This window comes from Nocardioides hankookensis, from assembly GCF_042658885.1.
GTDB lineage: Bacteria > Actinomycetota > Actinomycetes > Propionibacteriales > Nocardioidaceae > Nocardioides > Nocardioides hankookensis.
In genome coordinates, this window is the sequence record NZ_JBHSRJ010000004.1 from 1,402,544 (window position 1) to 1,458,974 (window position 56,431).

Here is a 56,431-nt window from a genome sequence, read left to right on the forward strand (position 1 = left end):
AGGCTGCCCCAGAGCTTCACCATCTCCCCGATCACCTCGCGCACGCGGCCGCCGGGCAGTCGCGGGGAGGACGCGTCGTCGGGACGCCGCGCCTCGAAGACGAGCACCGACAGTGCCGACGCGAGCTCGGACGGCGACAGACCGTCCCACAGCCCCAGCCGGATCGACTCGGCCGCCACCAGGTCCATGTCGGAGTAGAGCCGCATCAGGTGCCGCCCGCGGTCGGTGATCGTGTCGCCCTCGAGGTAGTCCAGGGCCGTGAGGACGTCGCACACGCGGTCGAACTGCCGTGCCACCGTGTTGGTGCGCTGCTCCACCCTGCGCCGCAGCGTCTGGGCGTCCCGGTCGAGCTTCACCCAGCGCTCGGCCCAGCGGGCATGGTCCTCGCGGTCGGGACAGTCGTGGCAGGGGTGCGCCCGCAGCTGGTCGCGCAGTCGGCCGATCTCGTCGTCGGCGTGGGTGCGGGTCTGGTCGCGGCCGCGCTGCTTGGTCAACCGCGGCGGCGCCAGGTCGTGGGTGCGTGACCGGAGGGCCGAGGCCAGGTCGCGGCGCATCTGCGGGTTGCGGCCGTTGAAGTTCTTGGGGATCTTGACCTTGCCCATCGCCTCCACCGGCGCCGGGAAGTCGATCATCGCGAGCCGCCGGGCCTGACGGTCGGAGGTCACGACGTACGGCCGCGGTCCCTCGGGCGACCACCCCGGGTCGACGACGACGGCCCAGCCGGCGAACTTCCCGGTCGGCACCATGATCACGTCGCCCGGCTTCAGCTCCTTCAACGACGCGGCAGCCTCCTCACGAAGGTCCGCCTTCCTCGCTTTGCTCGCACCCTTCTCGAGGTCGCTGATCCGCTGGCGGAGGCCGGCGTACTCCATGAAGTCGCCACGGTCGCACGCCGCCGCCTCGCGGTAGCCGTCGAGGGCGTCCTCGGCCTTGCGCAGCTGGCGGGCCAGCCCGACGACGGCCTTGTCGGCCTGGAACTGTGCGAAGGACTGCTCCAGCAGCTCCCGCGACCGGGTCCGGCCGAACTGGTGCACCAGGTTGACGGCCATGTTGTACGACGGCCGGAACGACGAGCGCAGCGGGTAGGTGCGGGTGGAGGCGAGACCGGCGAGCTCGCGCGGGCTCATGCCCGGCTGCCAGAGCACGACGCCGTGCCCCTCGACGTCGAGGCCGCGACGACCGGCGCGGCCCGTGAGCTGGGTGTACTCCCCCGGCGTGATCGCCGCGTGCGTCTCGCCGTTCCACTTGTCGAGCTTCTCGATCACCACCGTGCGGGCGGGCATGTTGATGCCGAGTGCGAGCGTCTCGGTCGCGAAGACCACCTTGCACAGGCCGCGGACGTAGAGCTCCTCCACGCACTGCTTGAACGCTGGCAGCATGCCCGCGTGGTGGGCCGCGACGCCGCGCGTGAGCCCGTCGAGGAAGTCGTGGTAGCCGAGCACCTGGAGGTCCTCGGCCGGGAGGTGCCGGCAAGAGGCTTCCACGAACGCGAAGATCTCGTCGCGCTCCTCGGGCTTGGTCAGCCGGATCCCGGCGTTGAGGCACTGAGTGACGGCGGCGTCGCAACCGACCCGGCTGAAGACGAACACGATCGCGGGCAGCAGGCCCTCGCGGTCGAGACGGTCGATCACGTCGACCCGGCTCGGGATCCAGACCCGGCGACCGTTGCCGACCTGCCGCTGCCCGGGCTTGGAGCGGCCTCGCGGCGTACGACGGTCCTTGATGCGGCTGCTGGCCCAGTCGTCACGGGCGACCTTGAGCAGCTCGTCGTTGACCGGGGCGCCCTCCTTGACGAAGCCGGCGGCGGCGTCGACGTCCGAGGAGGCGAAGAGGTCCAGGAGGCGCTTGCCGACCATCACGTGCTGGTAGAGCGGGACCGGGCGCCTCTCCTCGACGATCACCGTGGTGTCGCCGCGGACGGTCTCGAGCCACTCGCCGAACTCCTCGGCGTTGGAGACCGTGGCCGACAGGGAGACGAGGGCGACCGACTCCGGGAGGTGGATGATCACCTCCTCCCAGACGGCGCCGCGGGCCCGGTCGGCGAGGTAGTGCACCTCGTCCATCACGACGAAGCCCAGACCCAGCAGGGTGCGCGAGCCGGCGTACAGCATGTTGCGTAGCACCTCGGTCGTCATCACCACGATCGGCGCCTCGCCGTTGACGACGTTGTCGCCGGTCAGCAGGCCGACCTGGTCGGAGCCGTAGCGGGCCACGAGGTCGGCGTACTTCTGGTTGGAGAGCGCCTTGATCGGGGTGGTGAAGAAACACTTGCGGCCGGTCTCGAGCGCGAGGTGCACCGCGAACTCGCCGACGATGGTCTTGCCGGAGCCGGTCGGTGCTGCGACCAGGACACTGCGACCCTCCTCGATCGCCTCGCAACCGCGGAGCTGGAACTCGTCGAGCGGGAAGTCGTAGAGCCCCGTGAAGTCCCGGGTCACCGGGTGCTGGCGCTGCTTGCGGTAGCTGGAGTACCGCTCGGACGGGGAGAGGTCCTGGTCGTCCGCGGTGCTCATGCACCCAGCCTAGGCGGCGGGGTCAGTGCAGCACGGTGAGGGCGCGCGGCGCGCACTCGACCGTCAGCGGCAGCGCGCCGAAGCGCTCGCCGTCGGCGTACGACACGATGCCGGGCGCGGCGACCGTCACCGACCGCACGCGGTGGTGCTCGTAGGCCGGGTGCGTGGTGTGGGTGCCCTTGAAGAGCTTCGGGTAGGTGCGCACCAGCGCCGGCTTGGTCATCGGCTTGATGATCACCACGTCGAGCATGCCGTCGTCGAGGATCGCGCCCTCGGTGATCCGCAGGCCGCCGCCGAACGACGGGCCGTTGCCGACCGAGACCATCATCGCCTCGAGCGACAGCGGCGTGCCGTCCAGGTCGAGCGTGTAGGGCAGCGGCTCGAACGTGCGCAGCTCGGCCAGGGTGGCGATGTTGTAGCGCATCTGGCCCTTCGGCCAGGTCATCGTGTTGGCGCGCTCGTTGACGACGGCGTCGAACCCGGCGCACAGCACGGTGGTGAAGTACTTCGCACCGCTGCGGGCCAGGTCCACGGTGCGGGTGCGGCCGGCGAGGATCCGTTCGACCGCGGCGCGGGGGTCCTTGCGCGGGAGGTCGAAGTAGCGGGCGACGTCGTTGCCGGTGCCGGCGGGGACGATGCCCAGCGCGGTCGTCGTGCCGGCGAGTGCCTGGACCCCGAGGTGCACCATGCCGTCTCCCCCGACGATGACCAGCGTCTCGACGCCGTCGGCGACGCACTGGCGCGCCAGGTCGAGCGCCTCGTCGGCGTCGCGGCCGGCGAGGCTGCGCGGCGTGATGCCTGCCTCGGCGAACCGGGCCAGTGCCGCGTCGCGCGCCTTCGCTCCCCTGCCCTTGCCGGACGTCGGGTTGGTCAGCAGGGCGATCTCGCCCGTGGTGCCGGTCACGGGCGAACAGTAGCCATCGGCGGGCCTCCCGGGCGACGTTTGGTCACAGACGACATGGTGGGAGCGCTCCGAGCACGTCGTTGGTGACCAAACGTCCTACCGACGATCAGCGTCCGGAATCGCCGATGCGCAGCAGGACGGCGTACCGCTCGGCGGAGGCACCGACGGCGCGGGCCAGTCGCGCGAAGGCGTCGAGGACCAAGTCGGCGGTGAAGAACGTGCCCGGGACGGCCAGGGCGAGGCGCCCATCGCGTCGCACCAGGTGGACCTCGCCGTTGCGCCAGGCCTGGTGGGCGCGGGTGCGTACGTCGTCCGCCGCGATCGGCACCGGGTGTGCCTCGTCGACCGCGAGCAGGTCGCAGGCGATCGGGTCGACGCCGTCGCTGACCAGCTCGCCGCGCACGGCGTACCCGGTGCGCAGGCCGGCCTGCGCGGACCAGGTCACGTCGGCGACGCCGAGCCACTCCGGCAGGTCGAAGGGGTCGACGGCGGTGAGGACCTCCGTCACAGCGGCGAGGCCTCGTCGGGTGAGAGGCCGGCGTTGGGGCGGCCCTCCTCCTTGCGGCGGTCGTGCGCTCGGGCCAGGAACTCGGAGATGCCGTAGAGGATGACCATGGGCACGGCCATGATCGTCATGGTGAACGGGTCCGTGGATGGGGTGGCGATGGCCGCGAAGACGAAGATGCCGACGATGATCCAGGGCCGGTAGCTGGCGAGCGTCTTGCCCTTGACCACGCCGGCCCGGTTGAGCATCACCACGAAGACCGGGATCTCGAAGGCGAGACCGAAGACGAAGAGCGTCCGGGTGAGGAACTGCAGGTAGTCGTTGAACTCGATGAGGTTGGTGAGGACCTCGGGGTTGAAGCCGATCAGGACCTCGAGACCCTTGGGGAGCGTCAACCAACCAAGAAGTACTCCGACCAGGAAGAGAGGAACGGCGATTGCCACGAAGATCCGGGTCCAGCGCTTCTCGTTGGGGTGCAGGCCCGGCATGATGAACGCCCAAATCTGGTAGAGCCAGACCGGGCAAGTGACGAGCAGCGCGGTGAAGCCACAGATCTTGAGCCAGAGCATCAGGCCGCCGCCGGCGCCTTCGGTGATCCCGAGGCTCTTCTGCTCTGGCGGCAGGTTGTTCAGTGCCTCTTCATACGGGCCGTAGACGAAGTCGAACAGCTGGTGGAAGAAGAACAGCGACAAGCCGAAGACGACGAGGAAGGTCAGCGCGACCTTCAGGACGCGAGCACGGAGCTCTCGGAAGTGGTCCGAGAGAGCCATCCGGCCGTCGTCGCCCACCGGGTGGACGGGCTTGCCGGAGAAGAGCCGAAAGATACCTCGTAGCGCCACGGGCGTGCGGGGTCTCCGGCCTCAGCCGTTGTTCTTGTCGGCCTGGCGGTCCTCGACGGGGTTCTCGACCGGCGCGGCGGGCGGCGTCGGCGGCAGCTCGGTGGCGGCCGGCGGCGCGGGCGGGGGCGACTTCTCGTCGTCATCGTCGTCGCGCAGGCCCTTGGTCTCGGCCTTGAAGATGCGCAGCGCCTGACCGGTCCCGCGGGCCAGGTCCGGCAGCTTCGCAGCACCGAAGACGAGGATGACGATCGCCAGGATGACGAGCCACTCGGCTCCCTGGGGCAGTCCGATCATGGGGTTGAGCATCGTGACCTCATCTGTTGGTTGCAGGCGCGTTCCATGCTACGCCCTCGGTGGATCTGATCGGCCGTCACGGGTAGAGGTTGAGGGCCTCTCGCGCGGCGGCGGCGTACGACGTCGCGTACGCCTCGGGAGTGAGCACCCGCGCGTGCGGTGCCAGGCGGAGCAGGAGCCGCTGGAGCCAACGCTCGTTGGCCACCACGAGGTCGACCTCGAGCCGGCCGGCACGCCGACGGCGTACGGCGTGGACGGGGTAGTACTCGACGATCCAGCGCGCCGCCGGGTCGAGCTCGAGGGTGACCAGGGTGGTCTCCGAGGACTGCGGGAAGAACCCGTCCTTGCCCAGGTCGCGCGGGGGCTCGGGGTCGGACTCGATACGGCTGTCGAGGACCCTGGCCTCCGCGATCCGGTCCAGACGGAACAGGCGAGGTGCCTCCGCGCTGTGGCACCAGGCGTCGAGGTAGGTGAAGCCGTGCGCGGAGACGATCCCCCGCGGGTCGACGACCCGTTCGGACTGCTCGTCGCGCGACGGCACGTAGTAGCTCAGCCGCACCTGCCGGTGCTGCGCGGTCGCCTGACGGAGGTCGGCCTCCAGCCGGACCAGGTCAGGTCCGCCCGGGGTGTCGCCCGGGTCGATCTGCACGGTGCCGGTGCCGTGGGCGGCCGCCGCCTCGAGCTTGGCGAGCGCACGGTCCACGATCTCCCGGGTCTCCTCGCCGGCGCTGCCGCGCAGGGCGCGGAGGGCGACGATGATCGCGGTCGCCTCGGTGGGAGTGAGCCGCAGCGGGCGGGCCAGGTAGTCGGCGTTGGTCACCCGGATGACGCCGTCGCCGCCCGGCTCCTCCAGGGCGTCGAGGTCGACGTCGATGAGGTCGTCGGGGTAGCCGCCCGGCAGGCCGCACATGAGCAGCACGTTGAGGTCGGCGAGCACCTGCTCGGCGGGTACGCCGAGGGCGACCGCGGCGTCCTCGAGGCGTACGGCGCCGCGTGCGTGCAGGAACGGCACCAGGGTGAGCAGGCGCGCGACCTGGTCCTTGGCGCCCGTCGGCTGGATGCTCACGACGCCACCTCCGCCCCGGCCACGATCGCCCGCAGCCGGCCGACGACCTCGGCGCGCAGCTCCTCGGGCGACTCGACGAAGACGGCCGCGCCGTACCCGAGCAGCTCGTCGGCGACGCCGGTGCCGCGGTTGATGCGGACCCGGTCCCACGGCGTACGCGTGTCCGGGCCGGTCACGTCCGGCTCAACCGACTCAGCGTCGGACCGGAGCGCGATCCCGGCGTCCCGGCGGACCAGGACGACCGCCTCCCCCGTCGACGGCGCAGGCGCCAGTCGTACGGCGGTCGCGCGGACGTCGGTGCCGGGGGGCACGTCGTACGAGCCGGGCGTGCCCTTCTTGCGGGCCTCGCCCTCGACGCGGGAGAGCCGGAAGACCCGCTCCTCACCGCGGTCGGTGTCCAGGCCGACGACGTACCAGCGTCCGGAGTAGCGGACGACGCCCCACGGCTGGAGGTGCCGCGTGGTGGTGCGGGGTGCCCCGGGTCGGCGGTAGTCGAACTCGACCGGGGTGCGCTCCTGCGTGGCCTCCCAGAACACGTCGAACGACGGCTCGTCGGCCGAGAGCCGCGGCTCGGCGATGTCGAGCGCCGACTCGTCGACCTCGACCCCGAGGGCGGTGAGCTTGCGCACCGCCTCCGTGGTGGCGTCGGCGAGGCGGGCGTGCTGCCAGACCCGGGTCGCGAGGCCGATCACGGCCGCCTCGTCGGGCGTCAGTGCGATGTCGGGGAGGGACAGCCGGTCGGCGCGGACCCGGTAGCCGGGCTCGTCGTCGAAGTAGGCGTCCATGTTGCCGACCTCGATGGGGACGCCGAGGCTGCGCAGCTCCTCCTTGTCCCGCTCGAACATCTTCTCGAAGGCCTCGGTGGAGGCGTCCGGGTAGAGGAACTCGCGGATCCGGTCCTTGCTGACGTAGTGGCGCTGGACCAGCAGCATGATCAGCAGGTTCAGCAGGCGCTCGCTCTTCCTGCTCGTCGTGCTGCTCATGCTGCTGATCCTTCCCGATGGATCAGGATGCAGCCAGGATGTCGACCACGAAGTAGAGCGTGTCGGTCCCCTTGATGCCGGCCTGGGCGTTGCCCTGGTCGCCGTAGCCCTCGGCGGGCGGGATCGCGAGGATCATCCGGCTGCCGACCTTGGCGCCGACCAGCGTCTTGTCCCAGCCGGGGATCACCGCTCCGGCGCCGATCGCGAACGACGCGGGCGACTTGCTGTAGCTCTCGTCGAAGGGCTTGGCACCCTTGTAGACCTGGCCGAGGTAGTTGACGGTGATCGTCTGGCCCTTCTTGACCACGTCGCCGTCACCCTCGATCAGGGCCGCGGAGAGCAGCTTGCCGTTGGGCTTCGGCGCCTTCGAGAAGTCCAGGCCGGTCACCTTGTCACCGTCGGTGGTGAGTCCCGGGGCCCAGGACGGCGCCGGCTGCTCCTTGCCCTGCGGGGCGTCGAGGACCTTGGTGCTGTCGATGAGGTCCACGATGATCAGGACGCTGTCCTTGTTGCCGATGCCCATGTCGGGGTTGCCGCTCTCGCCGAACGCGTCCGCGGCGGTGGCCGTGACCGCGACGCGCGAGCCGACGGTCTGGTCGAGGACGGCGTCCTTGAAGACCGGGTTGAGGTCGCTGCTCGCCGGGATGGTCTGGGTCTGGCCCTCGTCGTAGGTGCTGTACGCCTGCTTCTGCGTCGCACCGTTGCCGATCCAGATGTGGGTGACGACCTGGTCGCCCTCGGCGATCTTGTCGCCGTCGCCCTTGGTGACGACCTCGCTGTCGGTCTTGCTGACGTCGAGCTTTCCGTTCCAGTCGACCTTCGGCGCCTTGCCCACGTCGCCGGTGATCGTGATGCCGTGCAGCGCGTCGCCGGAGCTCGAGTCGCTGTCGGAGCCGTCGGAGCCGCTGTCGGAGCCGCAGGCGACGAGCGAGGCCCCCAGGACGATCGGGAGGAGCAGGACCGGGAGGCGTCGGAGACGTCGTGACACAGGTTCAACCTTCGGTTCGGGTGCAGGGTGGGCTGGGGAGCGTGCTCCGAGCAGCCCGGGACACAGTAGCCGTCGACCCTGAGGGGAGCCTGTGGCCGGTCCCCGTGGTCCGACGTTCGGTCACTAACGACGGCCGCTGGTGCCGTTCTCGCCTCCGTCGTCTGTGACTAAACGACGGGACAGAAGCCTCACATGCCGTCGATGAGGCGCTGGACCCTCTCGTCGTACGCGCGGAACGGGTCCTTGCACAGGACGGTCCGCTGGGCCTGGTCGTTGAGCTTCAGGTGCACCCAGTCGACCGTGAAGTCACGGCGCCGCTCCTGGGCACGACGGATGAACTCACCGCGCAGCCGTGCGCGGGTGGTCTGCGGCGGGACCGACTTCGCCTCGAAGATCTTGAGGTCGGTGGTCACCCGGGCGACCAGCCCACGCTTCTCGAGCAGGTAGTACAGGCCGCGGTTGCGGTGGATGTCGTGGTAGGCGAGGTCGAGCTGCGCGACCCGGGGGTGCGCGAGCGGGAGCCCGTGCCGCGAGCGGTACTGCTCGATCAGCTTCCACTTGATGACCCAGTCGATCTCGCGGTCGACGAGGCCGAGGTCGTCGGACTCGACCGCCTTGAGACCTCGTTCCCAGAGGTCCAGGGCGGCCTCGATGACCGGGGTGCTGATCTCGCGCCGGTCGACGAAATCGCGGGCCTTGGAGAGGTACTCCTGCTGGATGTCGAGGGCGCTCGCCTCGCGGCCGTTGGCCAGCCGTACCTTGCGGCGACCGGTCACGTCGTGCGAGATCTCCCGGATCGCCCGGATCGGGTTCTCCATCGTGAGGTCGCGCATGACCACGCCCTCCTCGATCATCCGGAGGACCAGGTCGCAGCTCGCGACCTTGAGCATCGTGGTGGCCTCGCTCATGTTCGAGTCACCGACGATGACGTGCAGACGGCGGTACTTCTCGGCGTCCGCGTGCGGCTCGTCGCGCGTGTTAATGATGGGCCGGCTCCGGGTCGTGGCGCTGCTGACCCCCTCCCAGATGTGCTCGGCGCGCTGCGACACGCTGAAGTTCGCGCCCCGCGGAGTCTGCGTGATCTTGCCGGCACCGACGATGATCTGGCGCGTCACCAGGAACGGGATGAGTACGTCGGCGAGCCGGGAGAACTCCCCGGCTCGGCTGACCAAGTAGTTCTCGTGGCAGCCGTAGGAGTTCCCAGCGGAGTCCGTGTTGTTCTTGAAGAGGTAGATCTCGCCAGCGATGCCCTCGTCGTGCAGGCGCTGCTCGGCGTCCAGGAGCAGTCCCTCGAGAACCCGCTCCCCCGCCTTGTCGTGGGTCACCAGCTCGACGATGTCGTCGCACTCCGGGGTGGCGTACTCGGGGTGACTGCCGACGTCGAGGTAGAGCCGGGCGCCGTTGCGCAGGAAGACGTTGCTGCTGCGGCCCCAGCTGACCACCTTGCGGAAGAGGTAGCGGGCCACCTCGTCCGGGCTCAGGCGGCGCTGGCCCTTGAACGTGCACGTCACGCCGTACTCGTTCTCGATCCCGAAGATCCGCCGGTCCACGTGGTCAGCCTAGGCGCCGCCTGGGCATTCGCCGGGATGTGACGCACATTCGTGACCGTCGATTGGTCACCAACGACGTCCGGGCGCCCCCTACGCCGATCCGGTCCAGTCGACGAGGCCGCTCAGGCGTCGCCAACGATTCATCACACGATCGCGGGCATCGGCGGAGTACATCGAGTTGGCGACGATGCCCTTCCAGCGCCGCAGGCGGGTCAAGTCGTGCGTCCGGTCGAGCGCGGCGTCGATCTCGTGCATGACGACGGCGGGATGGTTCACCAGGTCGTCGAGCGTGAAGCCCTTCCGGACGTAGGCGGCCATGAGTCCGCGGTCTCGTCGCAGGTCGATGCTCTGCTGTCGCTTGCTGCGGTGGTGTTCGCCGTCGTACTCGTGCAGGAACGTTGTCCCTGTCACGAGGATGTCGGCCCGGCCCAGGACCACACCGTCAGCGTCGACGAGTTCGACCTGCGGCTCGAACGGGATCTCCATCGCGCGATGGAACTGCTGGAGGACGGTCTCGCCGGCCGACTCGGATCGTCCGGTGCAGCGGATCCAGGCCTCGCGCAGCAGTCGCACTCCGGGGCGACCGGACGCCAGGACGGCCTCCATCCGCTCTGCGTCGACGTGCCCCAACGCGAGTGCCGACTCCAGCAGGATCAGCACGTCGAGGAGGCCGAGATCGCGCGACGCACGGAGCAAGATCTCCTCGGGACGGTCGATCGGCAGCTTGAACCGGGTGCCGGGCTCCGCGGGACGCACAAGCCGCGAGCAGATCAGCCCCGGTCGACGTGGCCGGCGCGACTTCAAGCCAACTGCGACGAAAACGGGCACCTGCTCGGGCAGACGCGGGAGCTGCCAGCCGAGGAGCCTCGCGGCGGTGAGGTGCGTGAACACCGCGTCGGGAGGAAGGACGAGCAGGTAGGCCCCCAGATCACGACGGAACTCCTCGTCGTCGCTGAGCCCGCCGACCTTCTCGACGCCCAGGCCATGGCTGACGCGGCGCTGGCTGACCAGCCGGATACGGCCCCGGACGGGCTTGGGCGGTTCCTTGGGATCCGTCATGCGAACAGACTTGCGTCATCTGACCGCTTGAGAAACCCGGTCATGGCTGGCCTGTGGATGACCGTTCGCGGGACCCGTCGAGGTCGATTTCGGGCCTGCCCCACGTTTGGTCACCAACGACATGGTGGGAGCGTTCCCGACGTGTCGTTGGTGACCAAACGTGGGGTCAGGTGGGCTCAGGCAGGCGGGGCCACCGGAGCGTCGGGACCGGAGTCGTCTGCTGCCGGCGCGGGATCGGTCCCGGCGGGGGTGGCCGGGCCGCGGTCGCCGAGGAGCTCCTCGAGCCGTGCCGGGCGCAGCCGGACGAACTTGCGGGGTTGGGTGCGGGTGCGGTCGAGGATGGCCACCTCGAGGTCGTCGGTCGCGATCACCCGGTCCTCGGCGTCGGTGTGGCCCAGGGCCGCGACGGCGAGCCGGAGGGCGTCGGCGAGGGAGCCGGCATCGGCGTACCGCTCCTGGAGGTAGGCGCCTACGACGTCGGCGGCCCCGCCCATCACCGCGTAGCCGTGCTCGTCGGCCACCTGACCGTCGTAGGTCAGCCGGTAGAGCTGGTCGTCGGCAGCCGTGTCGCCGATCTCGGCGACGAAGAGCTCGACCTCGTAGGGCTTCTCACCGCCGCTGGAGAAGATCGTGCCCAGCGTCTGCGCGTAGGCGTTGGCCAGGCCGCGGCCGGTCACGTCGCGCCGGTCGTAGGAGTAGCCACGCATGTCGGCGAGGCGTACGCCGGCGATGCGCAGGTTCTCGAACTCGTTGTAGCGACCGACCGCGGCGAAGGCGATCCGGTCGTAGATCTCGGAGACCTTGTGCAGCGCCTGCGAGGGGTTCTCGGTCGCGAAGAGCACGCCGTCGGCGTACTGCACCGCGACGACGGAGCGACCCCGGCCGATGCCCTTGCGCGCGAAGTCGGCGCGGTCCTTCATCAGCTGCTCGGGCGAGACGTAGAAGGGCATGCTCATCGCAGGCCACCCCCGTTCAGCGGTGCGGGCGGACCGTCCGGTCGCGCCATCCGGCCGGCGATCACCCGGTCCGCGATCGCGGCCACCTCCTCGTCCGACATCCGGCGGCCACCGTCGGCCGTCATCACCTGGACGACCGGGAAGATCCGGCGGGTGACGTCGGGGCCGCCCGTGGCGGAGTCGTCGTCGGCAGCGTCGTACAGCGCCTCGACCAGCGCCTCCACCGTCTGCTCGGCGGTCAGGTCGTCGCGGTAGAGCTTCTTGAGCGCGCCGCGGGCGAAGAGCGAGCCGGAGCCGACCGAGTGGAACGCGGTCTCCTCGTAGCGCCCGCCCGTCACGTCGTAGCTGAAGATCCGGCCCTGGTCGGCCGCGATGTCGTAGCCGGCGAAGAGGGGTACGACGGAGAGCCCCTGCATCGCCATCGCGAGGTTCGAGCGGATCAGCGCGGCGAGCCGGTTGGCCTTGCCGTCCATGGACAGCGTGCTGCCCTCGATCTTCTCGTAGTGCTCGAGCTCGGTCTGGAAGAGCCGCACCATCTCGACGGCGAGACCTGCGGTGCCGGCGATCCCGACGGCCGAGAACTCGTCGGCGGGGAAGACCTTCTGGATGTCCCGCTGGGCGATGATGTTGCCCATCGTCGCGCGCCGGTCACCGGCCATCACGACGCCGCCGGGGAACGTCGCCGCGACGATCGTCGTGCCGTGCGGCGCGAGGTCGGCGGCGTGGCCCTGCGGTACGGCGCGCCGCCCCGGGAGCAGGTCGGGGGCCTGGCTGGCGAGGAAGTCGGCGAAGGACGAGGTGCCCGGCTGCAGGTACGCCGCCGGGAGTCGCGGGTCGCTCATTCGCCGCCCTTCTGGATGAACGACTTCACGAAGTCCTCGGCGTTGGTCTCGAGCACGTCGTCGATCTCGTCGAGGAGGTCGTCCACGTCGCTGTCGAGGGCCTCCTTGCGCTCCGCGACATCGGTCTCGGGGGCGGTCTCGACCGCCTCCTCGGTCTCGGAGGACTTCCGCGGCTGCTTCTGCTCCTGTGCCATGTCTCGACCCTATCCACTCAGCGGGTGAGAGCGGTGAACAAGGCCTCCGCCGTCTCACTTCGGTCCAGCAGCTCACCGACGTGGGCCTTGCTGCCGCGCAGCGGGTCGATCGTCGGGACGCGCTGCAACGACTCCCGGCCGGGAAGGTCGAAGATCACCGAGTCCCACGACGCGGCGGCGACGTGCTCGGCGTACTTCTCCAGGCAGCGGCCGCGGAAGTACGCGCGGGTGTCCTCCGGCGGGTCGTGCATCGCGTCCTCGACCGCGGCATCGGTGAGCAGCCGCTCGATCCGGCCCCCGGCGACGAGCCGGTGGTAGAGCCCCTTCTCCGGGCGGATGTCGGAGTACTGGAGGTCGATGAGCTGGAGCTTCGCGTCGCTCCAGTCGAGCCCGTCGCGCTGGCGGTACTGCTCGAGCAGGTTCAGCTTCGCCACCCAGTCGAGCTCGCGCGACAGCGACATCGGGTCGTTCTCGAGCCGGTCGAGGACCGACTCCCAGCGAGCCAGCACGTCGACGGTCTGCTCGTCGGCGTCGGCGCCGTACCGGTCCTCGACGTACTTCCGCGCCAGGTCGAGGTACTCGAGCTGGAGCTGGATCCCGGTCAGCTCGCGGCCGTCGGTCAGCCGCACCCGGTGCTGGAGCGACGGGTCGTGCGAGATGGCGCGCAGCCCCGCGACCGGCCCGTCGACCGTCAGGTCGGTCGAGATGAACCGGTCCTCGATCATCGCGAGCACCAGGGACGTCGTCCCCACCTTCAGGTACGTCGAGATCTCCGACAGGTTGGCGTCACCGATGATCACGTGCAGGCGCCGGTACTTCTCCGGGTCGGCGTGCGGCTCGTCGCGGGTGTTGATGATCGGCCGCTTCAACGTCGTCTCGAGGCCGACCTCGACCTCGAAGAAGTCGGCACGCTGGCTCAGCTGGAAGCCGTGCTCCCGGCCGTCCTGGCCGATGCCGACCCGACCCGCGCCGGTCACGACCTGGCGGCTCACGAAGAACGGCGTCAGGTGGCGCACGATGTCGCCGAACGGCGTGGTGCGCCGCATCAGGTAGTTCTCGTGCGCGCCGTACGACGCGCCCTTGTTGTCGGTGTTGTTCTTGTACAGCACGATCGGCGTGCCACCGGGCAGCTGGCCCGCGCGACGGGCGGCGTCGAGCATCACCAGCTCGCCCGCCTTGTCCCACCGCACCGCGTCGAGGGGTGTGGTCACCTCGGGGCTGGAGTACTCCGGGTGCGCGTGGTCGACGTAGAGCCGCGCGCCGTTGGTCAGGATGACGTTGGCGAGTCCCAGGTCCTCGTCGGTGAGCTGGGTCGGGTCCGCGACCTGGCGCGACATGTCGAACCCGCGGGCGTCGCGCAGCGGCGACTCCTCCTCGAAGTCCCAGCGCGCGCGGCGCGCGCGCACCGTCGCCGACGCGTAGGCGTTGACCACCTGCGAGGACGCGACCATCGGGTTGGCCAGGGGCTGGCCCTGCACGGCGATGCCGTACTCGACCTCGTTGCCCATGACGCGTCGCACGCTCATGTGTCGAGCGTACGCGAGCCGTGCAGGCCGTAGCCTCGGGTCGTGGGCTGGTGGACCGATCGTGTCGTTCCGCACCTCGTCGACCGGTCGTTGTCGACGAAGGACGTGATGAGGCTGCGCGCTGCCGCCTGCTCCGGGCTGGAGGGCCGGGTCCTCGAGATCGGGTTCGGCAGCGGTCTCAACGTCAGCCTGTACCCGGCCGGGGTGACCAGCGTCGACGCGGTCGAGCCGTCCGAGGTGGGGTGGGAGCTGTCCGCCGCCCGCCGGGGCACGACGCAGCTCCCGATCGCCCGGGTGGGCCTGGACGGACAGCGCGTCGAGGCCGAGGACGCGACGTACGACGCGGTCCTGTCGACGTTCACGCTGTGCACGATCCCCGACGTGGAGCGCGCGCTGGCGGAGGTACGCCGGGTGCTGCGGCCCGGTGGCCGCCTCCACTTCCTCGAGCACGGGCTCTCCCCCGACGCCGGCGTCGCACGGTGGCAGCGGCGGCTCGACCCGCTGCAGGGCCGGGTCGCCGGCGGGTGCCACCTGAGCCGGGACATCCCGGGGCTGGTCTCGGCGGTGCTGGAGGTCAGGTCCGTCGAGGCGGCGTACCTGCCCGGGCCGGGGATCGCGAAGCCGTGGGGGTACGGGTTCGTCGGGGTGGCGTCGTGACCGGCACCGACGGCTCCGACCGGGCGACCGCGGCCGCGGACGAGCTGGGACTGACGTACGCCGTCACCGAGCACGGGCCGGTGCGGTCCCTGGCCGAGGCCGCGGCGGCCCGCGGTGTCGAGCCGCGTCAGATCGTGAAGACGATGGTGGTGCGCGTCAGCGACGGGGACTTCCGGTTCGTGCTGGTGCCGGGCGACCGGGAGATCGCCTGGCCGAAGCTGCGGTCGCTGCTCGGGGTCAACCGGATCTCGATGCCGAGCGCGGAGACGGCGTACGACGTGACCGGCTACGTCCGCGGCACGATCACCCCGCTGGGCAGCGCCACTCCCCTGCCGGTGGTCGCGGACGCGGCGGTGGCCGGGACCGTCAGCATCGGGGGCGGGGCACCCGGCGTCGCGATCACGGTCGACGCCGACGCGCTGCTGGGCGCGCTCGACGCGACGATCGCCGACGTCACCGAGCCTGCGTAGGCCTCAGTAGCGGGAGTCGTCGTACGAGCGGCGGGTCACCCGCCAGCTCACCGAGGCGGCGAGCAGCCCGATCAGCAGCACCATCATCCACAGCATGAGCAGACCCTGCCCGCGAGCGGGCCGGGTAAACGCCAGGTAAACGCCGGAGGCGGTCACATGCCGTTGCCGCCACCAGCGGTGGTGTCGCGGTTGATCAGCGCCTGCGTGGTCGCCCAGCCACGGTCGGTCTCGGCGGCGGGGTCGGGCCGTCCGGCCCTGCCCTTGGCCCGCCCGCTCGACCACCACGCCAGCCCGAACAGGACCAGCGCGACCGCGCCGACGATCAGCCAGAACATCATGGTGTGCCTCCCCGAGGTCGGTTCCTGCTACAGATACTGACCCGTGTTGGACACCGTGTCGATGGACCGGCCCGGCTCGGTGCCCTGCTTGCCGGTGATGAGCGTGCGGATGAAGACGATCCGCTCGCCCTTCTTGCCGGAGATGCGGGCCCAGTCGTCCGGGTTGGTGGTGTTCGGGAGGTCCTCGTTCTCCTTGAACTCGTCGACGCAGGCCTGGAGGAGGTGGGAGACCCGCAGGCCGCGCTGGTCGTGGTCGAGGAGGTCCTTGATCGCCATCTTCTTGGCGCGGTCGACGATGTTCTGGATCATCGCCCCCGAGTTGAAGTCCTTGAAGTACAGGACCTCCTTGTCGCCGTTGGCGTAGGTGACCTCGAGGAATCGGTTCTCCTCGGTCTCGGTGTACATCCGCTCGACCGTTGCCCGGATCATGCCCGCGACACAGGCGTCCTTGTCGCCGCCGAACTCGGCGAGGTCGTCGGCGTGCAGCGGCAGGGTCGCGGTGAGGTACTTGCTGAAGATGTCGCGCGCCGACTCGGCGTCGGGACGCTCGATCTTGATCTTCACGTCGAGGCGGCCGGGCCGCAGGATCGCGGGGTCGATCATGTCCTCGCGGTTGGAGGCGCCGATGACCAGCACGTTCTCCAGCAGCTCGACGCCGTCGATCTCGCTCAGCAGCTGCGGGACGATGGTGTTCTCGACGTCGGAGGAGACGCCCGAGCCGCGGGTGCGGAAGAGCGAGTCCATCTCGTCGAAGAACACGATGACCGGCGTACCCTCGCTGGCCTTCTCACGGGCGCGCTGGAAGACCAAGCGGATGTGGCGCTCGGTCTCGCCGACGTACTTGTTGAGGAGCTCGGGGCCCTTGATGTTCAGGAAGTAGGACTTGCCCTCCTGGCCGGTCTTGGCGGCGACCTTCTTGGCCAGCGAGTTGGCGACCGCCTTGGCGATCAGCGTCTTGCCGCAGCCGGGAGGGCCGTAGAGCAGCACGCCCTTCGGGGGCTTGAGCTCGTGCTCCTTGAACAGCTCGGGGTGCAGGTAGGGCAGCTCGACCGCGTCGCGGATCTGCTCGATCTGGCCGAACAGGCCGCCGATCGACTCGTAGGCGATGTCGGGGACTTCTTCGAGGACGAGCTCCTCGACCTCCGACTTCGGGACCTTCTCGTAGACGTAGCCGGAACGCGTGTCGAGCAGCAGCGAGTCGCCGGCCCGGATCGTCTGGGTGCGCAGCGGCTCGGCGAGGCGAACGACGCGCTCCTCGTCGGCGTTGGCGATGACCAGGACGCGGTCGCCGTCGGCGAGCAGCTCCTTGAACATGACGACCTCGCCGACCTTCTCGAACTCGAGGGCGGCGACGACGTTGAGGGCCTCGTTGAGCATGACCTCCTGACCACGCTGCAGGCTGTCGAGGTCGACGCTCGGGCTCACGTTGACGCGCAGCTTGCGGCCGCCGGTGAACACGTCGATCGAGTCGTCCTCGTTGCGGCTCAAGAAGGTGCCGAAGCCCGCCGGCGGCTGCGCCAGGCGGTCGACCTCCTCCTTGAGCTTCATGATCTGGTCCCGCGCCTCGCGCAGGGTCTGGGCGAGCCGCTCGTTCTGGGACGTCAACCCGGCCAGCGAGCGCTGCGCGTCCGCGAGCCGCAGCTCGAGACCGCGCGAGCCCGATGGGCTCTCGCTCAGTCGCAGGCGCAGGTCGGAGACCTCGGCCTCGAGGAACCGGACCTGCTCGACGAGCTCCGCGGGGGTGCGACCCCCCGCGCTGGAAACGCCTTCGGATGTCGACATCAGCGCCACCTCCTGTGCCTTCGACCCTACCCGCGGCAACGGCCGTCCGGCGTAGTCATTTCGGGGAGTTGGTCACGATTTGGACGCGACTGGGTGGTGGCGGGAGCCGACGACCTACTCGCCGGGCTCGACCGGTACGCCGGAAGGGCGCGGGCCGTTGTAGTCGACGCCGTACGCACCGGGAGCGGGACGACGCTTCTTCATGGGTGCCTTCTCCCCCGGAGCCATCCGTCGCGCGGTGACCAGGAACGCGGTGTGGCCGATCATCTTGTGGCCAGGACGAACGGCGAGACCCTCGACGTGCCAGTCCCGCACCAGCGACTCCCAGGCCTGCGGCTCGGTGAACCCGCCGTGCACGCGGACGGTCTCCACGAAGCGGGACAGCTGGGTGGTCGTCGCGACGTACGCGCAGACGATGCCGCCAGGCCACAGGGCGTCCGCGGCCGCGTCGAGGCATTCCCACGGCGCGAGCATGTCCAGGATGATCCGGTCCGCGCGCTCGCCGGAGGCCGGGAGCGCCTCGGCCAGGTCGCCGACGGTGAGCTGCCACGCCGGGTGCGTCTCGCCCTCCGGCGCGCCGAAGAACTGCTCGACGTTGCGGCGGGCGACGTCGGCGAACTCCTCGCGGCGCTCGTACGACGACACCCGGCCGAACGGGCCGACCGCGCGGAGCAGCGAGCAGGTCAGGGCGCCGGAACCGACCCCGGCCTCGACCACGTGCGCGCCCGGGAAGATGTCGGCGAACGCGACGATCTGGGCGGCGTCCTTCGGGTAGACGACGGCCGCGCCGCGCGGCATCGAGACCACGAACTCGGAGAGCAGCGGGCGGAAGACGAGGTACTCGCCGCCGGACGTCGACGTGATCGTGAAGCCCTCTTCGCGGCCGATCAGGTCGTCGTGCGACATCCCGCCGCGGTTGGTGTGGAAGGTCTTGCCGGGCTCGAGGCAGATGTTGTGCCGACGACCCTTGCCGTCCAGCAGCCGCACCCACTCGCCGGCACGCAGCGGTCCGCGGTGCACCCCGGACCACGCCTGGGTGGCTACGTCGGGAGCGGAGGCGTCGGGAGTCTCTGGGCTGTCAGGCACCCCGAAACACTAGTGGCCGCCCTGCTGGAAGGCCCTATCGACATCGGCGGTGGTGAGCACCCCGAGGACCGAGCCGTCCTCCTCGACCAGGAGGTACTCGGCGGCCGGGTAGCGGGTGATCGCGGTGACCAGGTCCTCCCCGGCGATCCCGGCGGGCAGCCGCAGGCCCTCGTCGAGCGAGCGGGCGACCGTCGACGTCGGGATCCAGGGCCGGCGCTCCTCCGGCGTCGCGTCGAGAGCCGCCTCGCTGACGATGCCGACCGGCTCGCCGGCGGAAGTGACGGTGATCAGGCTCCCCGCCTGAGCCTCCTGCGCGCGGCGTACCGCCTCGGCGAGCGGCAGGTCCCCGGGGACGGCGAGGGTACGCCGCGCCAGCGTGCGCGCGACCAGGTGCGGCAGGCGGCTGCGGATCCGGGCGGAGGCCATCGCGGCGGTGGCGCCGGACCACAGGAACGCGGCGACGATGACCGCGAGGCCGAAGTCGAGGATGGTCGGCTCCACCCCCGTGAGCCGGGACTGCACCAAGGGATAGCCCACGGCCGCGACCGCGGTGACTCGTCCGCCCCAGCCCGCGACGATCGTGCCGCGGTGCACGTTGCCGGAGACCTTCCAGACGGCCGACTTGAGCACGCGTCCGCCGTCGAGCGGCAGGCCGGGCACCAGGTTGAGCAGCCCGACGAGCAGGTTGGCGCCGGCGAGACCCTCGACGGCGACCAGCAGCAGGCCCTCCGGCGTGACGAACCAGAGGCCCAGCGCGACCAGGCCGACGGCGAGCGAGGTGAGCGGCCCGACGACGGCGATCAGGAACTCCTGGCGTGGCTTGCGGGCCTCGCCCTCGATCGAGGTCATGCCACCGAGGAAGTGCAGCGTGATGTCGCCGACCGGGAAGCCCAGGCGCCGCGCCATCAGGGCGTGGGACGCCTCGTGGAGCAGGACGGAGAGGTAGAGGATGACCGCGAACGCGAAGCCGGCGACGTACTTCCAGGCGCCGATCCCGGGCGAGGATGCCTCGATGCGGGGCGAGACGATGATCGCGATCAGTCCGGCGACGACGAACCAGGACGACGAGACGAGGACGTCGCTGCCCGCGATGGTGCCGATCTTGAAGGTGCCCGACGGCCGGGGACGGGCGGGCGAGTCGGGCACGCTGCGAGGCTAGCCGAGGGTACGTCGGTGGGCTCGCCTAGGGTGACGGCGTGGGTGTGGAGCAGGAGTCGCCGGCGGTGCGGGTGTCGACGCCCGTCGACGGCGTCGACGTCCTCGGCGCCCTGTCGCCGAGCCGGGCAGGTGACTTCATGAGCTGCCCGCTGCTCTACCGGTTCCGCACGATCGACAAGCTGCCGGAGCCCTTCTCGCCCGACGCCGTCCGCGGCACCGTGATCCACAAGGTCCTCGAGGATCTCTTCGACCTGCCCGCCGGAGAACGTACGCCGGAGCGGGCCGACGAGATGTTGGTGCCGGCGTGGGACGCGCTCGTCGAGCAGGAGCCCGACCTGGGCGAGATGCTCGGTGCCGACGACGGACCGGAGATCGCGGCCTGGCTCGCGAACTGCCGCACCGTCCTGGCCCGCTACTTCTCGCTCGAGGACCCGAGCCGGCTCGAACCGGCCGAGCGCGAGCTGTACGTCGAGGCGCTGCTCGACTCCAAGCTGCTGCTGCGCGGGTTCGTCGACCGCATCGACGTCGCACCGGACGGCGCGATCCGGGTGGTCGACTACAAGTCGGGCAATGCGCCGTCGGAGATGTTCGAGGCCAAGGCGCTCTTCCAGATGAAGTTCTACGCGCTGGTGATCTGGCGGACCCGGGGCGTGATCCCGGCGATGCTCCAGCTCGTCTACCTCGGCAACGCCCAGATCCTCCGCTACGTCCCCGACGAGCGGGACCTGCTCGCCACCCAGCGCAAGGTGGAGGCCGTCTGGCAGGCCATCCGCCTGGCCGAGGAGTCCCGCGACTGGCGGCCGAACAAGAGTCGGCTGTGCTCCTGGTGTGCGCACCAGGCGATCTGCCCGGCCTGGGGCGGCACTCCCCCGCCGCTCCCGGAACGTCCCGAGCCGGTCGACCTCGAGGGCCCGGACCTGCCCGACTGAGGCACGCCGCACGTCGTTTGGTCACCAACGACAGGCCGGGATCGCTCCCACGCGACGTTTGGTCACAAACGACAGGCACGGAGCGCCGAGATCAGCGGTGGTACGCCGCCCAGACCTCGCCCAGGTCGAGGCCGGCCAGCGACTCTGCGAAGACCCGGCGCTCACCCGCGAGGACGGGCACGTGGTTCTCGACGACGAGCACCAGGCAGCCGGCGCTCTCGGCGGACTTGGCGCCGGTGTTCGAGTCCTCGACGGCGAGGCAGTCGGCCGGAGCCAGGCCGAGCGCGGCGGCGGCGGTCAGGTAGGGCTCCGGGTGCGGCTTGCCGAACTCGACGACGTCGCCGGTGACGATGACCCGGAAGGTCTCCGGCGGGAGCTGGGCCAGGATCGGCGCGACGAACCGCTGGTAGGACATCGTCACCAGGGCGCACGGCGTACCTACCGCCGACAGCTGCTCGAGCATGTCCCGGGCGCCGGGGCGCCACGGGACGTCCTGCTCCACCCGTGCCACGACCCCGTCGAGGAGCTCCTCGACGATCTGCTCCGCGGACGGCTCGATGCCCATGTGCTCGCGGATGTAGCGCCCGGACTCGAGCAGGTCGTTGCCGACCAGGTTGAGGGCGTGCGCGTGGCTCCAGGTGCCGCCGTGCCGCTCGGCGATCTCGAACTCGGTGTCGATCCAGTACGGCTCGGTGTCGACCAGGGTGCCGTCCATGTCCCACAGCACCGCCCGCGGCGACGAGAGCCCCGAGGCGGGATCAGTCATCGGGGTCGTAGCCCAGGTTCGGGGAGAGCCACTTCTCGGCCTCGGCCAGGCTCCAGCCCTTGCGCTCGGCGTACGCCGCGACCTGGTCGCGCCCGATCCGCCCGACCACGAAGTACTGCGACTGCGGGTGGCTGAAGTACCACCCGGAGACCGACGCGCCGGGCCACATCGCCATCGACTCGGTGAGGGTGATGCCGGTGGCGGCCTCGACGTCGAGCAGCTCCCACAAGGTCGCCTTCTCGGTGTGGTCGGGGCACGCGGGATAGCCGGGAGCCGGTCGGATGCCCGAGTACTTCTCCGCGATCAGGTCCTCGTTCGAGAGCTGCTCGGCCTCGACGTGGCCCCAGAACTCCGTGCGCACCCGCTGGTGCAGCCGCTCGGCGAACGCCTCGGCCAACCGGTCCGCGAGCGACTCGACCAGGATCGCGTTGTAGTCGTCGAGGTCGTCCTTGAACTTCTGCACCAGCTCCGGCAGTCCGATGCCGGCCGTCACCGCGAACGCACCGACGTGGTCGGAGAGACCGCTCGACGCCGGCGCGACGTAGTCGGCCAGCGACCGGTTCGGCACGCCCTCCCGGTGCTCGCCCTGCTGGCGCAGGTGGTGGAGCACGGTCCGCACCTCGGCGCGGTCGTCGGACGTGTAGAGCACGGTGTCGTCGCCGTCGCCGGCCGCCGGGAAGAACCCGTAGACGGCACGCGCGGTCAGCCAGTCCTCCCCGATGATCCGGTCGAGCATCACCTGCGCGTCGTCGTAGAGCTTGCGCGCCGCCTCGCCGCTGGACGGGTTGTTCAGGATGTCGGGGAACTTGCCCTTCATCTCCCACGCGTTGAAGAACGGCTGCCAGTCGATGTACTCCCGCAGCTCGGCGATCGGGTAGCCGTCGAGGACGTGCACGCCCGGCTCCCGCGGGACCGGCGGCACGTACGACGTCCAGTCGACCTCCGTCGCCCGCTGCCGCGCCTCGTCGTACGAGATCAGCTTGCGGTCGCTCTTGGCCGCGTGGCGGGTGCGGAGGGAGTCGTAGTCCTCCTTGACGTCCGCCATCAGCTTGGCCCGGCGCTCGTCGTGCAGCAGCGCGGCCGCGGTCGGCACCGAGCGAGAGGCGTCCTTCACCCAGACGACGGGGCCGTCGTACTTGGGGTCGACCTTGACGGCGGTGTGGGCGCGCGAGGTGGTGGCGCCGCCGATCAGCAGCGGGATCGTCAGGCCCTGGCGCTGCATCTCGGTGGCCAGGTTGACCATCTCGTCGAGCGAGGGCGTGATCAGGCCGGAGAGCCCGATGATGTCGGCGGAGTGCTCCTGGGCGGCGTCGAGGATCTTCTGCGCCGGCACCATGACCCCGAGGTCGATGACCTCGTAGTTGTTGCACTGGAGCACGACGCCCACGATGTTCTTGCCGATGTCGTGGACGTCGCCCTTGACCGTGGCCATCACGATCGTGCCGTTGGTCTCCTTGGCGGTGGCGAGCTCGGGGTTGTCGAGCTTCTCCTGCTCGATGAAGGGGATGAGGTAGGCGACGGCCTTCTTCATCACCCGCGCCGACTTCACCACCTGCGGCAGGAACATCTTGCCGGCGCCGAAGAGATCGCCGACGACGTCCATCCCGGACATCAGCGGGCCCTCGATCACCTCGATCGGACGGCCACCTCGATCCGCGATCTCCTGGCGGAGCTCCTCGGTGTCGGCCTCGACGTGCGCGTCGAGCCCCTTGACCAGCGCGTGCGTGATCCGCTCCCCCACGGGCAGCGAGCGCCACTCCTCCGCGGCCGCCTCGACGACCTCGCCCGCCTTGTTGTGGGCCTCGGCGATCTCGAGCAGGCGCTCGGCGGCGTCGGGGCGCCGATTGAGGACGACGTCCTCGATCCGCTCGCGCAGCTCGGGCTCGACCTCGGAGTACGGGACGAGCGCACCCGCGTTGACGATGCCCATGTCGAGGCCGGCCTCGATCGCGTGGAAGAGGAAGACCGCGTGGATCGCCTCGCGCACCGGGTTGTTGCCCCGGAACGAGAAGCTGACGTTGGAGATGCCGCCGCTGACCTTGGCGCCGGGCAGGTTCTGCTTGATCCAGCGGGTCGCCTCGATGAAGTCGAGGCCGTACGACGCGTGCTCCTCGATGCCGGTGGCGACCGCGAACACGTTCGGGTCGAAGATGATGTCCTCGGGCGGGAAGCCGACCTCGTCGACCAGCAGCCGGTAGGCCCGCTCGCAGATCGCCTTGCGGCGCTCGAGGTTGTCGGCCTGGCCGTCCTCGTCGAAGGCCATCACGACCGCGGCGGCGCCGTACTTGCGCACCAGGCGGGCCTGCTCGAGGAACTTCTCCTCGCCCTCCTTCATGGAGATCGAGTTGACGATCGCCTTGCCCTGGACGTTCTTGAGGCCGGCCTCGATCACCTCGAACTTGGAGGAGTCGATCATGACCGGGACCCGACTGATGTCGGGCTCGCTGGCGATCAGCCGGGTGAAGCGGTCCATGGCCGCGACGCCGTCGATCATGCCCTCGTCCATGTTGACGTCGATGACCTGCGCGCCGTTCTCGACCTGCTGCGCGGCGATCGTGAGCCCGGTGTCGTAGTCGCCGGCCTTGATCAGGTTGCGGAACTTCGCGGAGCCGGTGATGTTCGTGCGCTCGCCGACGTTCACGAAGAGGCTGTCGTCGTTGATCGTGAACGGCTCGAGCCCGGAGAGGTGCATGCCGGGCGTGGACTCGGCCGGCGTACGGCGCTCCTTGCCGTCCACCGCGCGCGCGATCGCGGCGATGTGCGCGGGGGTGGTGCCGCAGCAGCCACCGACGATGTTCACGAAGCCGCTGTCGGCGAACTCCGCGACGATCGCGGACGTCTCCTCCGGCGCCTCGTCGTACTCGCCGAAGGCGTTGGGCAGCCCGGCGTTCGGGTAGCAGGAGACGAACGTGTCGGCGAGCCGCGAGAGCTCGGCGATGTAGGGCCGCATCTCCTTGGCACCGAGCGCGCAGTTGAGGCCGACCGCGAGCGGCTGGACGTGTCGCACGGAGTCCCAGAACGCCTCGGTGACCTGGCCCGACAGGGTCCGGCCGGACGCATCGGTGATGGTGCCGGAGATGATCACCGGCCAGCGGCGCCCGTGCTCCTCGAAGAGCGTCTCGACCGCGAAGATCGCGGCCTTCGCGTTGAGGGTGTCGAAGATCGTCTCGATCATGAGCAGGTCGGCGCCGCCGTCGACCAGGCCGCGGGCGGCCTCGAGGTACGCCGACACCAGGTCGTCGTAGGTGACGTTGCGGGCACCCGGATCGTTGACGTCGGGCGAGATCGAGGCGGTGCGCGTGGTCGGCCCCAGGGCGCCGGCGACGTACCGCGGCCGGTCGTCGGTCGCCACGGCGTCGGCCTCGCGGCGGGCGAGCCGCGCGGACTCGAGGTTGAGCTCGTAGGCGAGCTCCTCGAGGCCGTAGTCGGCGAGCGAGACGGCGTTCGCGTTGAAGGTGTTCGTCTCGATGATCTCGGCGCCGGCTTCGAGGTACTCGCGGTGGATGCCGGCGATGATGTCGGGCTGGGTGAGGGTGAGGAGGTCGTTGTTGCCGATCAGGTCGCTCGGCCAGTCCGCGAACCGCTCGCCGCGGTAGCCCGCCTCGTCGGGGCGGTCGCGCTGGATCGCCGTACCCATCGCTCCGTCGAGCACCATGATCCGGGAGCCGAGCGCGCGCGTGAGCTCTGCGGTGGCATCGGGTCGCAGGTCGGGCGACGGGGACTGCCCAGACGGCACGGGATCTCCTCTCGGACCGCGCGCTGCGGCCCACGGGTCAAGCCTAGGAACCCGGTCCACACCCTGGACCGGATTCCCAGATCGTGACACCGAGCGTCCGGCCCTCGGAAATCCTCACCCCGGACTACGCTGGAGGAGTGATCGAACTCGAGGACGTGTCGGGCCTGGTGAATCCGATCGTCATCGCGGCGTTCGAGGGCTGGAACGACGCTGCCGACGCCGCCTCCTCCACCGTCGACCACCTGATGAAGGTGTGGCACGCCCGCGTCGTCGGGGCGATCGACCCGGAGGACTACTACGACTTCCAGGTCAACCGTCCGACGGTCGGTGTCGACGACAACGGCCACCGTCGGGTCACGTGGCCGAGCACCCAGATCGCGATCGCATCGCCGCCGACGCTCGACCGCGACATCATCCTGGTGCGTGGCATCGAGCCGAACATGCGCTGGCGGCGCTTCTGCGCCGAGCTGCTCGCCGCGTGCGACGACCTGGGCGCCGAGCTGGTGGTCACCCTCGGTGCGCTGCTCGCCGACACCCCGCACACCCGCCCGATCCCGGTCACCGGCACGGCCACCGAGGCCGAGCTGGTCGACCGGCTCAAGCTCGAGGAGTCGACGTACGAGGGCCCGACCGGCATCGTCGGCGTCTTCCAGGACGCCTGCGTGCAGCTGGACATCCCGGCGGTGTCCTACTGGGCGGCGGTCCCCCACTACGTCGCGCAGCCACCCTGCCCCAAGGCGACGCTGGCCCTGCTCGGCCAGCTGGAGGACCTGCTCGAGGCGAGCATCCCGCTCGAGGACCTGCCCGAGGACGCCCGAGCGTGGGAGCGCGGCGTCGACGAGCTGGCCGAGGAGGACGAGGACGTCGCCGACTACGTGCGCTCCCTCGAGGAGACGCGCGACACCACCGAGCTTCCCGAGGCGTCCGGCGAGGCGATCGCCCGCGAGTTCGAGCGCTACCTCAAGCGGCGGCAGGACGACGACTGACGGCCCTGCCGTGGAACGGACGGCGACCGTCCGGATTGCTCGGAGGTCAGTGCCCGACGTCGCGGAGCTCGGAACGGGTCAGACGGCCAGGCCGAGCGCGGCGTCGAGCACCGCCAGGACCTGGACCGCGGCGTCCGGGTCGGAGGTGTCGGCGAGACCGTCGGTCCCCAGCGTCGAGGCGACCCAGCGATCGATCGCGGCCACCGCCGTCGGAGCGTCGAGGTCGTTCGCCAGGGCTGCGAGGACCTCGGTGACGACCGGCGCGGCAGGTGCGCCTGCGCCCAGCGAGAGCGCCCGCCGCCAGCGGTCGAGGTCGTCGACCGCGGTCCAGAGCTCGTCGTCGACCCACTCCCAGTCGGCGCGGTAGTGGTGCCGCATCAGCGCGAGCCGGATCGCCATCGGGTCGACGTCGCTGTTGCGCAGCGCCGACACGAAGACCAGGTTGCCGCGCGACTTCGACATCTTCTCGCCGTCGTACCCGACCATCCCGCCGTGGCTGTAGATCTGCGCGAACGCGGTGCCCGGTACGGCGACCTGTGCGTGCCCCGCGCACATCTCGTGGTGCGGGAAGACCAGGTCGCTGCCGCCGCCCTGCACGTCGAAGGCGCCGCCGAGGTGCTCCTGCGCGATCGCGGTGCACTCGACGTGCCAGCCCGGCCGGCCGGGGCCCCACGGGCTGTCCCACGACGGCTCGCCCTCGCGCTCGCCGCGCCAGACGACGCAGTCGAGCGGGTCCTTCTTGCCAGGCCGGTCCGGGTCCCCGCCGCGCTCCGGGAAGATCTCGAGCATCGTCTCGCGGGTCCATCCGGACTCGGCGCCGAAGGCCGGGTCGGCGGTCACGGAGAAGTAGAGGTCGTCCTCGACGCGGTAGACCGAGCCGGCCTCCTCGAGGCGCTTGATCAGCTCGATCACGAGTGGGATCGACTCGACCGCGCCGATGTAGTGCGCCGGCGGCAGCACCCGCAGCGCCGTCATGTCCTGGCGGAAGAGCTCGGTCTCGCGCTCGGCGAGCTCGACCCAGTCGACGTGCACCTTGGTGGCCCGCTCGAGGAGCGGGTCGTCGACGTCGGTGACGTTCTGGACGTAGGTGACCTCGTGGCCGGCGTTGCGCCAGGCCCGGTTGAGCAGGTCGAACGCGACGTAGGTGTTCGCGTGTCCCAGGTGCGTCGCGTCGTACGGCGTGATGCCGCAGACGTACATGCGCGCGGCGCCGTCCGGGGTGGTCGTGACCAGCCCACCCGACGGGGTGTCGTGCACGGCCACCGGCGGGCCTGCCACCGGCAGCGTCGGGACGTCGGGTGAGGGCCAGGCTCGCATGTCCCGCAGCCTATCGAGTCGAGGTCAGAAGGGCGGCCACGGGATCGCCGGCCACTCGCCGCGCGGCGCCGGGAGCACGGCCCGCTCGGCCAGTCGCGCCGTACGCCGGTGCAGCGCGTCGATCTCGAAGTCCGTGAGGTGCTGCGCCAGGGCGTCGCCCAGAGGACCGGCGATCGCGAGACGCACCCGCTCGACCCCGGCGAGCTCCTCGGTCGACAGCGGCTCCCCCAGCCAGCCCCACAGGACGGTCCGCAGCTTGTGCTCGGCATGGAAGGTCACGCCGTGGTCGACGCCGTACCGGTGCCCGTCGCTCATCTCCAGGACGTGGCCGCCCTTGCGGTCCGCGTTGTTGACGAGGATGTCGAAGACAGCCATCCGGCGCAGCGGCTCGGTGTCCTCGTGGATCAGCGAGACCGGCTGGTCCTGCCCGTCGATGCCGTCGAAGACGTGCCGCCACCCGTCCGGGACGTCGCCCTCGCGCACCAGCGTGACCGCGACCTGCTCCTGGTCGGGCTCCTGCCAGCGCTGCACCATGCCCGGACCGTGCGGCCCGTCGCGCAGCCAGGTCTCGGGCACGACGTTCCAGCCGGTTGCCTCGGAGAGCAGGTACGCCGCGCGCTCCCGGTCCGCGAGGGTGCCGTCCGGGAAGTCCCACAGAGGTCGCTCGCCCGAGACCGGCTTGTAGACGACCTGGACGCCGTCGATGTCGCCGAGGAAGGTCGCGTTGGACGCGGGCATGATCCGGCCGCGCAGCTCGAGCTCCCCGCCGACCAGGTCGGGCACCGGCTCCGCCGTCACGCCGGCCTCACGGGTCCCGTCGCCGGAAGCCGTTCGCGCGCACGCACAGGTGTCCCTCGGGGTCGACCGGGCCGCCGCAGAACGGGCAGTCCGGTCGCCCGGCGCCCAGCACCTGCTCCGCGCGCTTCACGAACGCCCGGGCGGTGCCCGCCGGGATCCGGACCAGGAACACCTCGTCGGGCTCGGGCTCCTCGAAGTCCTCCTCGTCGAGGTCGGCGACCTGCTCGGGGGTGATGACGGCGGCCTCGCTGTACGGGAAGACCTCGATGACCAGCCGCTCGTCGGAGGAGTCCCACGACAGCGTCATGGTGCCCGCCCGGAACTCCTCCTCGATCGGCTGCTCCAGCGGGTCGGAGTCGTCGAGGCCCAGCGGCGCCATCGCGGGGATGGAAGCGTCGCCGTGCGTGCTGGTGAGCACCTCGTCGAGCAGCTCGTCGATCCGCTCCGCCAGGGCCTGCACCTGCTGCTTCTCGAGCGCGACGCTCACCAGCCGCGCGCCGGAGCGCGCCTGCAGGAAGAACGTGCGCTGTCCCGGCGGGCCGACGGTGCCGGCCACGAAGCGCTCGGGCGGGTCGAATCCGTGGACGAGTGGAGCCATGCGATCACCCTAGGCGGTGGCCGAAGGGCCTGCGCCCCCGCCGACCGCTGCGTCGTCGCTCCGCCTGCTCCGACCCTTCTTGGCAGCCGGCTTCGGGGCCAGCCAGGACAGGTCGCCGGAGTGGGTGTTCGTGGCCAGCACGTAGGGCCGCGCCGCGGTGTAGCGGATGATCGAGACCGAGGCCGGGTCGACGTTGAGCCGCTGGAAGAGGTCCAGGTGCATGCCGAGCGCGTCCGCCAGGATCGACTTGATCAGGTCGCCGTGGCTGACCGCGACCCACACCGCGCCGGCGCCGTGCTCCGCCTCGACGGCCGCGTCGCGCCGGCGTACGGCGGACACCGCGCGCGCTTGCATCTCGACCATCGACTCACCGCCCGGGAAGGTCACGGCCGACGGCTGCGACTGCACCGTCGCCCAGAGCTTCTCCTTCGAGAGCTCCTTGAGGGACCTGCCCTGCCAGTCGCCGTAGTCGGCCTCGGTGAGTCCGCGCTCCGTGACGGGCCGCAGCGGCGCCGACTGAGCGGCGACGATGGCCTTGGTCGTCTGCTTGCACCGCTCGAGGGGGCTGGTCACCGCGGCGACCAGCGGCACGACGGCGAGGCGCTCGCCGGTGCGCTCGGCCTGGGTCGTCCCGGTCTCGTCGAGTCGCACCCCCGGCGTGCGCCCGGCCAGCACGCCGGACGCGTTCGCCGTCGTACGACCGTGTCGGACCAGGATCACCGTTGCCATGGTCGCGAGACTAGTGGGGCTAGCGTGAGCGCATGATCGTCGACTGCGCCCTCTACCGCGACGGCAGTCGCACCGACGACGACTCGCACTGGCGCGAGCTGAAGGCCAAGGCGACCGGGGACGACGACTTCGTCTGGATCGGGCTCCACGACCCGACGCCCGAGGAGATGCACGACGTGGCGGAGGCGTTCGGCCTGCACCGGCTGGCCGTCGAGGACGCCGGGGAGCCACACCAGCGCCCGAAGCTCGAGCGGTTCGGGGAGATGGTCTTCCTCGTCATCAAGACGCTCTGGTACGTCGACGCCGAGGACGCCGTCGAGACCGGCGAGATCGCGATGTTCGTGGGCAAGGACTTCGTCGTGACCGTGCGCCACGGCCAGGGCAACGAGCTGCACACGGCGCGCTCGGCACTCGAGCACAGCCGCCAGGTGCTCGACCACGGGCCGGGCGGGGTGCTGTACGCCGTGATCGACCGGGTGGTCGACGAGTACCTCGACGTCACGGACGAGCTGGTCATCGACGTCGACGAGATCGAGACCTCGGTCTTCTCGGCCGACCGCACCAACGACTCGGCCCGGATCTACGTGCTCAAGCGCGAGATCGCGGAGGTACGACGTGCGGTGCTGCCCCTCCGCGAGCCCGTCGCCCGGCTGGCCAGTGGGGACATCGCAGCGGTGCCGGAGGAGGCGACGCCGTTCTTCCGCGACGTCGCGGACCACCTCGCCCGGGCGGCGGAGACCGTCGACTCGTTGGACGCGCTCCTGTCGACCGCGTTCGACGCCCACCTGGCCCAGATCTCGGTGCAGCAGAACGACGACATGCGCAAGATCTCCGCCGGTGCCGCGCTGATCGTGGTCCCGACCCTGATCGCCGGCATCTACGGCATGAACTTCCGCCACATGCCGGAGCTCGACTGGTCCTTCGGCTACCCGTTCGCGCTGCTGCTCATGGCCGCGGCGGCGGGCGGGCTCTGGGTGCTGTTCAAGCGCTCCGGCTGGCTCTAGCGCTCAGGCTGCGATGGCGCCGGTCGCGACCAGGATCAGGGTGCCGGCGCCGAGCGCGATGCGGTAGATGACGAACGGCGTGAACGAGTGCGTGCTCACGAAGCGCAGCAGCCACGCGATCGCGGCGTACCCGACGACGAAGGAGACGACCGTCGCGAGGATGGTCGGGCCCCAGCCGTAGAGGTTGTCGCCGTCGGGCACGTCCTTGAGCTCGAAGACGCCGGCGCCGATCACGGCGGGGATGGCGAGCAGGAACGCGTAGCGGGTCGCGGTCTCCCGCTCGTAGCCGAGGAAGCGCCCCATCGACAGCGTCGCGCCCGACCGGGAGACGCCCGGGATCAGGGCCAGCGCCTGGGCGAGGCCCATCAGCACGGCGTCGCGCAGCCCGAGCTGCTTGAGCGTCTTCTCGGTGCCGCCCACGCGGTCGGCGATCCCGAGGACGATGCCGCCGACGATCAGCGTGGTGCCGATGAGCCAGAGGCTGCGGAAGTCGCTCTCGATGACGTCCTTGAGCGCGATGCCGAGGACGACGATGGGCAACGAGCCGAGGATGATGAACCAACCCATCCGAGCGTCCAGCTGGCCGCGGTACTCCGGCCGGAAGAGCGACTTCACCCAGGTGACCGCGATCCGCCAGATGTCGCGCCAGAAGAAGATGAGCACGGCCAGCTCGGTGCCGATCTGGATGACGGCGGTGAACGCCGCGCCCGGGTCGCCCCAGCCGAAGACCTCGGGGAGGATCCGGAGGTGGGCGCTGCTCGAGATCGGCAGGAACTCGGTCAGACCCTGGATGATGCCGAGCACCACTGCCTGCAGATAGTCCACCACGTCGCGGAATCCTACGGGCGTCCGTGTGGCGTGCCGGGGCCGCCCCGCGTGGGTGCTCCGACTAATTTGTCCGCATGCAGCAGCGGCGAGTCGGCGCGACCGGCCTGACAGTGTCCCGGCTCGGCCTGGGCACGATGACCTGGGGACGCGACACCGACGAGCACGAGGCGCGCGACCAGCTGATCGCCTTCGCCGAGGCGGGCGGCACGCTCGTCGACACGGCCGCCGGCTACGGGAACGGCGCCTCCGAGGAGCTGGTCGGGTCGCTGATCGGCGACGTCGTGGCACGCGACGAGGTCGTGCTGGCCACCAAGGCCGGGATCAGCGCCCGGCACGGCGGCCGCTCCTACAACACCTCGCGCGGCCACCTGCTCTCCACGCTGGACGAGTCGCTGCGCCGGCTCGGGGTCGAGCACGTCGACCTCTGGCAGGTGCACATCTGGTCCGACGACACCCCGCTCGAGGAGACGCTGGCCGCCCTCGACCAGGCGGTGACCAGCGGGCGGGCGTCGTACGTCGGTGTCTCGAACTACACCGGCTGGCAGACCGCTCAGGCCGCGACCTGGCAGCGGGCGGTCCCCGGGCGTACGCCGCTCGCGAGCACCCAGGTCGAGTACTCCCTCCTCAACCGGGCCGTCGAGCACGAGGTGCTGCCAGCAGCGGCTGCGCTCGGCCTCGGTGTGCTGCCGTGGTCGCCGCTAGGGCGCGGGGTGCTGACGGGGAAGTACCGCACCGGTACGCCGTCGGACTCGCGCGCGGCATCGACCCACTTCGCGAACTTCGTCGGCCCCTACCTCGACGAGCGCGGCTCCGGGATCGTCGAGGCCGTGGCCCGCGCCGCCGACGGGCTGGGACTCTCGGCGCTCGAGGTGGCGCTCACCTGGGTGCGCGACCGGCCGGGTGTCACCGCGCCGATCGTCGGCGCCCGGACGGCCGCACAGCTGCGGGGCGCACTCGGTGTCGAGGAGCTGACCCTGCCGCCCGAGATCATCGCCGCCCTGGACGACGTGTCCGCCGACTGAGGGGAGTCCCATCGATGAGCCGTGCGTTGCGCCGACCGCCCGCTCCGGGGGTGGAGTGGGAGTTCGACAAGGTGACGTTCTCGCGGGAGTACTCGCGCAACGTCGTCCGCAAGCTGCTCGTCGAGCGCGCCGAGCACGGCGGCTGGGAGCTCGACCGGGTCCGGATCGGGCCCGACGGCACCCGCCGGGTCGTGCTGCGGCGCAAGATCATCCGCCAGACCCGGCCGGACTTCTTCTACATCTGACGCTCGCCGTCGCGCCCGGCCAGCCCGCAGCCACCCTCAGACGTCGTCCAGGAACCGGTCGAAGACGCGTGCACCGAACTCGAGCGCATCGACGGGAACCCGCTCGTCGACGCCGTGGAAGAGCGCGGTGAAGTCCAGGTCGGCGGGCAGGCGCAGCGGCGCGAAGCCGTAGGACCGCATGCCGAGCTTGCGGAAGTGCTTGGCGTCGGTGCCGCCGCTCATCAGGTACGGCGCGACGATCGCCTCGTCGTCCTCCGCGAGGATCGAGCGGGTCATCGCGTCGACCAGGTCGCCGTCGTACGGCGTCTCCCAGGGCGGCTGGTTGGACACGTAGTCGATCGAGATGTCGTCGCCGACCAGCTCGGCGAGGGTCGCGAAGAACTCGTCCTCGAAGCCCGGCAGGAAGCGCCCGTCGACGTGCGCGGTGGCCTCGGTGGGGATCACGTTGACCTTGTAGCCGGCGCCGAGCATCGTCGGGTTGCAGGTGTTGCGGATGACCGCGCCCATCATCCGGGCCGCTCCCCCGAACTCCTGGACGAGCGCCTCGGCGTTCTCCGGGGTCGCCTCGGTGCCGGCCAGCTCGCCGATGGAGGCCAGCAGGGTCCGCATCGCCGGGGTGAGCCGCACCGGCCAGTCGTAGGCGCCGATCCGGGCCGCGGCGGACGCCAGCGAGGTGACGGCGTTCTCGCCGTTGATCATCGAGCCGTGACCGGCCCTACCGCGGGCGGTGAGCCGCATCCAGGCCATGCCCTTCTCGGCCGCCTCGATGAGGTAGACCCGACGGCCCCGGACGGTCGCGCTGAAGCCGCCGACCTCGCCGACGGCCTCCGTGCAGCCCTCGAGCTCCTCGGCGTGCTGCTCGACGAGGACCTGCGCACCGAGGTGGCCGCCGGCCTCCTCGTCGGCGGTGAAGCAGAGCGTGATCGGCCGCTCGGGCACCCGCCCGGCCCGCTGTCGCGCCCGGACGACGGAGAGCAGCATCGCGTCGAAGTCCTTCATGTCGACGGCGCCGCGACCCCAGACGTACCCGTCCTGGACCTCACCGGAGAAGGGGTCCACCTGCCAGTCCTCGGCGGCCGCCGGTACGACGTCGAGGTGGCCGTGCAGCAGCAGTCCGCCCCGCTCCGCGGCGGTCCCGGAGGAGGAGCCTCCCCACTGCGCGACGACCGAGGTCCGGCCCGCGTCCGACTCGTAGAGCCGCGAATCGATCCCGACCTCGTCGAGCAGCGTGGCGACGTACTCGGCGGCCTTTCGCTCACCCGGACCCTCGTCGCTGCCGTAGTTCGAGGTGTCGATCCGGATCAGCTCCCGGCACAGCTCGACGACCTCGTCGGCAGGGTCCACATGCGTGTCCGTCATGGGCCCAGCATGTCATCGGCGCGAAGACGGTGCCGATGCGGAGGTTCGGCCGACCCTTTGCTAATGTTCCACCGCACTCGTCCGGGTGGCGGAATTGGCAGACGCGCTAGCTTGAGGTGCTAGTGCCCGTATTAGGGCGTGGGGGTTCAAGTCCCCCCTCGGACACTGGAAAGGCCCCGGCTCCACGGGGTCTTTTCTTCATTTCGGGGCACGTGAAGCGCGAATCACACGGCTGTCATTTAACCAACGCACTCGGGCGTGTCGCTTGACTTTTTGAGTCACACCGTTCCCACGAGGGCTCTTTTGTCCCTAGACTCCCACCCGTGTCGCTCCGGTCCCGCCTGCGTGCGCCGCTGATCGCTGCTGCTTCGGCAGCCCTGGTCGGCGGCCTGCTGGCGTTCGCACCGGCTCCCGCCGCGACCGCATCGGCCGCCCCGGCCGCAGCCCCGAAGGGCGACCGGCCGAGCGGCAAGGCCGCGATGCTCGCCCGCGAGAACCGGGCGGCCGCCGACGGGCTGACCAGGTCGCGGGCCGTCTTCGCCCGCAGCTCCTACCTGTGCGTCGGCTACAAGGCGTGCGGCCAGGCCGGCATGGGCTCGGGCGGGTACGCCGCGGTCAGCGACAAGATGTACTGGCGGATGTACTCCGGCCACAACTGCACCAACTACGCGGCCTACCGGATGGTGCACAGCGGCCTGCCCAACCAGCGTCCGTGGTCCGGTGGCGGCAACGCGACGTACTGGGGCACCTCGGTCCCGACGATCACGGACCGCACGCCCGCCGTCGGCGCCGTGGCCTGGTGGAAGGCCAACACCGGCCCCGCTGGCTCCGCCGGGCACGTCGCGTACGTCGAGAAGGTCGTCGACAGCGACGAGATCATCATCTCCCAGGACAGCTGGGGTGGGGACTTCTCCTGGGCCGTCGTCACCAAGGCGAGCGGCAACTGGCCGAGCGGCTTCATCCACTTCAACGACCTCAAGCTCGTCAACAAGGCGGCCCCGGTCGTCTCCGGCGTCGCCAAGGTCGGCGCGACCCTGACGGCCTCCCCCGGCACCTGGAACCCGACCGACGCCAAGGTCAGCTACCAGTGGTTCGCGAACGGCGTGGCCATCCCCAGCGCCACGAAGTCGACGCTGGCGCTCAGCGGCAGCCTCCTCGGTGACGTCATCAAGGTGCGCACCACCGCGGCCAAGGCCGGCTACGCCGCCAAGGCAGCGACCTCGGCCGCCACCAGCGCCGTGCTGCCCGGCGTCCTGTCCAGCACCCGGGCTCCCGTCATCAGCGGCACCCTCCAGGTGCAGCACGTCCTCTCCCTCGAGACCGGTGCGTGGAACGTCGCCCCCGACTCCACCTCCGTCCAGTGGTACGTCGACGGCCAGCCCATCGCCGGTGCCACCGTCACCAAGCTGCGCCTGACGCCGGACCTGGCCGGTCGCGCCATCTCGGCGGCCGTCGTCGCGAACCGTGCCTACTACGACCCGATCACCGTCTGGGCGCCCACCACCGCGGCCGTCGCGCCCGGCACGCTGAGGACGACGCGCGCTCCGGCCGTCTCCGGCACGGCCAAGCCCGGCCAGGTCCTCACCGTCGACCCGGGCGCCTACCGTCCCACGGACGCGACGACGACGGTCCAGTGGCTGCGCGACGGCCAGCCGGTCCTCAACGCCACCGGCCCGACCTACCAAGTCACTGCTGTGGACCTCGGCGCCCAGATCTCCGCGAGCGTCACGGTGAGCCGGGCCGGCTTCACCGCCATGACGCTCACCACCCCCCACACCGCACCGGTCCGCGTCACCCCACGCATCCGGGTCCAGCAGCTCCGCGGCAAGCACGCGGTGCGGCTCACGATCCGCGTCACTGCGCCGTACGTCTCCCCGGTCGACGGCACCGTCGTCGTCCGGGTGCAGGGCGGGTTCCGCAAGGTGGTCCAGCTCCGCCACGGGGTCGCCCGGGTCCGGATCGTCGGCATGCCGAAAGCCAAGCGGGCGCTGAGCCTGAGCTACCGCGGCAACCGGACGGTCGCGGCGGTCGCCCGCAAGGGCATCGTGCGGACTCCCGGGCCCTGAGTCCGGTCAGGAGACCGGGTCGTAGCCGCAGGCGTCCTTGGTCTTGACCGGCGTGCCGTCCGCGTCGGGTGCGGCAGCGTGCTTCTTCTTCGGCGCCAGCGCCTTGTCGACGACCGAGTGCATCCATTCGTAGTCGGGGTCGCCCGAGAAGAACTTGTCCGAGGACACGAACGCCATGGACTTCATCGGGCGCTCCTTGACCTTCATGGCCAGGTCGACGAACGCGGGCATCAGCTCGCGGGGCACGTCGGTGCGCAGGATCTCCTTGCCGGCCGCGGCCAGCGCCTGGTAGCGCCGCAGCACGGTCAGCGGGTCCGCGGCCTCGACGAGCGCGTCGACCATGCAGCGCTGACGCAGCATCCGCTTGTAGTCGTCGGAGCCCCACCGGCCGCGGGAGTACCAGAGCGCGTGGAAGCCGTCGAGGTGCTGGTCCGGGCCGGGCTCGAGGTAGCCGGTCGGCGGGATGCCTGCGTCGGTGTTGCCGTTGATCGCGATCGGCTCGTTGATGTTGACGGTCACGCCGCCTATCGCGTCCACGAGCTGCTGGAAGCCGAGCAGGTTGATCAGCACGTAGTAGTCGACGTGGGTGCCGAGGCTGCCCGCGACCGCCTGCTTCACCGCGTCGGCGCCCTCGTTCTCGGACTTGCCGAGGATGTGCGGGTAGAGCGCGGGCACCTGGCTGTAGACCGCGTTGAGCATCCAGTTGCCGGGGTCCGAGCCGTCCGCGTTGCGGAAGCCGTCGGGGAAGACCGCGTGCAGCGGGCTGTCCTCCGGGAACTGCGCGTTCATCATGTTGCGGGGCAGGCTGAACATCACGGACTTGCCGGTCTGGGTGTTCATGCTCAGCAGGATCACCGAGTCGGTGCGGATGCCGGTGCGGCCGACTCCCCCGTCGCCGCCGAGCAGCAGCACGTTGACCTGCTGCCGGCCGCCCCACGGGTCCTCCTTGGTGACGTCGTCAGGTGCGGTCGCCGTGTTCTCGCCGTCGAAGACGCTGTTCACCAGGTCTGCCTGGCTGTGCGCGATCCGGACGGCCTGCACGGCCGGGATGCTGCCCAGGACGCAGAGCAGGGCCACGACGATGACGCCCAGACCCTTCTCGATCATGCCCATCGGGATCGGCCGGACCATGAGGTAGGTCGTCGCCACGACGAAGATCCAGGCCGCCAGCAGCGCGATGAAGCCCACCTGCGCGACCTGGAGCCGCGCGGGGTCGAACGCCAGGTCGGCGGCCCGGTGCAGGTCGCCGAAGTAGTACGCCGCGAGGGCGATGCCGGCCAGGAACGGCAGCAGGACGGCGTACCCGAGCCGGCGGCCGGTCCAGAGGTAGCCGGCCCCGGGGAGCGCGGCGCCGAGCACGGTGATGCCCAGGGCGCCCCCGAGGGTCTTCGCCCGGCGGAACTCACGCTCGCGCGCGGCGCGGTGCTTGCCGGAACGGTCGGTGGGCCCCTCGGTGGGCCCCTCGGTGGGCATGGGCATGGGAGGTCCCACGGTCACCGCCATGCGCACCCCTCCGGTCGTCTCCCGGAGAGCAAGATACCAACGCGCGGGAGCGTTCCCGCATCACCGACTCAGACCGGCACGCCTCCGGCGACGGCGTACGACGTGCCGCGCGGCTCCCGCGTCCAGAGCACCCCGCTGCCCGCGCTGGCGCCCTCGGCGGCGAGCTCGCGCTTGAGCACCTTGTTGGTGGCCGTGCTGGGCAGGTCGGTGGCGATCCGCACGTAGCGGGGCCAGGCCTTCGCCGAGAGGTCGGGCTGCTCGCCCAGGAACTCCTCGAGCTCGGCGGGCGTCAGCGTCGCGTCGTCCTGGAGGACGATCGCGGCCATCACCTGGTCGCCGACCCGCTCGTCGGGCACGGCGTAGACCGCGACCCGGTTGACCGAGGGCAGCCGGAGGAAGATCCGCTCGATGGGCGCGGCGGCGAGGTTCTCCCCGTCCACCCGCATCCAGTCGGCGGTCCGGCCGGCGAGGTAGATCCAGCCGTCGGCGTCGCGGTAGGCGAGGTCGCCGGACCAGTACATGCCGTGGCGCATCCGCTCGTCGTTGGCACTTTGGTCGTTGTAGTAGCCGTTGAAGTAGCCGGCGCCCTGGGTGTTGACCAGCTCCCCCGTCGCCTCGTCGGCGTTGGCGAGAGCGCCGTGCTCGTCGAAGACGGCCACCGCGCACTCCGTGACCGTCTCGGAGTTGTAGATCGCGACGCCGTCGAAGCCCTTGCCGATCGACCCGAGCGGGGTGCCGGGCTCGCGGGTGATGATCACCGCGAGCTCGGTCGAGCCGAACCCGTCCCAGACGTCGCAGCCGAAGCGCCGGCTGAACTCGTCGATGTCGCGGTCGCTGGCCTCGTTGCCGAAGGCCACCCTCAGGGTGTTGTCGGCGTCGTCGGGCAGCTCGGGCGTGGCGAGCACGTAGGCGAGCGGCTTGCCGACGTAGTTCATGTACGTCACGCCGTACCGGCGCACGTCCTCGACGAACCGGGACGCGCTGAACTTCGCCGGCACGATCGTGGCACCGGCGCACACCGCGGGGCTCCAGCCGGCCACGACCGCGTTCGAGTGGAAGAGCGGCATGGCGACGTAGCAGACGTCGTCGATGCCGAGCTCGAAGCGGCCCTGCAGGTTCAGGCCGGAGAAGAGCACCATGAGGTGGTTGACCTGCACGGCCTTGGGGTCACCGCTGGTCCCGGAGGTGAAGATCATCATGAACGTGTCCATCGCCTCGACCTCGCGGTACGGCGTCAGCGGTCCGGCCGCGGCCAGCAGCGAGTCCCACTCCGGCGTCGAGGTGTCGAGCACGCGGACCCCGCTCAGGTCGAGGCCGTCCAGCAGCGGCCGGTGCTCCGCGTCGGTCACCAGCACCTGGCAGTCGGCGCGCCGGATGTCCTTGAGCAGCCCCTCGCCGCGGCGGGTGTTGTTGATCCCGCACAGCGTGTACCCACCGAGCCCGGCCGCGGCCATCATCCGCAGCATGTCGGGGGTGTTCCCCAGCAGGCTGGCGATGTGCATCGGCCGCTCGGCGTCGGCAGCGCCGAGCAGGGCGGCCGCGACGGCGGACGCCTCGGCGACGTGCTCGCGCCAGGTCCAGCTCTCCTCGCCGTACCGCACCGCCGTGTTGTCGTCCTCCGCGCGCTCGCGCAGCAGCTGCTGGACCGTCTCGGCCACGTCGCCTCCCTCTCCCTGGGCCCACCGTCAATTGACACGTGTCAAACTAGGCGGTGTCGGCCTAAACTGCAACGCGTTCTAGTAACTGCGATCACACACCAGGGGACCAGATGACGAGCCGCTACGCCAGCCTCTCCCGCGACGAGCTCGCGACCCTGGTGCCGGAGCTGCTGCTCATCGGCCAGCTGATCGACCGCTCCGGGATGGCGTGGTGCATCTCCGCCTGGGGCCGCGAGGAGATGGCGCAGGTCGCCATCGAGGAGTGGGCCGGCTCGAGCCCGATCTACACCCGGCGGATGCAGCGGGCGCTGCGCTACGAGGGCACGGACATCATCACGATCTTCAAGGGCCTCCAGCTCGACATCGGCGCTCCCCCGCAGTTCATGGACTTCCGGTACGACGTGCAGGACCGCTGGCACGGGACGTTCCACCTCGACCACTGCGGTGCGCTCATGGACGTCGAGCCGATGGGCGAGTCCTACGTGCGCTCGATGTGCCACGACATCGAGGACCCCACCTTCGACGCCACCGCGGTCGCGACCAACCCGAAGGCGCAGGTGCGGCCCGTGCACCGCCCGCCGCGCAGTGCCGATGAGCTGGCCCGCGACCGGCGCCCGCACTGCGCGTGGACGGTGATCATCGACGAGTCGCACCCACCTGTCTCTCCGCTGGCGCCGTACTACGTCATCGAGCGGACCCGGGCCGCGGTTGTCGAGCTCGACCCGATCGACCCGGCCGACGAGGGTGCCGCGGACTACTCCGGCGACCTGGTCGCCGACGTCGACTTCGGGACGTTCTCGCACTCGGCGCTGGTCCGGATCGCCGACGAGGTCTGCCTCCAGATGCACCTGCTCAACCTCTCCTTCGTGCACGCCGTGCGAGCGCGTTCGACCGACGAGGCCCAGGCGACCGACATCGCCACCAAGCAGCTGATCGGCATCGCCGGCATCGCGAGCGAGCGGATCCACCGCGCGCTCGGCCTGCCGGACACCGCCGCGGGCGCATTGCGCACCCTCGAGCTGCACCCGTTGCTCAACCCGGCGGCGTACGTCGAGGCGTCGGTCGACGGCGGCTCGCTCACCGTGCGGCCCTCGGACGCGACGGCCGACGGCGCCTGGATCGCGCTCTGCGGACCGGGCGAGCCGCGGCCCCTCCAGGCCGCCGTCCGGGCCGTCGACCCGCACCTCGACGTCGAGGTGGTCGGGAGTGCCGGCGACTGGGTCGCGACCCTGGTCCGCCGCGCGGAGCCGGCCGCCGAGCTGGGTGAGGTCGCGGTGACGCGCTTCAGCACCGGCGCATCTTTTGAGTTCGAGCCTCGCAAGTCGATCCCGATCACCGTCCTCTGACGCCTATCCTGGGTTCGTGCCCATCACCCGCGGCTTCCTCGGCAAGCGCCGTGGTCCCGATCGCGCCGACCGGCTGCCCCCGGGGCAGTACGACACCGGCAGCTCCTGGCCCACCCTGACGGCGGAGGCCACGCCGAACCTCGACGTCGAGAAGTGGACGATGTCGGTCGACGGCCTGGTCGAGACGCCCCGCACCTGGTCGTGGCGCGAGCTGCACGCACTCCCGGGCTCGACGTACTTCGGTGACATCCACTGCGTGACGACCTGGTCGAAGTTCGACGTGACGTTCGCGGGCGTCAGCGTCGACACCCTGCTCGAGGCCGCCGGCCCGCTGCCCGAGGCGGCGTACGTGATGGCGCACTCGACGACCGGCTACACGACCAACCTCCCCCTCGCGGACCTGACCGGCGGCAAGGCCTGGGTCGTGTGGGACTACGACGGCAAGCCGCTCCCCCGCGGCCACGGCGGGCCGGTGCGGCTCCTGGTGCCGCACCTCTACTTCTGGAAGTCCGCCAAGTGGGTGACCCGCCTCGAGCTGATGGACCGCGACCGGCCGGGCTTCTGGGAGCAGAACGGCTACCACGACCGCGGCGACCCGTGGCTGGAGCAGCGCTACCAGGGCGATCCGTGACCGCCAGTCCTTCACCGGGGAGCGCGCCCGCCGGGGACTGGACGACCGGCACGATCATCGAGCTCGACCACCCGACCGACCGCCTGGTCCGCCTCCGCTTCCACGTCGAGGACCGCGTCGACCACCTGCCCGGGCAGCACTACGTCGTCCGCCTGCGCGCTCCCGACGACTACACCGCGCAGCGCTCCTACTCGATCGCCTCCGACCCCGACGACCCGCTGCTCGAGCTCATGGTCGAGTGCCTGCCCGACGGTGAGGTCTCGGGCTTCCTGCACGACGTCGCCGAGGTCGGCGACGTCCTGGAGCTGCGCGGCCCGATCGGCGGCTGGTTCGTGTGGGAGGGCGACGTGCCGGCGATCTGCGTGGCCGGCGGGTCCGGCGTGGTGCCGGTCGTGGCGATGACGCGCTACGCCCGGCGGCTCGGCCTGCAGGACAAGCTCCGGGTGGTCGTCGTGGCGCGCACCTGGGAGGACCTCCCGTACGCCGAGGAGCTGCAGCGGTACGGCGCCTTCATCGCGCTGACCCGGGAGAACCACGACGGCCGGGTCGCGGCCCCGCCGTACCCGGACGAGCTCGTCGACCTGGTGGCCGGCGCCGAGCGCGGCTACATCTGCGGATCGGTCGGGTTCGCGTCGTACGCCACGCGGCTGCTGGAGGACGCAGGACTCGCGAGCGACACGATCCGGGTCGAGCAGTTCGGCGAGACCGGCTGACCCTAGGATCAACCCATGCTCATCCTGGGAATCATCCTCTTCGGCATGCTCATCGGCGCCGGCGCTCAGCTCATCCTCGGCCGCGACGGCGGCAGCATCGACTGGACGATGGCGATCGTGGCCGGCCTGGTCGGCTCCTTCGTCGGTGGCCTGCTGATCAGCCTGCTCGCCGGGGACGGGATCGAGCTGCGGGCCAGCGGCATCATCGGCTCCCTGGTCGGCGCGCTCATCATCACCGCAGGCTGGCGCTGGTACGCCGGCCGCAAGACCGCCTGAGACCTCTCCCGTGAGCGAGGCCTTCGGGCACTTTCGCGTCGGCTTCGTCACCGGTGCCACGCCCGACAAGTGGGCGCGCACCTGGCGTGAGCGCTTCGCTCGCGACCCGCTCGAGCTGGTGCCGGTCTCCGAGGAGGAGCAGGAGGACCGGCTCCGCGAGGGCACCCTCGACATGACCCTGGTGCGCCTGCCGGTCGACCGCGACGGGTTGCACTGCATCCCGCTCTACGACGAGCTGCCCGTCGCCGTGATGGGCGCCGAGCACCTGCTCACCCTCGCCGACGAGGTCACCACGGCGGACCTCGCGGACGAGCAGCTGGTCGCGCCGGAGCGGTCCGGCTGGACCCCCGGCGCCGAGCAGCTCGCGTGGCCGCCGATCGAGGTCAAGGACGCGGTCGAGGTCGTCGCGTCCGGCACCGGCGTGCTCGTCGTACCGATGTCGATCGCGCGGCTGCACCACCGCAAGGACGTGACCTACCGGGTCGTCTCCGACCTGCCGAGCACCAAGGTCGGGCTGGCCTGGCTGATCGACAACGAGGACCCCTGGGTCCAGCGCTTCATCGGGATCGTCCGCGGCAGGTCGGAGCGCAGCTCGCGGGGGTGAGTCTCCTCACGGGTGTCCCCCAGCGTCAGGTGGGTAGGCGTACCTGGTGACCACTCTGCAACGCCGTCCGTCCCCACCCTCCGAACCGACCCAGCAGCACCCCGCGCTCGACCAACCCGTCGAGGAGGCGGCCGCCCGACCCGGCGGCCTCGACCGCGTCGTCTTCGGTGTCACCGCGGCGATCGCGATCGCGTTCCTCGTGTGGGGCTTCGTCAGCACCAGCAGCCTGGCGAGCGCCTCCGACAGCGCCCTCACCTGGGTCATGGAGGACACCGGCTGGCTCTTCGTGCTCACCGCGAGCGCGATCGTCGTCTTCGTGATCTGGCTGGCTGCGAGCAGGTACGGCGACATCCCGCTCGGCCGCGACGACGAGGAGCCTGAGTTCCGGACCGTCTCCTGGGTCGCGATGATGTTCAGCGCCGGCATGGGCATCGGGCTGATGTTCTACGGCGTGGGCGAGCCGATCAGCCACTTCACGACCGCACCCCCCGGCACCGGCGACGCCGGCTCGGTGCAGACCGCGATGGCCACCACGCTCTTCCACTGGACCCTGCATCCCTGGGCCATCTACGCCGTCGTCGGACTCGCGATCGCCTACGGCACCTACCGCAAGGGCCGGGTCCAGCTCATCTCGGCGGCGTTCGAGCCGCTGCTCGGCAAGCGGGCGAACGGCGGCTGGGGCCGCGTCATCGACATGCTGGCCATCTTCGCCACCCTCTTCGGCTCCGCCGCGTCGCTCGGCCTCGGTGCCCTGCAGATCGGCACCGGCCTGACGATCGTCACCTCGATCGGCACCGTCGGCAACGCCGTCCTGATCGCCATCATCGCCGTCCTGACGGTGGCGTTCATCCTGTCGGCCGTCTCGGGCGTCGCCCGCGGCATCCAGTGGCTCTCGAACATCAACATGGTGCTCGCCCTGGCCCTCGCCCTCTTCATCTTCATCGGCGGGCCGACGGTCTTCATGCTCAACCTGGTGCCCACCTCGCTGGGCAGCTACTTCGCCGACCTGCCGATGATGTCGGCGCGTACGGCGGCCGAGGGCGACGACGTGAACGCCTGGCTCGAGTCCTGGACGATCTTCTACTGGGCCTGGTGGGTGTCCTGGACGCCGTTCGTCGGCATGTTCATCGCGCGCATCTCGCGCGGCCGCACGATCCGCCAGTTCGTGACCGGCGTCCTGCTGGTGCCGAGCGTCGTGAGCCTCGTCTGGTTCTGCATCTTCGGCGGGGCCGCGATCAAGCTCCAGCAGACCGGCACCGACATCGCCGGTGCCGGCGGCGGCAAGATCGAGTCGCAGCTGTTCAACACGCTCGACGCCTACCCGCTCGCCACCGTGACGACCATCATCGTGATGGTCCTGGTCGCGATCTTCTTCGTGTCCGGCGCCGACGCTGCGTCCATCGTGATGGGCACGCTCTCCGAGCGCGGCAGCCAGGAGCCGCGGCGCCGTACCGTCGTCTTCTGGGGCATCGCCACCGGCTCGGTCGCGGCCGTGATGCTGCTGGTCGGAGGGTCGAACGCACTCAACGGCCTGCAGTCGATCACGATCGTCGCGGCGCTGCCGTTCGTGGTCGTGATGCTCGCGCTGTGCGTGTCGCTGATGAAGGACCTGCGCAGCGACCCGCTGATGGTGCGCCGCAAGTACGCCGCCGAGGCGGTCGAGCAGGCGGTCGTCACCGGCGTCACCGCGCACGGCGACGACTTCGTGATCGCCGTCGAGAACGACCCGGAGAACTCTGCCGACTGGTCGAGCGCTACCAGCTCGTCGACAGCGGACGACCCTCGGTGAAGCCCGCGGTGCTCTGAACGCCGACGACGGCCCGCTCGTGGAGCTCCGCGAGCGAGGCCGCGCCGGCGTACGTGCAGGCGGAGCGCACCCCCGAGCAGATCTCGTCGATGAGGTCCTCCACGCCGGGGCGCGCGGGGTCGAGGTACATCCGCGACGAGGAGATGCCCTCCTCGTAGAGGCCCTTGCGCGCCCGGTCGTACGCCGACTCCGTGCTGGTGCGGTTGGCGACCGCGCGGGCCGAGGCCATGCCGAAGGAGACCTTGAAGGCGCGGCCGTCGGCGTCGTGCATCAGGTCGCCCGGCGACTCGTGGGTGCCGGCGAACCAGGAGCCGACCATCACGGCCGACGCGCCGGCGGCGAGCGCGAGAGCGACGTCGCGCGGGTGCCGCACCCCGCCGTCGGCCCAGACGTGCTTGCCCAGGTCGCGGGCGGCGGCCGCGCACTCGAGGACCGCCGAGAACTGCGGGCGCCCGACGCCGGTCATCATCCGGGTGGTGCACATCGCGCCCGGACCGACCCCGACCTTGACGATGTCGGCACCCGCTCCGATCAGCGCCCGGGTGCCGTCGGCGTCGACGACGTTGCCGGCCACGACCGGGACCTGCGGGTCGAGCGCGCGTACGGCGGCCAGCGCCTCGAGCATCCGGTCCTGGTGGCCGTGCGCGGTGTCGACCACGAGGCAGTCGACGCCCGCCTCGAGCAGCTCCTTGGCCTTGAGCGCGACGTCGCCGTTCACGCCGACCGCAGCGGCGATCCGGAGGCCACCGGACGCGTCGACGGCAGGGTTGTAGAGGGTGGCGCGCAGCGCGCCGGTGCGGGTCAGCACGCCGACCAGGGCGCCGTCGTCGTCGACGGCGACCGCCATCGGCGCGTGCGCGGCGTGCAGGGCGTCGAAGGCCGCGCGCGGGTCGGCGTCCGCTGCGAGCCGCACCGAGATCGGCTGCATCACGTGCTGCACCTGGGCGAACCGGTCGACCTCGACACAGTCGGCCTCGGAGACGATGCCGACGGGACGGCCGTCCTCGACGACGACGGCGGCGCGGTGCGCACGCTTGGGGATCAGCGACAGCGCCTCGGCGACGGTCTGGCTCCGGGTCAGCTCGATCGGGGTGTCGAAGACCAGGTCGCGGCTCTTCACGAACGCGACGACGTCGGCGACCACCGAGGTCGGGATGTCCTGCGGGATCACCGCGAGCCCGCCGCGCCGGGCGATCGTCTCGGCCATCCGCTTACCCGCGATCGCGGTCATGTTCGCGACGACCAGCGGGAGCGTCGCTCCGGTGCCGTCGGTGGTGGCCAGGTCGACGTCGTACCGGCTGGCGACGGAGGAGTGCCGCGGCACCATGAACACGTCGTCGTACGTCAGGTCGTGGCCGGGGGCTGTGTCATCGAGGAACCGCACGTCGGTGCAGTCTACGGCGCTCTCTAGGGTGATCCCCATGCCGTTCGTGGAGCCTGGTCGACCGTCGGAGCTGACCGAGGAGACGCGTCGTCTCTTCCGCGAGGTGTACGACGGCGACGCGGTCGCGATCGCACGGGCGCCCGGACGGGTGAACCTGATCGGCGAGCACACCGACTACAACGGCGGGCTGGTGCTGCCGGTGGCGCTGCCGCACGCGACGTACGCGGCCGTCGCTGCACGTGACGACCGGGTGCTGCGGATCGCCAGCGGCGACGACGGCGAGCCCTGGACCGGGACGATCGACGACGTCGGGCCCGGAGCGGTGGACGGGTGGGCGGCGTACGTCGGCGGCGTGCTGTGGGCGCTGCGTGAGGACGGGATCGAGCTGCCGGGCATGGACGTCGTCGTGCACGGCACCGTCCCGCTGGGTGCCGGCCTGTCGAGCTCGGCCGCCCTCGAGTGCTCCGTGGCGCTGGCGGCGTGCGGGCTCGTGGGGCTGCCCGTCGACGACGACCTGCGACACCGGCTGGTCGCGGCGTGCATCCGCGCGGAGACCCAGGTCGCGGGCGCGCCGACCGGCGGGATGGACCAGTCGATCTCGCTGCTCGCGGTGGCCGACGCGGCGCTGCTGATCGACTTCGACGACGACAGCTCGGGCCCGGTGCCGCTGCACCTGTCGTCCGCAGGACTGACGTTGCTCGTCACGGACACCCGTGTGGAGCACGCGCTGGTCGACGGCGGGTACGCCGCCCGGCGTGCCGACTGCGAGGCGGCGGCCGATGCCCTCGGCGTACCCACCCTGCGCTCGGCGACGCTGGAGTCGGTCGCCGGACTCTCCGACGAGCGGGTCCGCCGGCGGGCCACGCACATCGTCACCGAGATCGCCCGGGTCAGCGAGGTCGTGGACGCGGTCACCGCCGGTGACTGGGCGGCCGTCGGGCGCGTGTTCGCGGCATCCCACGCCTCGATGCGCGACGACTTCGAGATCTCCTGCCCCGAGCTCGACCTGACCGTGGCCACCGCCGTCGAGGCCGGCGCGATCGGCGCCCGGATGACGGGCGGGGGCTTCGGCGGCTCCGCCGTCGCCCTGGTGCCCACCGAGCGCCTCGACGCCGTCGTCCGGGCCGTCGACATCGCCTTCGCCGCCGCCGGGTTCCGGTCTCCCCAGCACCTGGTCGCCGAGCCGAGCGGCGCCGCCGAGGTCGTGGCCTGAGTCCACCGTTTGGTCACCAACCGCAGAGTGGGAGCGCTCCGATCTGCGGTTGGTGACCAAACGTGGGGCGCGGCGCGCCCGGCGGGCGTGCTTGAATCCCACGCATGGCTGACAAGTCACCGCTCGACAAGGTCCAGGAAGCAGTCCGCGGCGCGATCGCCGACCCGTCCGGTGCGGCGGTGAAGGCCGCCGAGCAGGCCCGGGGCGTGGTCGCGCTCGGGTTCCTGGCGGTGGGGCAGGCCGCGCAGACGGTGGCCGAGCGGCTGATGCGGTCGCCGGAGCAGCCGCCGTCGGCCCCGTCGGCCCCGTCGGCCCCGTCGGCGCCGTCGGCCCCCGGACCGGCGATCATGCCACGGAAGCCGCAGGCACCCACGCCGGCCGACGTCGCCAAGGTCGCCAAGCCGCCCGCGAAGAAGGCACCGGCCACGAAGGCACCCGCGAAGAAGGCACCGGCTAAGAAGGCCGCGACGCCGAGCGCCAAGCTGCCGCCGAAGAAGGCCCCGACCCCGCCGCCCGCGACGGAGGCCTGACGGACCCGCGCCTGCCCGACCCGGCGCTGGTGGTGCTGGTCGGGCCGTCCGGAGCCGGGAAGTCCACCTGGGCCGCGGCCCGCTACCGCGCCGACGAGGTGGTCTCCTCCGATGCCCTCCGCGGCGTGGTCGGCAGCGGTCCGCACGACCTCGACGCGTCCTCAGACGCCTTCGACCTGCTGGAGCGCATCGTCGCCGCCCGGCTCGGACGCGGGCTGACGACGGTCGTCGACACGCTCGGCCTCGACGACGCGCGTCGTACGGCGTGGCTCGCCCTGGCCCGGGCGGCCGGCCTGCCCGCGGTGGTCGTCCTCCTGACGACTCCCCCGGAGCTCTGCCGCGAGCGCAACCGCGGGCGCGACCGCCCGGTCCCCGCCCAGGTGATCACCGGCCAGATCCGGAAGGCGGGCAGCATCGCCACCACCCTCGACCTGGAGGGCTGGGACGAGGTCCACCGCACCGACGAGACGGGTGGTGCCGCTGAGAGCGCGCCCGAGCGCCCGCTGGGCAGCACGACCTCGACAACAGCCGAGCGTCGCACCAGCCAGGGCCTGCGGTTCGTGCTCCAGGTCGGCCGGTTCCCCTGGGGCGAGGACCCGGCGACCTGGCTGGCCGAGGTCGCCCTCGCCGCCGACCGGGCCGGTTTCGCCGGGCTGGCGCTCCTGGACCACCTCATCCAGATCCCGCAGGTCGGCCGGGCCTGGGAGCCGATCCCGGAGCCGTGGGTGACCCTCGGGCTGCTCGCCGGTCTCGACACCGGTCTCGAGCTCGGCACCCTCGTCACCCCCGTCACGTTCCGCCCGCCCGGGATCACCGCCAAGGCGGCGGCCACCCTCGACGCGCTGACCGGCGGCCGCGCGTTCGTGGGCCTCGGCGCCGGCTGGTGGGAGCGGGAGCACGCGGCGTACGGACTACCGTTCCCGCCCGCGCGCGAGCGGCTCGCCGACCTCGAGCACGCGATCACGACCATGCGGGCACTGTGGGCGCCCGGCACCAAGTCAGCGGGCGGACTGCCCGAGACGACCTGCTACCCCCGCCCCGCGCACGAGATCCCGGTGATCGTCGGCGGGTCCGGCGACCGCACGTTGCGGATCGCCAGGGCGCACGCCGACGCCGTCAACGTCCGCACCAGCGAGCTCGAGAGAGCGCGCGCCGCGCTCGAGGGCAGCGACGTCCGCATCACGGTGCTCGACCTCCCCACGATCGGCCGCGACCGCGACGACACCTGGGCGCGCGTCGAGCGGCTGCGGGGCAGCACCAAGGCGACGGCGTACGCCGAGCGCACGTACGCCGGCACCCCGGCCGAGCAGCGCGTCCGCTACGGGGCGCTGGCCGACCGGGGTGTCGACACGGTGTTCCTCGCCGTCGGCGACCTGGACGGCCCCGACGACGTGGAACGCCTCGCTCCCCTGGTGGTCTGAGCCGGTGGTGCGGGCTACTTCAGGTCGGCGCTGGTCAGGCCGAGCACCCTCCGGGCGACGATGAGCTGCTGGATCTGCTGGGTGCCCTCGAAGATGTCGAGGATCTTCGAGTCGCGCGCCCACTTCTCGAGCAGCTCGGACTCGCTGTAGCCCAGCGACCCGGCGAGCTGCACGCACGACAGCGTGATGTCGGAGCCGACCCGCCCGGCCTTGGCCTTGGCCATCGAGGCCTCCAGCGAGTTCGGCTGCCGGTTGTCGGCCATCCAGGCCGCCTGGAGCATCAGCAGGTACGCCGCCTCCCAGTCCGCCTCCATCTGGAGGAACTTGGCGGCGGCCGCCGACTGCGTCAGAGCCGGTCGGTCGTAGTCGACCTCGACGCCGGCCTGGGACAGCAGCTCGCGGGTGAGGTCCAGCGAGGCCCGAGCACAGCCGACCGCCATCGAGGCGACCAGCGGCCGGGTGTTGTCGAAGGTCGCCATCGCTCCGGCGAAGCCCTGCTTGGTGTCGATCTCGGGCGAACCGAGCAGGTTCTCGGCCGGCACCCGGCAGTCCTCGAAGCGGATGGTGGCCGTGTCGGAGGCCTTGATGCCGAGCTTGTGCTCGAGCCGCTCGACGTTCATGCCCGGGGTGCCCTTGGGCACCACGAACGACTTGATCGCAGCCCGGCCCAGCGACTTGTCGAGGGTCGCCCAGACGACGATCGCGTCGGCCCGGTCGCCGGAGGTCACGAAGATCTTCTCGCCGTTGATGACGTAGTGATCACCGTCGAGCACGGCGGTCGTCGAGATGTTGGCGGAGTCGGATCCGGTGCCGGGCTCGGTGATCGCCATACCGGCCCACACGCCCTCGAACCGGGCCTGCTGCTCGGCGTCGGCCACCGACGCGATGGCCGAGTTGCCCAGGCCCTGGCGCGGCATCGACAGGAGCAGGCCGACGTCGCCCCAGCACATCTCGGCGATCGACATCACCGACGCCAGGTTGGTGCCGTTCTTCACGCCACCGTCGTCGTCAGCCTTCTCGTCGCGCTTCACGCCAGCCGCGCCGGCTCCCTCGCTCGCGCCGGACTCCGAGAGCCCGTCGATCATCGCGGCGAGCATGTCGAGCTCCTGGGGGTACTCGTGCTCCGCCTTGTCGTACTTGCGCGAGATCGGACGCAGCATGTTCATCGCGACCTGGTGGGCCTGCCCGACCAGGGGCCGGAACCGCTTCGGGTCGTCCAAGTTGATGGCCATCAGACCAGCACCGTGCCTTCCATGACGCCGATGGACCGGAGGTCGCGGTACCACCGCTCCACCGGGTGCTCCTTGACGAAGCCGTGGCCACCGAGCAGCTGGACCCCGTCCAGCCCGATCTGCATGCCCTTGTCGGCGCACAGCTGGCGGGCGAGCGCGACGTCGCGGGCGACGTCCTTGCCCGCTGCCGCGCGCGACGCGGCCTTCCAGGTCAGCAGCCGCATCGCCTGGAGCTCGATGGCGATGTTGGCGACCATGAAGGCCACGGACTGCCGGTGGGCGACGGGCTCGCCGAACGCCTCGCGCTCCTTCACGTACGGCGTCACGTAGTCGAGCACCGCCTGGCCGACGCCGACGCCGAGGGCGCACCACGCGAGGCGGGAGAGCCGCACGCACTCGGCGTACGTCGTGCCGTCCGTCGTCCCGAGCACCGCGTCGGCCGGGACGGCGACGTCGCGCAGGTGCAGGCGGGCGAGTCCCGCGCCGCGCACGCCCATCGCCGGGTCGGCCTCGACCTCGAGGCCGGCGGTGCCCGCCTCGACCAGGAAGAGCACAGGAGCACCGTCGAGCGAGGCACCGACGACGAAGAGCTCGCCGTCCGCGCCGCGCGGCACCGCCGACTTGAGTCCGCTGAGCACGAACCCGTCGTCGGTGCGGACCGCGGTCGTGGCGGGCGAGAGCACGTCGAAGAGCACCGTCGGCTCGGTGAGCGCGAGCGCCGCCGCGGGCACGTCGTCGGAGGTGAAGGCGGGCAGGTAGGTCTGCTGCTGGGCCTCGGTCCCCCACAGCCCGATCGCGGTCGCGACCGCACCGGGTGCGAGGGACGCCACGGCCAGGCCGAGGTCGCCGTGCGCGAGGGCCTCGGCGACCAGGACGCCCGCCACGGCCGAGCGCTCCTCGGTGATCCCGCCGAGCTCCTCGGGCAGGCCGAGGATCGGCAGACCGACCTCGAGACCGGCCTTGAGCACGGCCTCAGGTGCGATGCAGGTCTCGTCGGCCTCGGCGGCAGCAGGGCGCAGCACCTCGGCGGCCAGCTCGGTGACGACGTCGACGAGCATCTGCTCGTCCTCGCTCGGCGTCAGGTCGAAGACGCCGGGGCGGGCCGCGTCCGCGGGCCTCGAGCCGGCGCTGCTGCTGGAGCCGGACCTGGAGAAGGTGCGACCGGCCTTGGTGATGGTCCGGAAGCCGCCCCGGGTGGCCGTGTAGACGGCGGTCTCGGTCTGCTTGCGGAGCCCGAGGCGGTCGAGCACGTCGCTCTGCGCGAGGCGGCTCAGCGCGGCGACGGCGTACCCGATGGGGTCGCGCGTCTCCGACTCGGCGATGCCGTGCCGGCCGCCCGGGCGGAGGCTGGAGAGGAGGGACATGGACCAAATGTAACTCCGAGTTACACATTGCGCTACGACGCGGTCCGTGGGTCGGGTCACACGCTGGCTACGCTCCTCCCCATGTCCGAGCAGCCCCTCGCGCCCCACGGCCCGCTCCCGACCGGAGGCACGGTCCGCCCGATGACCCGGTGGGGCACACCGGTGATGCACCGCGCCCAGGCGCAGGTCCGGTCGTACGACGACGCGCTGCGCGCCCTGGCCGCCGACATGGTCGCCACGATGTACGCCGCGGACGGCGTCGGCCTGGCGGCCTGCCAGGTCGGCGAGGACGTCGCGATGTTCGTCTTCGACTGCCCCGATGCCGAGGGCGTCCGCACCGTCGGCGTCGTCTGCAACCCGGTGCTCACCCTCCCCGAGGGCAAGGACCGCAACCTCGACGCCGACGACGAGGGCTGCCTGTCGTTCCCGGGTGCGTTCATCGAGTGCGCCCGGCCCGACTTCGCCTCGGTCAGCGGCACCGGCCTGGACGGCGAGCTCGTGGAGTTCTCCGGCGACGGCCTGCTGGCCCGGTGCCTCCAGCACGAGACCGACCACACGCTCGGCACCGTCTTCGGCGACCGGATCCCGACCAAGCTCCGCAAGAAGCTCCAGAAGGCCCACGACAAGGTGGCGGCGGACTTCCCGCCCGAGTGGCCGGCCGGCTGAACCCCGGCGTACGCTTCTCGGCGTCGGAGCAGGACCAGCCGGAGGAGGTGTGTGCAGTGCACAGCGACAGTTGCCGATCACTCGCCCTCCCCCGAACTCACACCGAGGTCCTGCCATGTCCGACCGCAGCTTCAAGCCGATCCGCTCGCTGACCGACCGCGTCCGGCGCCCCGGCGTACGACGTACCCCGGCCGCGCCCGGCGCCTCGTTGGCCGTCGAGCGCATCGGCAACCGCGACAGCATGGTCGACAGCGCCGTCTACGTCGCCGGCGACCGGATCTCCTCGCCCACCACGCTCGCCGACTCCTACCGCTCCCTGCGCGAGCACGAGGACGCCGTCGCCTGGATCGGCCTCTACCGGCCCGACCACCACGAGCTCGGGTCGATCGCGACCGAGTTCGGCCTGCACGAGCTGGCCATCGAGGACGCGATCGTCGCGCACCAGCGGCCCAAGCTGGAGCGTTACGACGAGACGCTCTTCGTGGTGCTGCGGGCCGCCCACTACGACGACGGCCGCGAGCAGGTCGACTTCGGCGAGGTGCACGTCTTCATCGGCGCCGACTTCGTGATCACCGTCCGGCACAGCGAGTCGCCGGACCTCTCCGCCGTGCGCCGGCGGCTCGAGAGCAACCCCGACCTGCTGGCCCTGGGGCCGGAGGCGATCCTCTACGCGATCCTCGACCGCATCGTCGACGGCTACGCGCCGGTCGTCGCCGGTCTCGGCAACGACATCGACGAGATCGAGACCGAGGTGTTCGGCAGCGACCCGCAGGTGTCGCGGCGCATCTACGAGCTGTCCCGCGAGGTGATCGAGTTCCAGCGCGCCACCCGGCCGCTGCTCGCCGTGCTGACGAACCTGACGGCGGGCTTCGAGAAGTACCACACCGACCCCGAGCTGCAGCGCTACCTGCGCGACGTCGAGGACCACCTCATCCAGGTGATCGAGCAGGTCGACGGCTTCCGCCAGCTGCTCCGCGACATCCTGACCGTGAACGCCACCCTGGTCGCCCAGCGGCAGAACGAGGAGATGCGCGCCCTGTCCGAGGCCAGCATCGACCAGAACGACGACGTGAAGCGGATTTCCGCCTGGGCGGCCATCCTCTTCGCCCCCACCCTGGTCGGCACGGTCTACGGCATGAACTTCGACCACATGCCCGAGCTGCACTGGGCCTACGGCTACCCCGTCGCCCTCGTGATGATGTTCCTGGTCAGCGTCACGCTCTGGGCGGTCTTCAAGCTGCGCCGCTGGATCTGAGCGCCCACGTCGGGAGCGACGGAGTCGCGCCCGGCGTCTCGAGACCCCCGCAAGCCGACGACGCCGTTGGGGTGCGGGGGTTTCGAGACAGGCGCTAGCGCGCCTTCCTCAACCACCGATAAGGCCTACCGGCGCGACGTCACGTAGCAGGCGACGGCGGTGGCGGCAGCGACGTTGAGGGAGTCGATGCCCTCGCGCATCGGGATGATGGCGCGGCGGTCTGCGGACCGCTCCCAGCGCGGCGAGAGGCCGTGCCCCTCGGAGCCGAGGACCAGCGCCACGCGGTCGACGCCGGCGACGGCGTCCTCGATCGGCGTGGCGTCGTCGGCGAGGGTGAGGGCGACGGTGGTGAAGCCAGCGGCGGAGAGCGTGGGCAGCGCGTCGTACCAGTCCGGCAGCCGCGTCCACGGGGTGCTGAAGACCGCGCCCATGCCGACCTTGATGGCACGCCGGTAGAGCGGGTCGGCGCAGCGGGGCGCGAGCAGGACCGCGTCGAAGCCGAACGCAGCGCCGGAGCGGAAGATCGCGCCGACGTTGGTGTGGTCGACGAGGTCCTCCAGGACCAGCACCGACCGCGCGCCGGCGAGCACGTCGTCGACGGACGGCAACGGGTTGCGGGCGAACGACGCCAACGCTCCGCGGTGCACGTGGAAGCCGGTGACCTGCTCCGCCAGCGACTCCTCGAGCACGTAGCAAGGAGCGTCGGTCGTCGCCAGCACGTCGGCGAGGCCGTCCACCCAGCGCGGCGCCATCAGGAAGGACCGCGGCGCGAAGCCGGCCTCCACCGAGCGCCGGACCACCTTCTCGCCCTCGGCCAGGAACAGGCCGTGCTCCGCCTCGACGTGCTTGCGGAGCTCGACGTCGCGCAGGTCGCGGTAGTCCCCCAGCCGAGGGTCGGCCGGGTCGTCGACCTCGACGATCGTGGCCATCAGTCCCCGAACTCCTCGGGGTGCGCGACCGCGACGACCTCGCCGACGACGATGATCGCGGGCGGGCGTACGTCGTGCGCGACGAGCTCGGCCTCGAGCGTGCCCAGCGTCGCGAGGACGGTGCGCTCCCCCGGCATGGTGCCGTCGCACACGACGGCGACCGGGGTGGTGTCGGGGCGGCCGCCGGAGACCAGCGCTGCGGCGATCGCGGGTGCGTTCTCGACGGCCATCATCAGCACGACCGTGCCGGTCAGCTGCCCGAGCGCCGGCCAGCTGACCAGCGACTCGGGGTGCCCCGGCGGCAGGTGACCCGAGACCACGGTGAACTCGTGGGTGATGCCGCGGTGCGTCACCGGGATGCCGGCGACGGCCGGGACGGAGACCGAGCTCGACAAGCCCGGGATGACGGTGACCGGCACGCCAGCGTCGCGGCAGGCGATGACCTCCTCGTAGCCGCGACCGAAGACGAAGTTGTCACCGCCCTTGAAGCGCACGACCCGCTTGCCCGCCAGCGCGCCCTCGACGAGCAGCCGGTTGATCTCGGCCTGCTGCGCGGAGCGACCGCGCGGCAGCTTGGCGACGTCGACCAGCTCGACGTCGGCAGGCAGCTCGCCGAGCAGCTCGCGGGGCGCCAGCCGGTCGGCGACGACCAGGTCCGCCTCCATCAGCGCCTTGCGGCCGGCGACGGAGATCAGCTCCGGGTCGCCGGGACCGCCGCCGACCAGGACCACGCCCGGTGTGCGGTCCCGCTCGTGCCGCGCGACGATCGTGCCCTCCCGCAGGCCCTCCAGGATCTCGTCGCGTACGGCGGCGGAGCGGCGCGGCTCGCGCTGACCCAGCACCGCGACGGTGACCCCCGCGTGGCGGCCGACGGCCGGCGTCCAGGCGGTCGCCCGGGTCGCGTCGTCGGAACGCACGCAGAAGATCCGGCGTACCTCGGCCGCGGCCGACACCTCCTCGTTGACGTCGTGGTCGGCGGTCGCGGCGATCACGTACCAGCTCTCGTCGAGGTCGCTGGCGGTGAAGCCACGCTGGTGCCAGGTGAGCTCCCCGGCGCCGACCATGCCCTCGATCGCCGGCGTCACCTCCGGCGACACGACGTGGACGTCAGCCCCGACCGCGATCAGCTGCGGCACCCGCCGCTGGGCCACGTGCCCGCCGCCCACGACGACGACACGACGCCCGGTCAGCCGCAGTCCGGAGGGGTAGAGGGGGAAGTCGTCCATCGCACCATCATCCCGGCACGCCGCGGTCGACCGATGACGTGGGTTCATCCACCGGACTACGTTGGGCTCGTTCCGTCCCGATCCGTGAGGAGCACCATGACTCTCGACCGACCGGTCACCCCGAACCCCTACGACCTGCTTCCGGCCGTCCGGTCCTTCACCGTGACGAGCACCGACGTCTCCGACGGCGCGCCGCTGAAGGACGACCAGGTCGCCGACGCGGGCAACACCTCCCCGCAGCTCTCGTGGGAGGGCGCCCCGGAGGGCACCAAGAGCTACACCGTCACCTGCTTCGACCCGGACGCGCCGACCCCGAGCGGCTTCTGGCACTGGGTGCTGGTCGACCTGCCCGCCGACGTCACCTCCCTCGACACCGGTGCCGGCGCGGAGGGTGCCGACCTGCCCGGCAACGCGTTCATGTGCCGCAACGACGGAGGCTCGAAGGCGTTCATGGGCGCCGCTCCCCCGCCGGGAGACCAGGTGCACCGCTACTTCTTCGTCGTGCACGCGGTGAAGGAGGAGTCGCTCGGCGTGGACTCCGACGCGTCGCCCGCCGTCGTGTCCTTCAACCTGGCGTTCA

At 71.1% G+C, this 56,431-nt stretch carries 53 protein-coding genes and 1 tRNA gene (2 of these 54 cut by a window edge); 21 read left to right on the top strand and 33 right to left on the bottom strand.

Annotated features, from left to right (window positions below; genetic code table 11):
• From ACFPYL_RS13265 to dop, 14 genes are all read right to left on the bottom strand, one after another.
• On the bottom strand, positions 1-2,513 hold the 5' portion of the coding sequence (locus ACFPYL_RS13265; protein WP_379154744.1) for a DEAD/DEAH box helicase. Its footprint begins 289 nt before the window's first position; only the first 2,513 of its 2,802 coding nucleotides appear in the window; its start codon is at positions 2,511-2,513; its stop codon lies off the left edge, out of view.
• Between the two features lie 22 nt (positions 2,514-2,535).
• Entirely contained in the window at positions 2,536-3,417 is an 882-nt protein-coding gene (locus ACFPYL_RS13270; RefSeq protein ID WP_379154747.1) for a diacylglycerol/lipid kinase family protein, read from the bottom strand.
• Positions 3,418-3,523: 106 nt separating this feature from the next.
• Positions 3,524-3,925 carry a hypothetical protein gene (locus ACFPYL_RS13275; protein WP_379154749.1) on the bottom strand — a complete coding sequence of 134 codons (402 nt, stop codon included), beginning with the start codon at positions 3,923-3,925 and terminating at the stop codon, positions 3,524-3,526.
• Complete coding sequence (tatC, locus tag ACFPYL_RS13280; RefSeq protein WP_379154752.1) at positions 3,922-4,692, bottom strand: twin-arginine translocase subunit TatC; 771 nt, start codon at positions 4,690-4,692, stop codon at positions 3,922-3,924. Before tatC ends, ACFPYL_RS13275 begins: the two co-directional genes overlap by 4 nt.
• A 90-nt stretch (positions 4,693-4,782) precedes the next feature.
• Complete coding sequence (tatA, locus tag ACFPYL_RS13285) at positions 4,783-5,055, bottom strand: Sec-independent protein translocase subunit TatA (RefSeq protein WP_379154755.1); 273 nt, start codon at positions 5,053-5,055, stop codon at positions 4,783-4,785.
• Between the two features lie 76 nt (positions 5,056-5,131).
• Positions 5,132-6,121, bottom strand: coding sequence for a helix-turn-helix transcriptional regulator (locus tag ACFPYL_RS13290; RefSeq protein WP_379154758.1), 990 nt, complete (start codon positions 6,119-6,121; stop codon positions 5,132-5,134).
• A complete protein-coding gene (locus ACFPYL_RS13295) occupies positions 6,118-7,104 on the bottom strand; it encodes a helix-turn-helix transcriptional regulator (protein WP_379154761.1) in 987 nt (328 codons plus the stop codon). Before ACFPYL_RS13295 ends, ACFPYL_RS13290 begins: the two co-directional genes overlap by 4 nt.
• Positions 7,105-7,126: 22 nt before the next feature.
• Positions 7,127-8,092, bottom strand: a complete 966-nt coding sequence (locus ACFPYL_RS13300) for an FKBP-type peptidyl-prolyl cis-trans isomerase (RefSeq protein WP_379154763.1) — start codon at positions 8,090-8,092, stop codon at positions 7,127-7,129.
• Positions 8,093-8,280: 188 nt separating this feature from the next.
• Positions 8,281-9,642, bottom strand: a complete 1,362-nt coding sequence (gene pafA, locus ACFPYL_RS13305; protein ID WP_379154766.1) for a Pup--protein ligase — start codon at positions 9,640-9,642, stop codon at positions 8,281-8,283.
• A gap of 90 nt (positions 9,643-9,732) precedes the next feature.
• A complete protein-coding gene (locus tag ACFPYL_RS13310; protein ID WP_379154769.1) occupies positions 9,733-10,701 on the bottom strand; it encodes a hypothetical protein in 969 nt (322 codons plus the stop codon).
• 176 nt (positions 10,702-10,877) lie between these two features.
• Positions 10,878-11,657, bottom strand: a complete 780-nt coding sequence (gene prcA / locus ACFPYL_RS13315) for a proteasome subunit alpha (RefSeq protein ID WP_379154772.1) — start codon at positions 11,655-11,657, stop codon at positions 10,878-10,880.
• Entirely contained in the window at positions 11,654-12,499 is an 846-nt protein-coding gene (gene prcB, locus ACFPYL_RS13320; RefSeq protein ID WP_379154775.1) for a proteasome subunit beta, read from the bottom strand. Before prcB ends, prcA begins: the two co-directional genes overlap by 4 nt.
• The gene (locus ACFPYL_RS13325; protein ID WP_056147662.1) at positions 12,496-12,693 is read right to left on the bottom strand and encodes a ubiquitin-like protein Pup; all 198 of its coding nucleotides are present in this window, start codon (positions 12,691-12,693) and stop codon (positions 12,496-12,498) included. The genes prcB and ACFPYL_RS13325 overlap by 4 nt, the downstream gene beginning before the upstream one ends.
• A 17-nt stretch (positions 12,694-12,710) precedes the next feature.
• On the bottom strand, positions 12,711-14,219 hold the full coding sequence (gene dop, locus ACFPYL_RS13330) for a depupylase/deamidase Dop (protein WP_379154779.1): 1,509 nt from the start codon (positions 14,217-14,219) through the stop codon (positions 12,711-12,713).
• A 108-nt stretch (positions 14,220-14,327) separates the two neighbouring features.
• On the opposite strand from dop, the gene ACFPYL_RS13335 reads away from it, so the two are divergent.
• A complete protein-coding gene (locus ACFPYL_RS13335) occupies positions 14,328-14,876 on the top strand; it encodes a class I SAM-dependent methyltransferase (RefSeq protein ID WP_379154782.1) in 549 nt (182 codons plus the stop codon).
• Positions 14,873-15,346, top strand: a complete 474-nt coding sequence (locus ACFPYL_RS13340; RefSeq protein WP_379154785.1) for an aminoacyl-tRNA deacylase — start codon at positions 14,873-14,875, stop codon at positions 15,344-15,346. The genes ACFPYL_RS13335 and ACFPYL_RS13340 overlap by 4 nt, the downstream gene beginning before the upstream one ends.
• Before the next feature lie 152 nt (positions 15,347-15,498).
• On the opposite strand, the gene ACFPYL_RS13345 is transcribed toward ACFPYL_RS13340, so the two are convergent.
• The 4 genes from ACFPYL_RS13345 to ACFPYL_RS13360 all read right to left on the bottom strand — a co-directional run bounded on the left by ACFPYL_RS13345 (position 15,499) and on the right by ACFPYL_RS13360 (position 19,698).
• On the bottom strand, positions 15,499-15,684 hold the full coding sequence (locus ACFPYL_RS13345; protein WP_379154788.1) for a hypothetical protein: 186 nt from the start codon (positions 15,682-15,684) through the stop codon (positions 15,499-15,501).
• Between the two features lie 27 nt (positions 15,685-15,711).
• Positions 15,712-17,466: a proteasome ATPase gene (arc, locus tag ACFPYL_RS13350; protein WP_379154791.1), complete on the bottom strand. Its 1,755-nt coding sequence runs from the start codon at positions 17,464-17,466 to the stop codon at positions 15,712-15,714.
• Between the two features lie 114 nt (positions 17,467-17,580).
• On the bottom strand, positions 17,581-18,486 hold the full coding sequence (locus tag ACFPYL_RS13355) for a tRNA (adenine-N1)-methyltransferase (RefSeq protein ID WP_379155465.1): 906 nt from the start codon (positions 18,484-18,486) through the stop codon (positions 17,581-17,583).
• Between the two features lie 75 nt (positions 18,487-18,561).
• Positions 18,562-19,698, bottom strand: a complete 1,137-nt coding sequence (locus tag ACFPYL_RS13360; protein WP_379154794.1) for a site-2 protease family protein — start codon at positions 19,696-19,698, stop codon at positions 18,562-18,564.
• A 50-nt stretch (positions 19,699-19,748) separates the two neighbouring features.
• On the opposite strand from ACFPYL_RS13360, the gene ACFPYL_RS13365 reads away from it, so the two are divergent.
• A complete protein-coding gene (locus tag ACFPYL_RS13365; protein WP_379154797.1) occupies positions 19,749-20,639 on the top strand; it encodes a RecB family exonuclease in 891 nt (296 codons plus the stop codon).
• Between the two features lie 91 nt (positions 20,640-20,730).
• Here the strand turns inward: ACFPYL_RS13365 and ACFPYL_RS13370 are convergent, their stop codons facing one another.
• Together ACFPYL_RS13370 and metH are read right to left on the bottom strand one after the other, a co-directional pair.
• Complete coding sequence (locus tag ACFPYL_RS13370) at positions 20,731-21,405, bottom strand: HAD family hydrolase (RefSeq protein WP_379154800.1); 675 nt, start codon at positions 21,403-21,405, stop codon at positions 20,731-20,733.
• Positions 21,398-25,141, bottom strand: a complete 3,744-nt coding sequence (metH, locus tag ACFPYL_RS13375; protein WP_449289713.1) for a methionine synthase — start codon at positions 25,139-25,141, stop codon at positions 21,398-21,400. The genes ACFPYL_RS13370 and metH overlap by 8 nt, the downstream gene beginning before the upstream one ends.
• A gap of 137 nt (positions 25,142-25,278) precedes the next feature.
• Between metH and ACFPYL_RS13380 the strand changes: the two genes are divergently transcribed.
• On the top strand, positions 25,279-26,127 hold the full coding sequence (locus tag ACFPYL_RS13380) for a PAC2 family protein (protein ID WP_379154803.1): 849 nt from the start codon (positions 25,279-25,281) through the stop codon (positions 26,125-26,127).
• A gap of 78 nt (positions 26,128-26,205) precedes the next feature.
• Here ACFPYL_RS13380 and mshC read toward each other — a convergent pair whose 3' ends face one another.
• From mshC to ACFPYL_RS13400, 4 genes are read right to left on the bottom strand one after another with little or no spacing between them, the layout of a single operon-like run.
• Positions 26,206-27,444 carry a cysteine--1-D-myo-inosityl 2-amino-2-deoxy-alpha-D-glucopyranoside ligase gene (mshC, locus tag ACFPYL_RS13385; protein WP_379154806.1) on the bottom strand — a complete coding sequence of 413 codons (1,239 nt, stop codon included), beginning with the start codon at positions 27,442-27,444 and terminating at the stop codon, positions 26,206-26,208.
• Positions 27,445-27,468: 24 nt separating this feature from the next.
• Positions 27,469-28,242 carry an SCO1664 family protein gene (locus ACFPYL_RS13390; protein ID WP_379154809.1) on the bottom strand — a complete coding sequence of 258 codons (774 nt, stop codon included), beginning with the start codon at positions 28,240-28,242 and terminating at the stop codon, positions 27,469-27,471.
• A gap of 7 nt (positions 28,243-28,249) precedes the next feature.
• On the bottom strand, positions 28,250-28,840 hold the full coding sequence (locus ACFPYL_RS13395) for a DUF3090 domain-containing protein (RefSeq protein WP_379154811.1): 591 nt from the start codon (positions 28,838-28,840) through the stop codon (positions 28,250-28,252).
• A 9-nt stretch (positions 28,841-28,849) separates the two neighbouring features.
• A complete protein-coding gene (locus tag ACFPYL_RS13400; protein WP_379154814.1) occupies positions 28,850-29,569 on the bottom strand; it encodes a histidine phosphatase family protein in 720 nt (239 codons plus the stop codon).
• A gap of 32 nt (positions 29,570-29,601) precedes the next feature.
• Here ACFPYL_RS13400 and corA (ACFPYL_RS13405) point away from each other — a divergent pair, with 32 nt between their 5' ends.
• Complete coding sequence (corA, locus tag ACFPYL_RS13405) at positions 29,602-30,573, top strand: magnesium/cobalt transporter CorA (RefSeq protein ID WP_379154817.1); 972 nt, start codon at positions 29,602-29,604, stop codon at positions 30,571-30,573.
• A 3-nt stretch (positions 30,574-30,576) separates the two neighbouring features.
• On the opposite strand, the gene ACFPYL_RS13410 is transcribed toward corA (ACFPYL_RS13405), so the two are convergent.
• A complete protein-coding gene (locus ACFPYL_RS13410; protein ID WP_379154820.1) occupies positions 30,577-31,401 on the bottom strand; it encodes an undecaprenyl-diphosphate phosphatase in 825 nt (274 codons plus the stop codon).
• A 74-nt stretch (positions 31,402-31,475) separates the two neighbouring features.
• On the opposite strand from ACFPYL_RS13410, the gene ACFPYL_RS13415 reads away from it, so the two are divergent.
• Both ACFPYL_RS13415 and ACFPYL_RS13420 read left to right on the top strand, forming a co-directional pair.
• Complete coding sequence (locus ACFPYL_RS13415) at positions 31,476-32,423, top strand: aldo/keto reductase (protein WP_379154823.1); 948 nt, start codon at positions 31,476-31,478, stop codon at positions 32,421-32,423.
• Positions 32,424-32,437: 14 nt separating this feature from the next.
• Positions 32,438-32,668 (top strand): DUF5703 family protein, encoded by a 231-nt coding sequence (locus tag ACFPYL_RS13420; protein ID WP_379154826.1) that lies wholly within the window; start codon positions 32,438-32,440, stop codon positions 32,666-32,668.
• 36 nt (positions 32,669-32,704) lie between these two features.
• Here ACFPYL_RS13420 and ACFPYL_RS13425 read toward each other — a convergent pair whose 3' ends face one another.
• Positions 32,705-34,027, bottom strand: a complete 1,323-nt coding sequence (locus ACFPYL_RS13425) for a M20/M25/M40 family metallo-hydrolase (protein WP_379154829.1) — start codon at positions 34,025-34,027, stop codon at positions 32,705-32,707.
• A gap of 79 nt (positions 34,028-34,106) precedes the next feature.
• On the opposite strand from ACFPYL_RS13425, the gene ACFPYL_RS13430 reads away from it, so the two are divergent.
• Both ACFPYL_RS13430 and ACFPYL_RS13435 read left to right on the top strand, forming a co-directional pair.
• Positions 34,107-34,192, top strand: a tRNA-Leu gene (locus ACFPYL_RS13430).
• A gap of 158 nt (positions 34,193-34,350) precedes the next feature.
• Complete coding sequence (locus ACFPYL_RS13435) at positions 34,351-36,093, top strand: CHAP domain-containing protein (RefSeq protein WP_379154831.1); 1,743 nt, start codon at positions 34,351-34,353, stop codon at positions 36,091-36,093.
• Positions 36,094-36,099: 6 nt separating this feature from the next.
• Here ACFPYL_RS13435 and ACFPYL_RS13440 read toward each other — a convergent pair whose 3' ends face one another.
• Both ACFPYL_RS13440 and fadD1 read right to left on the bottom strand, forming a co-directional pair.
• Positions 36,100-37,572 (bottom strand): LCP family protein, encoded by a 1,473-nt coding sequence (locus tag ACFPYL_RS13440; protein WP_379154834.1) that lies wholly within the window; start codon positions 37,570-37,572, stop codon positions 36,100-36,102.
• Between the two features lie 92 nt (positions 37,573-37,664).
• Positions 37,665-39,254 carry a fatty-acid--CoA ligase FadD1 gene (fadD1, locus tag ACFPYL_RS13445; protein WP_379154836.1) on the bottom strand — a complete coding sequence of 530 codons (1,590 nt, stop codon included), beginning with the start codon at positions 39,252-39,254 and terminating at the stop codon, positions 37,665-37,667.
• A 110-nt stretch (positions 39,255-39,364) separates the two neighbouring features.
• Here fadD1 and ACFPYL_RS13450 point away from each other — a divergent pair, with 110 nt between their 5' ends.
• The 6 genes from ACFPYL_RS13450 to ACFPYL_RS13475 are packed head-to-tail and all read left to right on the top strand — an operon-like array spanning position 39,365 to position 44,613.
• Positions 39,365-40,600, top strand: coding sequence for a hypothetical protein (locus ACFPYL_RS13450; RefSeq protein WP_379154839.1), 1,236 nt, complete (start codon positions 39,365-39,367; stop codon positions 40,598-40,600).
• Between the two features lie 16 nt (positions 40,601-40,616).
• A complete protein-coding gene (locus ACFPYL_RS13455) occupies positions 40,617-41,231 on the top strand; it encodes a sulfite oxidase-like oxidoreductase (RefSeq protein ID WP_379154842.1) in 615 nt (204 codons plus the stop codon).
• Positions 41,228-41,944, top strand: a complete 717-nt coding sequence (locus ACFPYL_RS13460) for an FAD-binding oxidoreductase (protein ID WP_379154845.1) — start codon at positions 41,228-41,230, stop codon at positions 41,942-41,944. The genes ACFPYL_RS13455 and ACFPYL_RS13460 overlap by 4 nt, the downstream gene beginning before the upstream one ends.
• 15 nt (positions 41,945-41,959) lie before the next feature.
• Positions 41,960-42,220 (top strand): GlsB/YeaQ/YmgE family stress response membrane protein, encoded by a 261-nt coding sequence (locus tag ACFPYL_RS13465; protein WP_379154848.1) that lies wholly within the window; start codon positions 41,960-41,962, stop codon positions 42,218-42,220.
• A 10-nt stretch (positions 42,221-42,230) separates the two neighbouring features.
• Positions 42,231-42,824 carry a LysR family substrate-binding domain-containing protein gene (locus tag ACFPYL_RS13470; RefSeq protein WP_379154850.1) on the top strand — a complete coding sequence of 198 codons (594 nt, stop codon included), beginning with the start codon at positions 42,231-42,233 and terminating at the stop codon, positions 42,822-42,824.
• Positions 42,825-42,870: 46 nt separating this feature from the next.
• The gene (locus tag ACFPYL_RS13475) at positions 42,871-44,613 is read left to right on the top strand and encodes a BCCT family transporter (RefSeq protein WP_379154853.1); all 1,743 of its coding nucleotides are present in this window, start codon (positions 42,871-42,873) and stop codon (positions 44,611-44,613) included.
• Here ACFPYL_RS13475 and ACFPYL_RS13480 read toward each other — a convergent pair.
• Positions 44,579-46,015 (bottom strand): GuaB1 family IMP dehydrogenase-related protein, encoded by a 1,437-nt coding sequence (locus tag ACFPYL_RS13480; RefSeq protein WP_379154855.1) that lies wholly within the window; start codon positions 46,013-46,015, stop codon positions 44,579-44,581. The two genes, ACFPYL_RS13475 and ACFPYL_RS13480, sit on opposite strands and share 35 nt — an antisense overlap.
• Positions 46,016-46,052: 37 nt before the next feature.
• On the opposite strand from ACFPYL_RS13480, the gene galK reads away from it, so the two are divergent.
• The 3 genes from galK to ACFPYL_RS13495 all read left to right on the top strand — a co-directional run bounded on the left by galK (position 46,053) and on the right by ACFPYL_RS13495 (position 49,179).
• On the top strand, positions 46,053-47,228 hold the full coding sequence (gene galK, locus ACFPYL_RS13485) for a galactokinase (protein ID WP_379154858.1): 1,176 nt from the start codon (positions 46,053-46,055) through the stop codon (positions 47,226-47,228).
• A gap of 104 nt (positions 47,229-47,332) precedes the next feature.
• The gene (locus tag ACFPYL_RS13490) at positions 47,333-47,758 is read left to right on the top strand and encodes a hypothetical protein (protein ID WP_379154861.1); all 426 of its coding nucleotides are present in this window, start codon (positions 47,333-47,335) and stop codon (positions 47,756-47,758) included.
• 29 nt (positions 47,759-47,787) lie between these two features.
• On the top strand, positions 47,788-49,179 hold the full coding sequence (locus tag ACFPYL_RS13495; RefSeq protein ID WP_379154863.1) for an LLM class flavin-dependent oxidoreductase: 1,392 nt from the start codon (positions 47,788-47,790) through the stop codon (positions 49,177-49,179).
• A 14-nt stretch (positions 49,180-49,193) separates the two neighbouring features.
• On the opposite strand, the gene ACFPYL_RS13500 is transcribed toward ACFPYL_RS13495, so the two are convergent.
• Both ACFPYL_RS13500 and ACFPYL_RS13505 read right to left on the bottom strand, forming a co-directional pair.
• The gene (locus tag ACFPYL_RS13500; protein ID WP_379154866.1) at positions 49,194-50,411 is read right to left on the bottom strand and encodes an acyl-CoA dehydrogenase family protein; all 1,218 of its coding nucleotides are present in this window, start codon (positions 50,409-50,411) and stop codon (positions 49,194-49,196) included.
• Positions 50,411-51,775: an acyl-CoA dehydrogenase family protein gene (locus tag ACFPYL_RS13505; RefSeq protein ID WP_379154869.1), complete on the bottom strand. Its 1,365-nt coding sequence runs from the start codon at positions 51,773-51,775 to the stop codon at positions 50,411-50,413. The genes ACFPYL_RS13500 and ACFPYL_RS13505 overlap by 1 nt, the downstream gene beginning before the upstream one ends.
• Positions 51,776-51,856: 81 nt before the next feature.
• Between ACFPYL_RS13505 and ACFPYL_RS13510 the strand changes: the two genes are divergently transcribed.
• Positions 51,857-52,441, top strand: a complete 585-nt coding sequence (locus tag ACFPYL_RS13510; protein ID WP_379154872.1) for a peptide deformylase — start codon at positions 51,857-51,859, stop codon at positions 52,439-52,441.
• Positions 52,442-52,556: 115 nt separating this feature from the next.
• Positions 52,557-53,696 carry a magnesium/cobalt transporter CorA gene (gene corA / locus ACFPYL_RS13515; RefSeq protein ID WP_379154875.1) on the top strand — a complete coding sequence of 380 codons (1,140 nt, stop codon included), beginning with the start codon at positions 52,557-52,559 and terminating at the stop codon, positions 53,694-53,696.
• 125 nt (positions 53,697-53,821) lie between these two features.
• Here the strand turns inward: corA (ACFPYL_RS13515) and ACFPYL_RS13520 are convergent, their stop codons facing one another.
• On the bottom strand, positions 53,822-54,625 hold the full coding sequence (locus tag ACFPYL_RS13520) for a TrmH family RNA methyltransferase (RefSeq protein ID WP_379154878.1): 804 nt from the start codon (positions 54,623-54,625) through the stop codon (positions 53,822-53,824).
• Entirely contained in the window at positions 54,625-55,851 is a 1,227-nt protein-coding gene (cobA, locus tag ACFPYL_RS13525) for a uroporphyrinogen-III C-methyltransferase (RefSeq protein WP_379154881.1), read from the bottom strand. The genes ACFPYL_RS13520 and cobA overlap by 1 nt, the downstream gene beginning before the upstream one ends.
• Positions 55,852-55,947: 96 nt before the next feature.
• Between cobA and ACFPYL_RS13530 the strand changes: the two genes are divergently transcribed.
• On the top strand, positions 55,948-56,431 hold the 5' portion of the coding sequence (locus tag ACFPYL_RS13530) for a YbhB/YbcL family Raf kinase inhibitor-like protein (protein ID WP_379154884.1). 44 nt of this gene lie beyond the right edge of the window; the window shows 484 of its 528 coding nt (coding positions 1-484); the start codon lies at positions 55,948-55,950; its stop codon lies off the right edge, out of view.

Excerpts from the sequence above, each read along its gene's own strand:
- tatC (WP_379154752.1), bottom strand. The coding sequence starts at position 4,692 with ATGGCTCTCTCGGACCACTTCCGAGAGCTCCGTGCTCGCGTCCTGAAG.
- tatA (WP_379154755.1), bottom strand. The coding sequence starts at position 5,055 with ATGATCGGACTGCCCCAGGGAGCCGAGTGGCTCGTCATCCTGGCGATC.
- ACFPYL_RS13295 (WP_379154761.1), bottom strand. The coding sequence starts at position 7,104 with ATGAGCAGCACGACGAGCAGGAAGAGCGAGCGCCTGCTGAACCTGCTG.
- ACFPYL_RS13310 (WP_379154769.1), bottom strand. The coding sequence starts at position 10,701 with ATGACGGATCCCAAGGAACCGCCCAAGCCCGTCCGGGGCCGTATCCGG.
- prcA (WP_379154772.1), bottom strand. The coding sequence starts at position 11,657 with ATGAGCATGCCCTTCTACGTCTCGCCCGAGCAGCTGATGAAGGACCGC.
- prcB (WP_379154775.1), bottom strand. The coding sequence starts at position 12,499 with ATGAGCGACCCGCGACTCCCGGCGGCGTACCTGCAGCCGGGCACCTCG.
- ACFPYL_RS13325 (WP_056147662.1), bottom strand. The coding sequence starts at position 12,693 with ATGGCACAGGAGCAGAAGCAGCCGCGGAAGTCCTCCGAGACCGAGGAG.
- dop (WP_379154779.1), bottom strand. The coding sequence starts at position 14,219 with ATGAGCGTGCGACGCGTCATGGGCAACGAGGTCGAGTACGGCATCGCC.
- ACFPYL_RS13335 (WP_379154782.1), top strand. The coding sequence starts at position 14,328 with ATGAGGCTGCGCGCTGCCGCCTGCTCCGGGCTGGAGGGCCGGGTCCTC.
- ACFPYL_RS13345 (WP_379154788.1), bottom strand. The coding sequence starts at position 15,684 with ATGATGTTCTGGCTGATCGTCGGCGCGGTCGCGCTGGTCCTGTTCGGG.
- arc (WP_379154791.1), bottom strand. The coding sequence starts at position 17,466 with ATGTCGACATCCGAAGGCGTTTCCAGCGCGGGGGGTCGCACCCCCGCG.
- ACFPYL_RS13370 (WP_379154800.1), bottom strand. The coding sequence starts at position 21,405 with ATGACTGATCCCGCCTCGGGGCTCTCGTCGCCGCGGGCGGTGCTGTGG.
- mshC (WP_379154806.1), bottom strand. The coding sequence starts at position 27,444 with ATGCGAGCCTGGCCCTCACCCGACGTCCCGACGCTGCCGGTGGCAGGC.
- ACFPYL_RS13395 (WP_379154811.1), bottom strand. The coding sequence starts at position 28,840 with ATGGCTCCACTCGTCCACGGATTCGACCCGCCCGAGCGCTTCGTGGCC.
- ACFPYL_RS13400 (WP_379154814.1), bottom strand. The coding sequence starts at position 29,569 with ATGGCAACGGTGATCCTGGTCCGACACGGTCGTACGACGGCGAACGCG.
- corA (WP_379154817.1), top strand. The coding sequence starts at position 29,602 with ATGATCGTCGACTGCGCCCTCTACCGCGACGGCAGTCGCACCGACGAC.
- ACFPYL_RS13415 (WP_379154823.1), top strand. The coding sequence starts at position 31,476 with ATGCAGCAGCGGCGAGTCGGCGCGACCGGCCTGACAGTGTCCCGGCTC.
- ACFPYL_RS13420 (WP_379154826.1), top strand. The coding sequence starts at position 32,438 with ATGAGCCGTGCGTTGCGCCGACCGCCCGCTCCGGGGGTGGAGTGGGAG.
- ACFPYL_RS13425 (WP_379154829.1), bottom strand. The coding sequence starts at position 34,027 with ATGACGGACACGCATGTGGACCCTGCCGACGAGGTCGTCGAGCTGTGC.
- ACFPYL_RS13440 (WP_379154834.1), bottom strand. The coding sequence starts at position 37,572 with ATGCCCATGCCCACCGAGGGGCCCACCGAGGGGCCCACCGACCGTTCC.
- ACFPYL_RS13450 (WP_379154839.1), top strand. The coding sequence starts at position 39,365 with ATGACGAGCCGCTACGCCAGCCTCTCCCGCGACGAGCTCGCGACCCTG.
- ACFPYL_RS13465 (WP_379154848.1), top strand. The coding sequence starts at position 41,960 with ATGCTCATCCTGGGAATCATCCTCTTCGGCATGCTCATCGGCGCCGGC.
- galK (WP_379154858.1), top strand. The coding sequence starts at position 46,053 with ATGCCGTTCGTGGAGCCTGGTCGACCGTCGGAGCTGACCGAGGAGACG.
- ACFPYL_RS13490 (WP_379154861.1), top strand. The coding sequence starts at position 47,333 with ATGGCTGACAAGTCACCGCTCGACAAGGTCCAGGAAGCAGTCCGCGGC.
- ACFPYL_RS13500 (WP_379154866.1), bottom strand. The coding sequence starts at position 50,411 with ATGGCCATCAACTTGGACGACCCGAAGCGGTTCCGGCCCCTGGTCGGG.
- ACFPYL_RS13505 (WP_379154869.1), bottom strand. The coding sequence starts at position 51,775 with ATGTCCCTCCTCTCCAGCCTCCGCCCGGGCGGCCGGCACGGCATCGCC.
- ACFPYL_RS13510 (WP_379154872.1), top strand. The coding sequence starts at position 51,857 with ATGTCCGAGCAGCCCCTCGCGCCCCACGGCCCGCTCCCGACCGGAGGC.
- corA (WP_379154875.1), top strand. The coding sequence starts at position 52,557 with ATGTCCGACCGCAGCTTCAAGCCGATCCGCTCGCTGACCGACCGCGTC.
- ACFPYL_RS13520 (WP_379154878.1), bottom strand. The coding sequence starts at position 54,625 with ATGGCCACGATCGTCGAGGTCGACGACCCGGCCGACCCTCGGCTGGGG.
- cobA (WP_379154881.1), bottom strand. The coding sequence starts at position 55,851 with ATGGACGACTTCCCCCTCTACCCCTCCGGACTGCGGCTGACCGGGCGT.